62 protein-coding genes, 1 other RNA gene and 1 other annotated feature (2 of these 64 cut by a window edge) are annotated in these 57,671 nt (G+C 40.7%); of the genes, 11 read left to right on the plus strand and 52 right to left on the minus strand.

The window, feature by feature from the left end; all coding sequences use genetic code 11:
* The 3 genes in view from HMPREF9703_RS07245 to HMPREF9703_RS07255 are tightly spaced (at most 4 nt apart) and all read right to left on the minus strand, a layout consistent with a single transcriptional unit that may run on beyond the window.
* Nucleotides 1-601 carry the 5' end (the start) of a PTS fructose transporter subunit IIABC gene (locus HMPREF9703_RS07245; RefSeq protein WP_004636734.1) on the minus strand. Its footprint begins 1,370 nt before the window's first position, so only the first 601 of its 1,971 coding nucleotides appear in the window; it begins with the start codon at nucleotides 599-601; its stop codon lies off the left edge, out of view.
* Between the two features lie 4 nt (nucleotides 602-605).
* Nucleotides 606-1,550, minus strand: a complete 945-nt coding sequence (gene pfkB, locus HMPREF9703_RS07250) for a 1-phosphofructokinase (protein ID WP_004636735.1) — start codon at nucleotides 1,548-1,550, stop codon at nucleotides 606-608.
* The gene (locus HMPREF9703_RS07255; RefSeq protein ID WP_004636736.1) at nucleotides 1,547-2,299 is read right to left on the minus strand and encodes a DeoR/GlpR family DNA-binding transcription regulator; all 753 of its coding nucleotides are present in this window, start codon (nucleotides 2,297-2,299) and stop codon (nucleotides 1,547-1,549) included. The genes pfkB and HMPREF9703_RS07255 overlap by 4 nt, the downstream gene beginning before the upstream one ends.
* 286 nt (nucleotides 2,300-2,585) lie before the next feature.
* On the opposite strand from HMPREF9703_RS07255, the gene HMPREF9703_RS07260 reads away from it, so the two are divergent.
* Together HMPREF9703_RS07260 and HMPREF9703_RS09135 are read left to right on the plus strand one after the other, a co-directional pair.
* Nucleotides 2,586-2,855, plus strand: coding sequence for a hypothetical protein (locus HMPREF9703_RS07260; protein ID WP_004636737.1), 270 nt, complete (start codon nucleotides 2,586-2,588; stop codon nucleotides 2,853-2,855).
* A 24-nt stretch (nucleotides 2,856-2,879) separates the two neighbouring features.
* The gene (locus tag HMPREF9703_RS09135; protein WP_004636738.1) at nucleotides 2,880-3,128 is read left to right on the plus strand and encodes a hypothetical protein; all 249 of its coding nucleotides are present in this window, start codon (nucleotides 2,880-2,882) and stop codon (nucleotides 3,126-3,128) included.
* Nucleotides 3,129-3,348: 220 nt separating this feature from the next.
* Here the strand turns inward: HMPREF9703_RS09135 and HMPREF9703_RS07270 are convergent, their stop codons facing one another.
* The 9 genes from HMPREF9703_RS07270 to HMPREF9703_RS07310 form a co-directional block, all read right to left on the minus strand.
* Nucleotides 3,349-4,539, minus strand: coding sequence for an acetate/propionate family kinase (locus HMPREF9703_RS07270; protein WP_004636739.1), 1,191 nt, complete (start codon nucleotides 4,537-4,539; stop codon nucleotides 3,349-3,351).
* Between the two features lie 36 nt (nucleotides 4,540-4,575).
* Entirely contained in the window at nucleotides 4,576-5,586 is a 1,011-nt protein-coding gene (locus HMPREF9703_RS07275) for a class I SAM-dependent methyltransferase (protein ID WP_004636740.1), read from the minus strand.
* 173 nt (nucleotides 5,587-5,759) lie between these two features.
* Nucleotides 5,760-6,044 (minus strand): 50S ribosomal protein L27, encoded by a 285-nt coding sequence (gene rpmA, locus HMPREF9703_RS07280; protein WP_004636741.1) that lies wholly within the window; start codon nucleotides 6,042-6,044, stop codon nucleotides 5,760-5,762.
* A 14-nt stretch (nucleotides 6,045-6,058) separates the two neighbouring features.
* Nucleotides 6,059-6,391, minus strand: coding sequence for a ribosomal-processing cysteine protease Prp (locus HMPREF9703_RS07285; RefSeq protein ID WP_004636742.1), 333 nt, complete (start codon nucleotides 6,389-6,391; stop codon nucleotides 6,059-6,061).
* Between the two features lie 14 nt (nucleotides 6,392-6,405).
* Nucleotides 6,406-6,714, minus strand: coding sequence for a 50S ribosomal protein L21 (rplU, locus tag HMPREF9703_RS07290; protein ID WP_004636743.1), 309 nt, complete (start codon nucleotides 6,712-6,714; stop codon nucleotides 6,406-6,408).
* Nucleotides 6,715-6,765: 51 nt separating this feature from the next.
* Nucleotides 6,766-6,840, minus strand: a sequence feature (ribosomal protein L21 leader region).
* An 86-nt stretch (nucleotides 6,841-6,926) separates the two neighbouring features.
* Complete coding sequence (locus tag HMPREF9703_RS07295; protein ID WP_004636745.1) at nucleotides 6,927-7,610, minus strand: septum site-determining protein MinC; 684 nt, start codon at nucleotides 7,608-7,610, stop codon at nucleotides 6,927-6,929.
* Nucleotides 7,610-8,140 carry a rod shape-determining protein MreD gene (gene mreD, locus HMPREF9703_RS07300; protein ID WP_004636747.1) on the minus strand — a complete coding sequence of 177 codons (531 nt, stop codon included), beginning with the start codon at nucleotides 8,138-8,140 and terminating at the stop codon, nucleotides 7,610-7,612. Before mreD ends, HMPREF9703_RS07295 begins: the two co-directional genes overlap by 1 nt.
* Nucleotides 8,140-9,099, minus strand: a complete 960-nt coding sequence (gene mreC / locus HMPREF9703_RS07305; RefSeq protein WP_004636749.1) for a rod shape-determining protein MreC — start codon at nucleotides 9,097-9,099, stop codon at nucleotides 8,140-8,142. Before mreC ends, mreD begins: the two co-directional genes overlap by 1 nt.
* Nucleotides 9,100-9,237: 138 nt before the next feature.
* Nucleotides 9,238-9,444 (minus strand): cold-shock protein, encoded by a 207-nt coding sequence (locus HMPREF9703_RS07310; protein WP_004636751.1) that lies wholly within the window; start codon nucleotides 9,442-9,444, stop codon nucleotides 9,238-9,240.
* Between the two features lie 375 nt (nucleotides 9,445-9,819).
* Between HMPREF9703_RS07310 and dsdA the strand changes: the two genes are divergently transcribed.
* Together dsdA and HMPREF9703_RS07320 are read left to right on the plus strand one after the other, a co-directional pair.
* Nucleotides 9,820-11,160 (plus strand): D-serine ammonia-lyase, encoded by a 1,341-nt coding sequence (gene dsdA / locus HMPREF9703_RS07315; protein ID WP_004636752.1) that lies wholly within the window; start codon nucleotides 9,820-9,822, stop codon nucleotides 11,158-11,160.
* A gap of 126 nt (nucleotides 11,161-11,286) precedes the next feature.
* Nucleotides 11,287-12,105: a M15 family metallopeptidase gene (locus HMPREF9703_RS07320; RefSeq protein WP_004636753.1), complete on the plus strand. Its 819-nt coding sequence runs from the start codon at nucleotides 11,287-11,289 to the stop codon at nucleotides 12,103-12,105.
* A 49-nt stretch (nucleotides 12,106-12,154) separates the two neighbouring features.
* Here HMPREF9703_RS07320 and HMPREF9703_RS08995 read toward each other — a convergent pair whose 3' ends face one another.
* The 14 genes from HMPREF9703_RS08995 to HMPREF9703_RS07385 all read right to left on the minus strand — a co-directional run bounded on the left by HMPREF9703_RS08995 (nucleotide 12,155) and on the right by HMPREF9703_RS07385 (nucleotide 25,140).
* A complete protein-coding gene (locus tag HMPREF9703_RS08995; protein WP_004636754.1) occupies nucleotides 12,155-12,331 on the minus strand; it encodes a hypothetical protein in 177 nt (58 codons plus the stop codon).
* A gap of 71 nt (nucleotides 12,332-12,402) precedes the next feature.
* Nucleotides 12,403-13,089, minus strand: coding sequence for a RadC family protein (radC, locus tag HMPREF9703_RS07325; RefSeq protein ID WP_004636755.1), 687 nt, complete (start codon nucleotides 13,087-13,089; stop codon nucleotides 12,403-12,405).
* A 143-nt stretch (nucleotides 13,090-13,232) separates the two neighbouring features.
* Nucleotides 13,233-13,709, minus strand: coding sequence for a transcription elongation factor GreA (gene greA, locus HMPREF9703_RS07330; RefSeq protein ID WP_004636757.1), 477 nt, complete (start codon nucleotides 13,707-13,709; stop codon nucleotides 13,233-13,235).
* A gap of 57 nt (nucleotides 13,710-13,766) precedes the next feature.
* Entirely contained in the window at nucleotides 13,767-14,393 is a 627-nt protein-coding gene (gene udk / locus HMPREF9703_RS07335; RefSeq protein WP_004636759.1) for a uridine kinase, read from the minus strand.
* Nucleotides 14,394-14,536: 143 nt separating this feature from the next.
* Nucleotides 14,537-15,628, minus strand: coding sequence for an endolytic transglycosylase MltG (gene mltG / locus HMPREF9703_RS07340; protein WP_004636760.1), 1,092 nt, complete (start codon nucleotides 15,626-15,628; stop codon nucleotides 14,537-14,539).
* Between the two features lie 135 nt (nucleotides 15,629-15,763).
* On the minus strand, nucleotides 15,764-16,054 hold the full coding sequence (locus HMPREF9703_RS07345; protein ID WP_004636762.1) for a DUF1292 domain-containing protein: 291 nt from the start codon (nucleotides 16,052-16,054) through the stop codon (nucleotides 15,764-15,766).
* A 15-nt stretch (nucleotides 16,055-16,069) separates the two neighbouring features.
* A complete protein-coding gene (gene ruvX / locus HMPREF9703_RS07350) occupies nucleotides 16,070-16,489 on the minus strand; it encodes a Holliday junction resolvase RuvX (protein WP_004636763.1) in 420 nt (139 codons plus the stop codon).
* Complete coding sequence (locus HMPREF9703_RS07355; RefSeq protein WP_004636764.1) at nucleotides 16,489-16,749, minus strand: IreB family regulatory phosphoprotein; 261 nt, start codon at nucleotides 16,747-16,749, stop codon at nucleotides 16,489-16,491. The genes ruvX and HMPREF9703_RS07355 overlap by 1 nt, the downstream gene beginning before the upstream one ends.
* Before the next feature lie 122 nt (nucleotides 16,750-16,871).
* Nucleotides 16,872-19,529 carry an alanine--tRNA ligase gene (alaS, locus tag HMPREF9703_RS07360; protein WP_004636765.1) on the minus strand — a complete coding sequence of 886 codons (2,658 nt, stop codon included), beginning with the start codon at nucleotides 19,527-19,529 and terminating at the stop codon, nucleotides 16,872-16,874.
* A gap of 282 nt (nucleotides 19,530-19,811) precedes the next feature.
* Nucleotides 19,812-20,921, minus strand: coding sequence for an NAD(P)-dependent malic enzyme (locus tag HMPREF9703_RS07365; RefSeq protein WP_081476674.1), 1,110 nt, complete (start codon nucleotides 20,919-20,921; stop codon nucleotides 19,812-19,814).
* 234 nt (nucleotides 20,922-21,155) lie between these two features.
* Nucleotides 21,156-22,022, minus strand: coding sequence for an SAM hydrolase/SAM-dependent halogenase family protein (locus HMPREF9703_RS07370; RefSeq protein WP_004636767.1), 867 nt, complete (start codon nucleotides 22,020-22,022; stop codon nucleotides 21,156-21,158).
* Nucleotides 22,023-22,050: 28 nt separating this feature from the next.
* Nucleotides 22,051-22,899, minus strand: a complete 849-nt coding sequence (locus tag HMPREF9703_RS07375; RefSeq protein ID WP_004636768.1) for an energy-coupling factor transporter transmembrane component T family protein — start codon at nucleotides 22,897-22,899, stop codon at nucleotides 22,051-22,053.
* Nucleotides 22,889-24,580, minus strand: a complete 1,692-nt coding sequence (locus tag HMPREF9703_RS07380) for an ABC transporter ATP-binding protein (protein ID WP_004636769.1) — start codon at nucleotides 24,578-24,580, stop codon at nucleotides 22,889-22,891. Before HMPREF9703_RS07380 ends, HMPREF9703_RS07375 begins: the two co-directional genes overlap by 11 nt.
* Nucleotides 24,581-24,585: 5 nt before the next feature.
* Complete coding sequence (locus tag HMPREF9703_RS07385) at nucleotides 24,586-25,140, minus strand: ECF-type riboflavin transporter substrate-binding protein (RefSeq protein ID WP_004636770.1); 555 nt, start codon at nucleotides 25,138-25,140, stop codon at nucleotides 24,586-24,588.
* A gap of 472 nt (nucleotides 25,141-25,612) precedes the next feature.
* Between HMPREF9703_RS07385 and HMPREF9703_RS07390 the strand changes: the two genes are divergently transcribed.
* Nucleotides 25,613-26,296 carry a YwaF family protein gene (locus HMPREF9703_RS07390; RefSeq protein ID WP_004636772.1) on the plus strand — a complete coding sequence of 228 codons (684 nt, stop codon included), beginning with the start codon at nucleotides 25,613-25,615 and terminating at the stop codon, nucleotides 26,294-26,296.
* A gap of 50 nt (nucleotides 26,297-26,346) precedes the next feature.
* On the opposite strand, the gene HMPREF9703_RS07395 is transcribed toward HMPREF9703_RS07390, so the two are convergent.
* The 12 genes from HMPREF9703_RS07395 to HMPREF9703_RS07450 all read right to left on the minus strand — a co-directional run bounded on the left by HMPREF9703_RS07395 (nucleotide 26,347) and on the right by HMPREF9703_RS07450 (nucleotide 37,932).
* Nucleotides 26,347-27,945: a hypothetical protein gene (locus HMPREF9703_RS07395; protein ID WP_004636774.1), complete on the minus strand. Its 1,599-nt coding sequence runs from the start codon at nucleotides 27,943-27,945 to the stop codon at nucleotides 26,347-26,349.
* Nucleotides 27,946-28,128: 183 nt separating this feature from the next.
* A complete protein-coding gene (locus tag HMPREF9703_RS07400) occupies nucleotides 28,129-28,677 on the minus strand; it encodes a DJ-1 family glyoxalase III (protein ID WP_111949968.1) in 549 nt (182 codons plus the stop codon).
* Nucleotides 28,678-28,819: 142 nt separating this feature from the next.
* On the minus strand, nucleotides 28,820-30,214 hold the full coding sequence (gene sufB, locus HMPREF9703_RS07405) for a Fe-S cluster assembly protein SufB (RefSeq protein WP_004636778.1): 1,395 nt from the start codon (nucleotides 30,212-30,214) through the stop codon (nucleotides 28,820-28,822).
* 19 nt (nucleotides 30,215-30,233) lie between these two features.
* On the minus strand, nucleotides 30,234-30,707 hold the full coding sequence (gene sufU, locus HMPREF9703_RS07410) for a Fe-S cluster assembly sulfur transfer protein SufU (protein WP_004636781.1): 474 nt from the start codon (nucleotides 30,705-30,707) through the stop codon (nucleotides 30,234-30,236).
* Entirely contained in the window at nucleotides 30,694-31,932 is a 1,239-nt protein-coding gene (locus HMPREF9703_RS07415) for a cysteine desulfurase (protein WP_004636782.1), read from the minus strand. Before HMPREF9703_RS07415 ends, sufU begins: the two co-directional genes overlap by 14 nt.
* A complete protein-coding gene (sufD, locus tag HMPREF9703_RS07420; RefSeq protein ID WP_004636785.1) occupies nucleotides 31,929-33,221 on the minus strand; it encodes a Fe-S cluster assembly protein SufD in 1,293 nt (430 codons plus the stop codon). The genes HMPREF9703_RS07415 and sufD overlap by 4 nt, the downstream gene beginning before the upstream one ends.
* An 11-nt stretch (nucleotides 33,222-33,232) precedes the next feature.
* Nucleotides 33,233-34,006: a Fe-S cluster assembly ATPase SufC gene (sufC, locus tag HMPREF9703_RS07425; protein ID WP_004636787.1), complete on the minus strand. Its 774-nt coding sequence runs from the start codon at nucleotides 34,004-34,006 to the stop codon at nucleotides 33,233-33,235.
* Nucleotides 34,007-34,213: 207 nt separating this feature from the next.
* On the minus strand, nucleotides 34,214-34,582 hold the full coding sequence (locus tag HMPREF9703_RS07430) for a glycine cleavage system H family protein (protein WP_004636789.1): 369 nt from the start codon (nucleotides 34,580-34,582) through the stop codon (nucleotides 34,214-34,216).
* A gap of 17 nt (nucleotides 34,583-34,599) precedes the next feature.
* On the minus strand, nucleotides 34,600-35,661 hold the full coding sequence (locus HMPREF9703_RS07435) for a YihY/virulence factor BrkB family protein (protein WP_004636791.1): 1,062 nt from the start codon (nucleotides 35,659-35,661) through the stop codon (nucleotides 34,600-34,602).
* Between the two features lie 9 nt (nucleotides 35,662-35,670).
* Nucleotides 35,671-35,901 (minus strand): DUF2969 family protein, encoded by a 231-nt coding sequence (locus HMPREF9703_RS07440; protein ID WP_004636794.1) that lies wholly within the window; start codon nucleotides 35,899-35,901, stop codon nucleotides 35,671-35,673.
* Nucleotides 35,902-35,973: 72 nt separating this feature from the next.
* Nucleotides 35,974-36,711 carry an NAD-dependent protein deacylase gene (locus HMPREF9703_RS07445; protein WP_004636797.1) on the minus strand — a complete coding sequence of 246 codons (738 nt, stop codon included), beginning with the start codon at nucleotides 36,709-36,711 and terminating at the stop codon, nucleotides 35,974-35,976.
* Between the two features lie 57 nt (nucleotides 36,712-36,768).
* Complete coding sequence (locus HMPREF9703_RS07450) at nucleotides 36,769-37,932, minus strand: LCP family protein (protein ID WP_050815206.1); 1,164 nt, start codon at nucleotides 37,930-37,932, stop codon at nucleotides 36,769-36,771.
* A 372-nt stretch (nucleotides 37,933-38,304) separates the two neighbouring features.
* Between HMPREF9703_RS07450 and ssrA the strand changes: the two genes are divergently transcribed.
* Nucleotides 38,305-38,665: a transfer-messenger RNA gene (ssrA, locus tag HMPREF9703_RS08795) on the plus strand.
* 925 nt (nucleotides 38,666-39,590) lie between these two features.
* Here ssrA and HMPREF9703_RS07460 read toward each other — a convergent pair.
* The 7 genes from HMPREF9703_RS07460 to coaA form a co-directional block, all read right to left on the minus strand.
* A complete protein-coding gene (locus HMPREF9703_RS07460) occupies nucleotides 39,591-40,322 on the minus strand; it encodes a glucosamine-6-phosphate deaminase (protein ID WP_004636803.1) in 732 nt (243 codons plus the stop codon).
* On the minus strand, nucleotides 40,315-41,448 hold the full coding sequence (gene nagA / locus HMPREF9703_RS07465; protein ID WP_004636805.1) for an N-acetylglucosamine-6-phosphate deacetylase: 1,134 nt from the start codon (nucleotides 41,446-41,448) through the stop codon (nucleotides 40,315-40,317). The genes HMPREF9703_RS07460 and nagA overlap by 8 nt, the downstream gene beginning before the upstream one ends.
* Nucleotides 41,449-41,454: 6 nt before the next feature.
* Complete coding sequence (gene nadE, locus HMPREF9703_RS07470; protein ID WP_004636806.1) at nucleotides 41,455-42,312, minus strand: NAD(+) synthase; 858 nt, start codon at nucleotides 42,310-42,312, stop codon at nucleotides 41,455-41,457.
* A 12-nt stretch (nucleotides 42,313-42,324) separates the two neighbouring features.
* Nucleotides 42,325-43,806 (minus strand): nicotinate phosphoribosyltransferase, encoded by a 1,482-nt coding sequence (locus HMPREF9703_RS07475; RefSeq protein WP_004636809.1) that lies wholly within the window; start codon nucleotides 43,804-43,806, stop codon nucleotides 42,325-42,327.
* The gene (locus HMPREF9703_RS07480) at nucleotides 43,803-44,906 is read right to left on the minus strand and encodes a glycosyltransferase (protein WP_004636811.1); all 1,104 of its coding nucleotides are present in this window, start codon (nucleotides 44,904-44,906) and stop codon (nucleotides 43,803-43,805) included. The genes HMPREF9703_RS07475 and HMPREF9703_RS07480 overlap by 4 nt, the downstream gene beginning before the upstream one ends.
* Nucleotides 44,906-45,640 carry a WecB/TagA/CpsF family glycosyltransferase gene (locus HMPREF9703_RS07485; RefSeq protein WP_004636813.1) on the minus strand — a complete coding sequence of 245 codons (735 nt, stop codon included), beginning with the start codon at nucleotides 45,638-45,640 and terminating at the stop codon, nucleotides 44,906-44,908. The genes HMPREF9703_RS07480 and HMPREF9703_RS07485 overlap by 1 nt, the downstream gene beginning before the upstream one ends.
* A 92-nt stretch (nucleotides 45,641-45,732) precedes the next feature.
* Nucleotides 45,733-46,653 carry a type I pantothenate kinase gene (gene coaA / locus HMPREF9703_RS07490; RefSeq protein ID WP_004636814.1) on the minus strand — a complete coding sequence of 307 codons (921 nt, stop codon included), beginning with the start codon at nucleotides 46,651-46,653 and terminating at the stop codon, nucleotides 45,733-45,735.
* 134 nt (nucleotides 46,654-46,787) lie between these two features.
* Between coaA and mvk the strand changes: the two genes are divergently transcribed.
* Genes mvk through fni form a run of 4 tightly spaced genes read left to right on the plus strand, consistent with a single transcriptional unit; the run spans nucleotide 46,788 to nucleotide 50,895 of the window.
* Nucleotides 46,788-47,753, plus strand: coding sequence for a mevalonate kinase (gene mvk, locus HMPREF9703_RS07495; protein WP_004636815.1), 966 nt, complete (start codon nucleotides 46,788-46,790; stop codon nucleotides 47,751-47,753).
* Nucleotides 47,737-48,747: a diphosphomevalonate decarboxylase gene (mvaD, locus tag HMPREF9703_RS07500; protein ID WP_004636816.1), complete on the plus strand. Its 1,011-nt coding sequence runs from the start codon at nucleotides 47,737-47,739 to the stop codon at nucleotides 48,745-48,747. Before mvk ends, mvaD begins: the two co-directional genes overlap by 17 nt.
* A 31-nt stretch (nucleotides 48,748-48,778) precedes the next feature.
* On the plus strand, nucleotides 48,779-49,885 hold the full coding sequence (locus HMPREF9703_RS07505; RefSeq protein WP_004636817.1) for a phosphomevalonate kinase: 1,107 nt from the start codon (nucleotides 48,779-48,781) through the stop codon (nucleotides 49,883-49,885).
* Nucleotides 49,843-50,895, plus strand: coding sequence for a type 2 isopentenyl-diphosphate Delta-isomerase (fni, locus tag HMPREF9703_RS07510; protein ID WP_004636818.1), 1,053 nt, complete (start codon nucleotides 49,843-49,845; stop codon nucleotides 50,893-50,895). The genes HMPREF9703_RS07505 and fni overlap by 43 nt, the downstream gene beginning before the upstream one ends.
* A gap of 109 nt (nucleotides 50,896-51,004) precedes the next feature.
* Here the strand turns inward: fni and HMPREF9703_RS07515 are convergent, their stop codons facing one another.
* From HMPREF9703_RS07515 to HMPREF9703_RS07530, 4 genes are all read right to left on the minus strand, one after another.
* Nucleotides 51,005-51,484: a hypothetical protein gene (locus tag HMPREF9703_RS07515; protein WP_004636819.1), complete on the minus strand. Its 480-nt coding sequence runs from the start codon at nucleotides 51,482-51,484 to the stop codon at nucleotides 51,005-51,007.
* A gap of 194 nt (nucleotides 51,485-51,678) precedes the next feature.
* Entirely contained in the window at nucleotides 51,679-52,008 is a 330-nt protein-coding gene (locus HMPREF9703_RS07520) for an AzlD domain-containing protein (protein WP_004636820.1), read from the minus strand.
* Nucleotides 52,001-52,693, minus strand: a complete 693-nt coding sequence (locus HMPREF9703_RS07525; protein WP_004636821.1) for an AzlC family ABC transporter permease — start codon at nucleotides 52,691-52,693, stop codon at nucleotides 52,001-52,003. Before HMPREF9703_RS07525 ends, HMPREF9703_RS07520 begins: the two co-directional genes overlap by 8 nt.
* A 9-nt stretch (nucleotides 52,694-52,702) precedes the next feature.
* A complete protein-coding gene (locus HMPREF9703_RS07530; protein ID WP_040377042.1) occupies nucleotides 52,703-54,016 on the minus strand; it encodes a pyrimidine-nucleoside phosphorylase in 1,314 nt (437 codons plus the stop codon).
* 321 nt (nucleotides 54,017-54,337) lie between these two features.
* Between HMPREF9703_RS07530 and HMPREF9703_RS07535 the strand changes: the two genes are divergently transcribed.
* Nucleotides 54,338-55,531 (plus strand): glycine C-acetyltransferase, encoded by a 1,194-nt coding sequence (locus HMPREF9703_RS07535; RefSeq protein ID WP_004636823.1) that lies wholly within the window; start codon nucleotides 54,338-54,340, stop codon nucleotides 55,529-55,531.
* Nucleotides 55,532-55,609: 78 nt separating this feature from the next.
* Here HMPREF9703_RS07535 and rpiA read toward each other — a convergent pair whose 3' ends face one another.
* The 3 genes from rpiA to HMPREF9703_RS08640 form a co-directional block, all read right to left on the minus strand.
* Nucleotides 55,610-56,284, minus strand: coding sequence for a ribose-5-phosphate isomerase RpiA (gene rpiA, locus HMPREF9703_RS07540; RefSeq protein WP_004636824.1), 675 nt, complete (start codon nucleotides 56,282-56,284; stop codon nucleotides 55,610-55,612).
* 29 nt (nucleotides 56,285-56,313) lie between these two features.
* Nucleotides 56,314-57,222, minus strand: a complete 909-nt coding sequence (gene murB / locus HMPREF9703_RS07545) for a UDP-N-acetylmuramate dehydrogenase (protein ID WP_004636825.1) — start codon at nucleotides 57,220-57,222, stop codon at nucleotides 56,314-56,316.
* Between the two features lie 255 nt (nucleotides 57,223-57,477).
* Nucleotides 57,478-57,671, minus strand: the 3' end of a protein-coding gene (locus tag HMPREF9703_RS08640; RefSeq protein WP_004636826.1) for an amidase family protein. Its footprint extends 4,795 nt past the window's final position; 194 of the gene's 4,989 nt are visible here — the last part of the coding sequence; the start codon falls outside the window, past its right edge; it ends in the stop codon at nucleotides 57,478-57,480.

Here is a 57,671-nt window from a genome sequence, read left to right on the forward strand (position 1 = left end):
CTTGCTTGAGTTTTTCTTCTGCCATGAATGTGTGCGCAATCCCGGTCGGACAAGCCGTCACCGCCACGATAAACGGTTTTTCTTCTGCCACTTCATCTGCGTCTTCCGAGACATTCACTGCGTCCGATGTAGTTTCTTCGGGTTGTTCGCGTTGCTGAAAAACAGCAATAACTTCTTCCGGCGTGCTCGCTTGCATCAATGCTGCCTTCGCTTCCTCATTCATCAACACGCTGGACAATTTTGCTAAGGCATCTAAGTGAGCCGACCCGCCACCTTTTGGCGCAGCAATCCCGAAGATTAATTTTGCTGGCTTTTGATCAAAGCTATCCCATTCAATTCCCTCATTCGCTCGTAAGAAAACAATCATTGGCTCTTCAATTGATTCGTGCTGAGCATGTGGAATCGCGATTTCATCCCCGACACCAGTTGTAGATTGTTCTTCACGCGCTTGCAAAGCTTGAACATAACCTGCTTTATCATCTAATTTACCTGCTTCAACTAGCAAATCTGCTATCAATTCTAATGCACCATTTTTGTCATATTGGCTTCCATCGACATCTAACTGCATCAATTGTGGATTAAATAATTCTGATAGTTGCATCTGTTTACTCCTTTTCTAAGTGGTCTAATTGAGTGACGGTAATGTCGTCTACTAATTCTTCGATCAAGTCACGGGTCGCAATGCCGGTTGAATATGCTGTAGCACTCCCACACGCGGCCGCAAATTGTAAACTTCGGGCCATATCTTCTGTCGCTAAATACTGTGCCATAAAGCCGGCTAACATGGAATCGCCCGCACCAACTGAATTTACAACCGATCGATGAGTTGTGCTAGGCGTGCCTACTTCATAAATTGCCCCCGATTCTGTTAGAAGAATCGCACCATCTCCACCACGAGATACTAAGACGTGTTGCGCTCCGCGATGTTGCAATTCTCGGGCGTACTTAATAATATCGGCCTTGGATTCAATCGATTGTCCCACAATATCGGCTAATTCTTGTTCATTCGGCTTGATCAAGAACGGTTCGTATTGCAAGGTATTACTCAATAACTGACGGTTTGTATCAATAACTAACCGCGCGTCACCTTCCTTCACAACTGCTGCCACTGCTTGATAGGCTGCTTCGTCCATTCCACGTGCAGTATTTCCAGCTAAGAATACGACATCCTCCGCTGTTAAAGTCTCCTCAAAATAAGCCGTCAATTGGATCAAATCAGCTTGTGTTACAATCGGGCCTGCTCCATTAATCTCCGTCTCTCGGTCTGCTTTTAGCTTCGTATTAATGCGCGTCTGGCCATCCACAGCGATGAAATGACTGGCGATGCCCTCTGACGCCAACTCATCGATAATAAATTGTCCGCTGAAACCTCCGATAAAGCCGGTTGCGACCGAATCAAGGCCTAGTCGTTTCAGCAGAACTGACATATTAATACCTTTTCCCCCGGCGACAAAGTGCTGCTCCGGCACACGATTCAGCTCACCTAAATTTAACTGTTCCAAACTCATCACTAAATCAACCGCCGGATTAAATGTAATGGTATAAATCATTCGCTCACCTCTCTTATATGAATAAATTCATCAAATTTTTCTTTCATTTGGTCACTTAATTGCTCAACAATAACGGTCTGTCCATCAAGCGGCAATACGCGGGCAAAGCTGACACCACCAAATTTACTAGAATCCGCTAAAATATAAAGACGCTCTCCCCGTTCGGCTGCCTGTCGCTTCAAGACGGCTTCTTCTGGATCCGGTGTTGTAAACCCGCCATCGATATCGATACTATTCATCCCTAAGAATACACGAGAAAAACGCATCCCACTCAGTTGTTCCAAGGCGAGGCTTCCGATAATCGCTTGCGTTTGATTCTTAATCCGACCGCCCAATGTATATACTCGCACACCTAGCTCACTTAGCTGACTCGCATGCTGAATCCCATTCGTCACCACGGTAATATTCTTACCTTGCAGATATTTCAACATAGCAAACGTAGTCGATCCCGCATCCATATAAATAAATTCTTCTTTTTCAACCAATGAGGCTGCATACTTAGCGATAGCTTCCTTTGCTTCTTGATTAATATGTGTCTTCTCCTGAATTGACTGCTCTGAGTTCATCTCCCGCGCCAACTTCGCCCCACCGTGAATTCGAACTAATTCTCCCCGCTCTTCCAATTCAGACAAATCCCGCCGAATAGTTGACTCTGACACATCCAACGCCTTCATCAATTCACTACTATGCACCACGCCATGATGCTGCAGGCGGTCCAAAATATAATCAAATCGCTCCACCGTTAACATAGACTTCCCCTCCCACCTTTATTATACTGCTTTACCCCGTCAAAAACAATCATAATCATTCGAATTCAGTCAACTTTACCCAATTATAATCATCTTTAATGGAAGCGTTGACAATTATTCCTTTTTGTTATATACTGTGCCTAACTACATAAAGGAGTGGTCAAAGTGAAACACAAATCGAAATGGATTAGTATTGTCGCTACAGCCACATTGATAGGTGAACCATCAGTTTTCAGCCGAGTTCATGCCACTACTGTTGATACTTCTAATATAAGGAGCCAATAGCATGTTTGGTCTGCCAGATTTATGTTTAGACTTAGATTTGCTTCTAGTGATGATCCCTATCTACTACGGATTGGTATGGCTTTTTAACAGGATTTTTCGATATGATCCAGATCACATCGAAGGCATAAAACGCGATATTGAAAAAAAAGAGAAAAAATTAGAGAAAGAGAAGCAAAAACTTAAAGAATTAGAAACTGAAAATAAACGACGGCAAGAAGAAATCAATGAGAAGATATATGGTAAGCGTGATAAAGATAATGATAAATCTTGAGTATACAGTATTCGAGGTGATTTTATGTATATACCAGTTAATATACTAATGCAGCTATTAATTACACCCTTGATCTATTGGGGAGTCCTTAAACTCGCTAAATACGATTTATTCATGATTGAAGCCAGAAAGCGTCGGCTTAAGAAGCAAGAGAAAAAACTTGAGAAAGAACGGCAAAAAATTAAAGAACTAGAAGCAGAATATAACCGCCGACAAGAAAAAAATAATGCGAAGATACGCGGTAAGCGAGATCAAGATGATAATAAAATTTAAGCATGCAAAGCTTAATACAATATCAGTCGAATGTGCCGCGGTAATGAGAGTAAGCTTACTAAACACGATTTGCCTTATATTGAAGATCGGAAACGTCACGTTTGTTTTCTAAAAGTTTCTTAACAAAAATGCTCCTATCCAAGGTTCAATCCCCGGATAGGAGCATTTTTCTGATTATTCTACTTTATCGTTTTTATCGTTCTTGGTTCCAATACTACATTTATTTCGCTGCTTCAACATCGCGAGCAATCATAAGCTCTTCGTCAGTTGGAACAAGTAAGACTTTCACTTTTGAGTCATCGGTTGAAATAATACGTTCTTGACCGCGAACATTATTTTTCTCTGGGTCAACTTTAGCGCCTAGGAAGCTTAAACCATCGATAATGTTCTGACGGCGGGCAATATCATTTTCGCCGATTCCAGCAGTGAAGACAATCACGTCAACACCATCCATCGTTGCAGCATATTGACCGATATATTTACGAACACGATCTTCGAAGATACGCAAGGCTAAGGTGGCATTTTCATGTCCGTCTGCTTCAGCATCTTCTAAGTCACGCATATCACTTGAGACGCCAGATAGACCTTTTAGTCCTGACTCATTGTTAAAGATGCGAATCATTTCACGAACGTCATCGATACCTTCTTTTTCCATCAAGAATGGGACAAGAGAAACATCAATATCTCCCGTACGTGTTCCCATGGTTACCCCAGCAATCGGCGTGAATCCCATTGAAGTGTCGACTGATTTTCCACCTTCAACAGCAGTAATGGACGCACCATTTCCTAAGTGAGCGGTAATCATTTTAAGGTCTTCCAATGGTTGTTCTAACATTTCAGCGGCACGATGAGCGACGTAACGGTGGCTCGTTCCGTGGGCGCCGTAGCGACGAGCATTGTGTTTCTCGTAGTATTCCATTGGTAAGCTGTATAAGTAGTTTTTCTTCGGCATAGTTGTGTGGAATGATGTATCGAAGACTGCTACACTAACAATATCTGGTAAGATTTTTTTGAATGCTTTGATTCCCATTGCATTTGCTGGGTTGTGCAGTGGAGCAAACTCAGCTAATTCTTCAATCTTAGCTAATACATCATCATCAATAACGGTTGATTCCTTGAAGTGTTCGCCTCCAGCAACAACACGGTGTCCGACTCCAGTAATTTCAGAGAAGTCTTCGATAATGCCTAACTCAGATAGCTGACTTAATAACTTCTCAACAGCTATTGTATGGTTTTCCATATCTTCAATGGTTTCATACTTTTGGCCATCTCCATATTTGATCGTAAAGATTGAATCATTCAACCCAATACGCTCAACAATTCCTGATGCTAAGACTTCCTCAGCAGGCATCTCGAATAATTTCCACTTCAAACTAGAACTTCCAGCGTTAATTGCAATTGTTTTTGACATTAATCTCTCTCCTTTTAGATAGTTAAATTACATAGTTTATATTATATGATCATTCTTCCAAATATTGATTTCACCTAAAAATTCTTTCATTTGCGTTGGATCATTAAATGATGGGGCTGTGCCTAAGAGCACTTCTGATGCTTGGGTTGACGATTCTGACTGTTTTTGCACGATAAGAATCGACTTACGGGCCGCTTCCGTCTTAAACATGTCCTTAGGTAATTGAATAAAGCCTTGGAAATGCCCAACTGATTGAATATACGTTAGTAGCTGCTTCCCTTCTACTGAATCAAAGAGATTACTTGGCACAATATAAAACCCAAAGCCACCCGGTCGCAGATAGTGCAAGCCTTGTTCAAGCATCAGATGATGAACATAAGAATGCCCTTCTTCCCGTGCTGTCTTAAAACGGGCTGCATTCTGATCGACAGGATAATATCCGATTGGTAAGTCACCCACCATAACATCAACCGGTTCTAATAATAAATTTTGTAAGCTGTCTTGATGATACAACGTCATATCCAACTGTTGTAAAGCCGAACTCATTGACGCTAATGAAATCAGTAATTCATCATTCTCAATCCCTGTCATCGTCACTTGGCGCTTACCTGACGTAAGGAAATGATAAATGGTAAATAATAGATTCCCTGTCCCTAATGTTAAATCAGCGATAGACAATATTTTTTCAGTCGCTGGTTGAGCAATTATTTCAATTAGGTAGGCAATGAAGGATGCGATAGAATCTGGTGTCATCTGATGGTTCGGTTGGATATAATCAGCTCGCATTCCTTTGATGAACAGAAGCTGAAGCGCTTTTCGCACGTCTTCTGAAGTATATGCATTTAAATCAATTGGTTTATAAATAGTTTCCAATTGCTTAACTACAGTTGGACTAGGAATGCCGTCCTTCACTAACACATCGCCATTTGCTAATAGATTCTCACCTGATTCGATAAGTGCTTCCAAATATGAAAACCCTGCATCTTCTTGCAAAAGCTGTACTGATTGATCTAATTGTTCAAATAATACTGATTCCGTAAGTGACACAAGACAGCCCCCTTATAATGTATTTTAGCGAACTACCTTAATTCTAGAGGATCTTACTCAAAAATTCAAGTTATCCGCTTTATTACGTAGCAAAATTTCGACTTGATCATATTCATTCAATTATATAAACAGCAAAAAACTCTCTATCAAAATAGAGAGTTTTATACCATAATTTAGTTGGCAATTGGATAAACAGAAACTTGGCGCTTGCCTTTCCCTTTGCGTTCAAATTTAACGATACCGTCAATTTTAGCAAAAAGGGTGTCATCGCCACCACGTCCTACGTTAAATCCTGGGTGAATTTTAGTTCCGCGTTGACGGAAAATGATTGATCCACCTGTTACTGCTTGGCCGTCACCGGCTTTCGCTCCAAGACGTTTGGATTCAGAATCGCGACCGTTCTGTGTTGAACCGCCACCTTTTTTCTTCGCAAAAAATTGTAAGTTCATTTTCAACATATTCAGCACCTCCACTATGCTCTATTGTTTACTTGGATAAATTCTCCATATTGTTCTTCAATTGATTCAAGGCCTTGCTTCAAGTGGTTAAATAATAATTGGACTTGCTTATCATCAAGTGCTTCCTGCTCGAGTGTCGCATAAAAGTAACCACCTTCGTCAGGATCTGCTTGATCGATAATCGGCTGGTAAGCCAACAATGCTTCCATACTATTAACCGTTGCAAAAACAAGAGCGGTTACTGCTGAGCAGACTATATCGTATCCGTAAGGGCCACTATCTGCATGACCAACTACTTCAATCGATGTAATCAAATCGCCCTGATAACTAAATGTCGCTTGAATCATAAGTAACTCACATTCTATGAATTAATTTTGTTCACTGTCAACTTAGTGTATGGTTGACGGTGACCTTGTTTTCTGTGAGAATCTTTACGGCGTAGGTAACGGTATGTGACTACTTTACGTTGACGACCTTGTTTTTCAATAGTCGCTTCAACTGTTGCGCCGTCTACTAATGGAGCACCGACTTTTGCGTCTTCGCCTCCAACAAACAACACTTCATCGAATGTCACAGTGTCTCCTGCTTCACCTTCTAATTTCTCAACATAAATCTCTTGGCCTTCTTCAACTCTTAGTTGTTTTCCGCCAGTCTTAATAATTGCATACATGTTTGTTGCACCTCCTAATATTTTGTCGATGAATCGTTTAAAGTCCCATTCATCAAAACTCAGACTCGCCGCGGCAAGTGGCTGTTAAGCACTTCTAGACTTACACGCGAGCGGTTGTAGCTGTGAGGTTCACAAATACAACATTAATATTATAGCAATTTTTCTTCGTGACGTCAACTATATTGAATGATTTTATCCTGTTATTTCAACGATTAGCCTTCATAATGATGAATTTCATTAACAATCGTGTCAATCTCAGGTCGAACGTGCTCGATATTGGTCACATCAGTCGCTTCTAAGACCCCGCGTTCATTTATAAAATATGCTCTTGGCGTATAATTAGATTTTTCATCCAAGGTATGGCGGATTGAATACGTGTGGCGATTAATTCGTATTTCAGAATTAGTCGAAAAAGTTCCCACAATAACGGCGCGATCATTCCCACTTGCTCCGGCATAAGCTACACCATCATGTCGACCAATGATATAAATATTACCAGCTGCTCGCACAAAGCCACCGGGTTCAATATCTCCAACCAACAGCAAATCCCCGCTCGCTTCTAAAATATCGCCCGCTTCAACTGTTCGAAACTCAACACGAAGCGCTGTATTTTTATGCCACTTCAATGCCTGGCGCTTTGTTAACACATTTGATGTGAATAAAACAGACCATTCTGAACGTGATTCAATAATATTCGTATACAATTGCTTATACTCAAATGGCAAAATACGATTACCTGAATCAATAATAAGATCGAATGCTTCTTTCGCTTTTGGTTGTTCTAACAATTCCGTTGCAAACTCTTTTAACTCGCGGGCGAACTCGTCTAGCGATGCTTCCGCAGTCAAAAGCAAGCGATATTCAGTGTTGTTTGCTTTGATTGTATAAGTCTTCATTAAAACACACTCCTTGAATCAGAGAAATCCGTTAAAAATCGTTCCACCACACCATAAGCCAGCACAAAAATAATACCGTTAAAGATCAAAGTTCCTCCTAAATGGTGGGCAAAGAAATAGTCATACGAGACAGAAATCAGATTAATCGTGTTATATACACTAAACACAAACAATTCCATGACGGTTAACATTAATATACCCACGATTGAATATACAGCCAAACTCGGCTTCACATAAAGGCGCAGTTGATAAATGAGGTACACCATGAGACATACGGCCCCTAAATAAATACCCAAAAAACCAGTGAAATAAGAATCATACAAAAAGCCGAAGATTAACGTTAATGTCAGCAGATGCCCTTTCGATAAATACAAACTTAGTAGCATTAACCCGACAATTGTTAGGCGTGGTGTCACATAACCTAAACTTGTATAAAGCACTTGGTTAAAGTAACTAGCAATTAACCCGTCAAATAAGAGCAATACCAGTAACATGCCAGCCGGAAATATACTTTTTTTCCATTGGTGCATTATTGGTCCTCACTTTCTGCCGATTGATCCTGCTCTGGAGTCGCTTGATCATTCACTGTAGTATCAGTAGTTTCATCTGTCTGCTCTGAAGGATTTTTTTGTGCTGAGAAGACAGTTTCCGCACTACGCTCAATAACTGATACAATACGAATATTATTAAAATCCGACAGTGGCTTAATAAAGACTAGACGCTCCAAGCCTTGTTCATCTAAGCGAACAGCTTCGACTTCTCCAATGACCAAACCACGTGGGAAAGCGCCACCTAAGCCGGAAGTCGCCACCAAAGTACCCGGCTTGATTTCCACATCCGATGTAATTTGGCTCATTACTAATTGGTTCGTATCGGTCTTATATTCTGAAATAATTCCTTGAATGGCTTCTTCTTCCTCATCTAGAATAATTTCACTCGATACTTTACTTGCTGACAAGTCAACATTGCTAATCAACGTTACTTTAGAACTTGTCGGATTGGTCTCCGAAATATAGCCAACCAAGCCGTTGTTATTCATAACCGGCATTCCGCGTTCCATACCATTCATAGTCCCCAAATCAATGATGACTTGATTAATCCATTGATCTGGATTTCTAGAAATCACATTTCCTCGACGGACTGTATATTCTGTCACCAACTCTTCCAGTCCTAATTCATCTTTCAATTGCTGATTTTCACTCTTCAAGGCCGCGATTGCTGCTTCCTTCTCGTGAATAGCGTCTAACTGTCCTTTTAGGCGCTGATTTTCCTCATACGTGCTCTGCACATCGTTAACTGAATCAACCACACCAAAGATTGCATTTGTCGGCTTAGAAAGTAACCGTCCCACTACGCCAGTTACATCATTGGCTCCGCTCTGAACGATATTACCTCCACGCGAACTTAGAGAAAAAGTAATTAAAGAAATAAAAATAAGTACACTAATTAGTAACATAATCATTTTTTTGTTGGTTAAAAAACGATTCATTCCTCACACCCCGAATCTATATCTTCCACTATTTTATCATACCCGACACATAAATCGTAATCTAATTCACGAAAAAATATAATTAATTTGAAAAAGGCAAGACCACGAGGGTCTTGCCTTTTCTCAGTTAATATTAGATTAGTCGACTACTTTGTCCACGTTTGCTGCTTGTGGTCCACGGTCGCCTTCTTCGATATCAAACGTTACTGCTTGACCTTCATCTAAAGTTTTGAAACCTTCATCGTTAATTGCTGAGAAGTGTACGAATACGTCGTCGCCACCTTCACGCTCGATAAATCCAAAACCTTTTTCTGCGTTAAACCATTTTACTGTACCATTTTCCATGTTACAATTCCTCCTCGTGCTTATGCACATTATATTAACATTCTTGCTAAAGTACGAATAGGAATATTGTTTCAAATATAACTCTACTTTAATACTCTTCTTTCCCTAACAAAATGTCTTGAGTACATCTTATCACATTAAAAAATAAAGTACAAGGAATTTATCAATATTTGTTGTTTCTTTTCTCAAAAGTGGCATATTTTTTAGTTTTTTCCCTAAAATACCCCTTTTTATTGATAATTATCGGGAATTTCTTTACACTAGAAGGTGGCTATGAACATAAATGATGAGATTCATTGCAATTGATCGTGCGTTTATATTCATTTTTGTTCTTAAGCGATATCGTACACTATTTTTACTAGGAGGAATGAGATAATGAGTACTAAGACATGGCTAGATTCTATTCCAGGATTTGATAAGGTAATGAATTATGAGCCTATTTTTTGGATTAATGATCAGTATAAAGGCGTAGATTTCGCTAATCAAACAACTGATTTTTCATATGCAGATATGGTCGATGCGCGCGAACGCTTGAAGCGCTTTGCCCCTTATTTTAATAAATATTTCCCCGAAACACGGGAACGGGAGGGTATTATTGAATCAGATATTACCCCTATTCCTGCTTTTAAAGCTTATTTAGAAGATTTCTATGATGTATCCATTAAAGGGGATTTATTCCTCAAGCGTGATGACACATTGCCAATTGCGGGAACCATTAAGGCGCGCGGAGCCATTTATGAAGTACTCAAGCATGCTGAGTCTCGAGCATTGCAAGCAGGTATTTTAAGTGGTTACGATGATGACTACACAAAATTTGGTACCGATGAATTCAAAGAAGTTTTTAGTCGCTATAAAGTCATGGTCGGTACAACCGGAAACTTAGGTATCAGCGTAGGTGTAATGGCTGCTGCACTCGGTTTCGATGTGACGGTTCATATGTCCGATGAAGCTAAAGAATGGAAAAAGCAACACCTGCGTGATAAAGGAGCAAATGTCATAGAGCATGAGACTAACTTCACTGAAGCGGTTGAACGGGGACGCGCTCAATCTGATATGGATGCTGATTCATACTTTGTTGATGATGAACATTCTCATGACTTATTCTTAGGTTATACTGTTGCCGCTTTGCGTCTAAAAGATCAATTAGATGAGAAAGGTATTGTGGTTGATGAAGATCATCCATTATTCGTTTATTCGCCATGTGGTATTGGCGGAAGCCCTGGTGGTACCATGTTTGGCCTGAAGCAGGTCTACGGTGATCATGTCCACTGCTTCTTCGCCCAACCGACACATATGCCGTCCATGCTTGTTGGGTTAATGACTGAACGTTACGATAGTGTGTCTGTTTTTGATGCCAATATTGACGCGATAACCAACATGGATGGGCTAGCAGTCCCAAGAACGTCTGGTTTTGTTGCTGAGCTGATGCACCGTTTCTTCAACGGTGGTTTAACTATTTCTGAAGAAAATCAAAAAATGCACCTAACTCAGATGATTGACTTAGAAGACATTCGCCTAGAACCCGCTGCCTTAGCTGGCTTGCCTGGACCAGCTATGCTTTTTGGAACTGATGCCGGTCAACGTTATTTGACTGATAATCAGTTGGTAGATAAGATGGAACAAGCCACTCATATTGCTTGGGCGACAGGTGGTAGCATGGTTCCCGAAGCAAGTATGGAAGAATTTTATCAACAAGGAAAGAACTTATTGCACTGATTAAAGACAGCTATAAACAATTTAGCGCGTTAACGAGTTTCGTTGGCGCGCTTTCTAATTTAGGTTCCCTTTAAGACCTATTTATGCTACACTTAAATATAATGATTAAAAAGGACGGATAGTCAAATGAAAAAAAGTATATTGGCAGTTTTAACATCACTTAGTTTGTCGCTGATATTATTAGGATGCAGTCAATCAATGGCCAGTGAACAAACAACCACAGAAAATACCAAAGAAGCTCCTCAAAAATCTTCTGAGCAAACAGCAGAAACATCTGAACAAACTTCTGTTTTTGATGAATATGGTTTTTTAAAAGAAGAATTAGCCGAATCAGTCTTCGAAGACGAACATCAATGGGTACTTGTAAATAAAGAATATGGACTAGCCGCAGATTTTGTTCCGGATAATTTAGTTCCTATTGAGGTCCCTACCGTTAATCAGGTCCCTGAAGTTAATCAGATGAGTGAAGCAGCCTCTGACCAATTGACCCAACTATTCGATGCTGCCAAACGCGCCGGCCACGACCTCTACGCTATTAGTGGTTACCGCTCATACCAAACTCAAGACACTTTATACAACAATTATGTTGCTCAACATGGAGAAGATGCGGCAAATAAATTTAGCGCTCAACCAGGGCATAGTGAACATCAAACCGGACTAGCTATGGACATCACTAGTGCTGCTGTCGATTATGGATTATCACAAGCATTCGGTGAGACCGAAGAAGGCAAATGGCTAGCTGACAATGCCTATCGCTTTGGCTTTGTCCTAAGTTATCCTCAAGGCAAGGAACATATTACAGGCTATATGTATGAACCATGGCATTTTCGCTATCTCGGGAAAGAACTGGCACAATTATTATACGATCGCCAGTTAACTTATCAAGAATACTTAGCTGAATTAGATATCATTGACCTCGTTATTCATGAAGAAATGAAAGAATAACCATTTAAAAAGGAGCCACTAAAATAATAGTGAGCTCCTTTTTTTAGGATTAATGTCTTGGTCGCTTGCGGTTGTTGATCTTATCAGCTAAACCTGATAACAATAAAGACAAAATAACATAAACAGTTCCGGTAATTACCATCTCTGTCGTAGAAGGTCCAATCGTCAACAATACCATCGCTGCCAATCCAATCAAAATCGCTTGAAAGATTATATGTAAAATCATAGGCAATCCTTTCTGTTCTATTCTCTACACGTAATATGATACTACATATCACCAAAAATAACCAGAATCTCCTAAAAAAATCCTTCTTCTTTCAAACTAATAAATTCATTCTCTCCTACAATAATGTGATCCAATAAGTGAATCCCTATAATATCACCCGCTTCTATTAATCGCTTCGTAAAAGAATAATCTGCTTCTGAGGGTTCTGGATTACCAGATGGGTGATTATGTCCAATGATAATACGAGCTGCTGAGCACTTTACTGCTTCCCGAAAAATTTCTCGCGGATGCGCTACCGAACTATTGAGTGACCCTTTGAAAATAATCGATTTTTTAATAATCTCATTTTTGGTGTTCAGATACACCGCAATCACATTTTCTTGAAAAAGACCCCCAATTTCATCGATTAACAACTGCCCGATCCAGCGACTAGATGTAACGGTTCCTTCCTTAATTTGGGTCGATCGGTTAATACGCTTACCTAGCTCGATCGCTGATAACAGCGCTACTGCCTTCGCTTGCCCGATACCCGGAAGCTCTAGCAATTCTTCATAGGTCACCGAGCGAAAGCCATTCAAATTCCCCACTTGACTCAAAATATGCATGGATAGCTCCATTACATTCATTTGCTTCGTGCCTGTTCGCAATAAAATAGCAAGTAACTCATGATTACTCAGGGCTTCTTCCCCATATTGAATCAACCGTTCCCTTGGCCTTAAATCTTTTGGAATTGACTGGAAACTATCTAGCTCTGCCATAATATCCTCCCTTTCTTCGCGTTACTTTATAAATACACCATAAAAGGACTGTTTAACTTCTATATTTTCCAGACAAATTATCTCACATAAAAAAGCACCCACTCCACATCCGAATGAGGTGCTTCTTGATTCTATCTTAATGATTAATCGACTGCTGTGATTTCAACATCCATAGCGCCACCAGGTGTTTCGATAGATACTTTATCGCCAACTTTTTTGCCCATTAATGCTTCGGCAATTGGTGATTCATTGGAGATTTTACCTTCGAATGGATCACTCTCAGCTTTTCCAACAATAATGTATTCCTCTTCAATTCCATCTGGTAATTCTTTAAACTTCACTGTACGACCTAATGCAACTACGCCTTCTTTTGTTTTAGAGCTATCGATAATTTCAACATTTTGTAGCATGTGTTGTAGAGTCGAGATACGCCCTTCGATAAACGCTTGCTCATCTTTAGCTGATTCATATTCTGAGTTCTCTGATAAGTCACCGAAGCTGCGTGCCACTTTAATGCGCTCAACCACTTCTTTTCGCTTAACTGTTTTTAACTCTTCCAGTTCTTGCTCTATTTTTTCTTTACCTTCTTCGGTCATTGGATAAACTTTTTCTTCTGTCATCATTTTCTCCACCTTATATCAATTTGTCATTTTCTATTTGTCAATTAACTAACACAATCAATGCGCATTTAAGATCATACGAATTTTTGAAACCATTAAATCAATGGCAACGGTATTATGAGCTCCTTCTGGAATGATTACATCAGCATATTTCTTCGTGGGTTCAATAAATTGTTCATGCATTTTCTTCACTACACCGAGATATTGATCAATAATGCTATCTAATGAACGTCCACGCTCTGTCATATCGCGCTGAATCCGACGAATAATACGCAAATCATCATCCGTATCGACAAAAATCTTGATATCCATCAAATCACGCAACCGCTGATTTTCCAAAATCATGATTCCTTCTAGAATAATCACTTCTTTAGGTTCTTGATGAATCACTTCTTCACTTCGCGTATGATTCGTATAATCATACACCGGGATATCCACTGCTTCACCGGCCATCAATTGTTTTAATTGTTCAATCAATAGATCGGTATCGAACGCTAAGGGATGGTCATAATTGGTCTCTAATCGCTCTTCAAAACTCATATGACTCTGATCCTTGTAATAAGAATCATGCTCGAGCATCATAATGGATTTCCCTTGAAATTGTTTAAATATCTCTCGACATACACTGGTCTTACCACTTCCAGAACCGCCTGTTACGCCAATAATAACTGGCCCTTCACTCATAACTTATCTTCCTCGCATCTATTTTAGTCTCTGTTTATTTTGAAAGACACTGGGGCACGCCGCCTCAATGTCTTTCATTGTCATATACTTTACTACTTCATCTATAACTTCTTACTTTGATCTTTCACCCATTATTAGCCTTCTTAGTCAACATTATCCAAGTGTTCAGCTTTTAGTTGCAAGTGTTCTTCATACGTCTCCGCATAGTAAACTTCGCCGGTCTGTAAGTTAGCTAAGAAGTACAAGTAATTAGACTCTTCTGGATTCAACGCAGATTCAATCGCTTCACCTGATGGACTGTTCACCGGACCAATAATTAGGCCTGGATTTGCATAAGAATTATAGGGAGAATCAATCTCCAAATCTTTTAAATAAACATCTTCTCGGTGTTCATTATGTGCATAAAGAATACTAATATCCGTCTGCAATGGCATACCTTCATCTAAACGGTTATGGAAAACACCCGAAATCAAATGACGGTCTTCCGTGGTAACCCCTTCTCGCTCAATAATAGACGCTAATGTCAATAGTTCATGAATATTAAAGCGTGACGCTTTAATTTCCTCACTATATTGTTGGATTTCTTGATTCATTCGCGCGACCATTTTATTTACCATACTCTTCAATGATTCGCCTTGTTCGAATTCATAGGTTGCTGGGTAAAGGTATCCTTCTAATTTATAGCGTGTCTCATCAATTTTAAGGGTCTCTTCCAATAGCTCGCTGAAGTCGCCCGATAATTCTTCTAGATATTCCTCATCCTGGACCAGTGCCATAAATTCTTCGGCAGAATATTCGGTCTCTTGACCAATTACTTCTGCAATTTGTTCTAACATGTACCCTTCTGGAATTAACACTTTAAATATATTATTCGGATCAATACCACCGCTAGCTTGCGTCAGAAGAGTTGTAATCTCTTCAACAGACATCGCTGGTGATAACTCGTAATCTCCTGCTTGGAAACCTTCCACATCATTCAAGCGTGAATGTGCATTGAAAACAACTGCACTTTCAATAATATTATTTTCTTCTAAAATTCGGGCAATATCCGAGCGCGTCGCCCCAGATGGAATAGTAATATCCACTACTTCTGTATTGGTTGGGTCCTTCGCTTCAAGTGACCGATTCCAATAACGGTACCCACTAAAGCCCAAAATAATCAATAAAACAAACAAGATAGCCACAATAATCAGCACGATTTTTCGGACTGTCTTTGGAGAACTCTCCTTCGGCATAATACTTACATCCTTTTCATAATTTTTCTATCTATCTTATTATACACAAATTTATATCTCCGTCAAAAAATACATAACTGTCAGAAAACCGTGTACTTTTATACACGGTTTTCTCGAGTCATGCGAATAGACGCTTTATAAATCTTCATCTTCAATAAATGTATTCAATACTTCCTCAACCATATCCCATTCTTCATCAGATTCAATCGGAAGTAATTTGCCTTCTAAGCCACCTTCTGCTTCATCATAAGCGAAAGCTTTCAACTCAACTTCTTGCCCTTCTTCAGTACCAGCTGGGAATAAGAGTACGTATGAGCGATTGAAATCATCTGATTCGAACGTGAATAAAATTTCATGAAGTTCTTCGTTACCTTCTTCATCAATTAATGTAATGTAGTCATGATCGTGATTGTGTTCTTCAGTCATCTGTTTTCCAACTTTCTATGTGTTTCGATCCATATAGGTCTGTAAAATTATAACGGCTGCTAATTTATCAACAACTTGCTTCCGCTTAGCTCGAGAGACATTCCCTTCTTCAATCATCATTCGATTGACTTGCATAGTTGTGAGGCGTTCATCTTGAAAATATACGGGCAAGCCGAAGCGATCGGTTAACTTCTCCCCATACATCTGGGCAGCTTCCGCACGCGGGCCGATTGAGCCATCCATATTCTTCGGCAGACCCAAGACAAATCCGTCCACTTGATACTCCTGAACAAGTTCTGTCAGGCGCTCAAGGCCAAACTGATCTTTTGCCTCATTAATAGGAATAACTTCAACCCCTTGTGCCGTCCATCCAAGTAAATCACTCACCGCTACACCGACCGTCTTCGAGCCAACATCGAGTCCCATGAGTCGCATTATCGTTGACTATCTTCTAGGTAGTGCGTTACCAATTCCTCTAAGATTTCATCGCGTTCATGGCGCTTAATTAAATTACGCGCATCATTGTGTCGCGGAATATAAGCTGGATCTCCCGATAATAGATACCCAACAATTTGATTAATTGGATGATACCCCTTCTCCGAGAGTGCCTTATATACTGCTTTTAGCGTGATGCTTACTTCATTTTCATCGTTGTTCTCGACACGAAATCTGACAGTATGATCATTATGTGACATACGACCCCTCCACTCTAACTTACTTAGTCCGTCTCATTTATAAAATAGTCCACTGACCTTTATTGTATGATAAATCATTCAAAAAATCATCTATTTTCAGCGTTAACTATATTAAGTTTTTATTACAAACGTTCAGCTAGCCATTTTTCTGCTTCGTCTAAAGCTTTCAGCAATCCTGCTGGGTTCTTACCACCCGCTTGTGCTAAATCAGGACGACCCCCACCGCCACCGCCAACGAAGGAAACGATATGCTTAATTAAGTCCCCAGCTTTTAAGCCTTTGCCTATGACGTTATCATTCATGGCAACAATTAAGTTCACTTTATCCTCACCACGTAAACCAAGAACTAAGATATCCGATGGGTTTTCTTGTTTCCACTTATCAGCTAATTGACGTAACGCGTCCATATCTTTCACATCAGCTTCTTGAGCAATCAGCGTCACATCTGCAATAGAAATAGTCTCTGTGAAGAGTTCATCGGCTTCATTATTAGCTAATTTTTGGCTAAGTGAGTCATTTTCGCGTTCTAACTCAGTAATTTTTCCTTGCAAACCTTGAATACGCTCAGGCACGTCATGTAATGTCTGCGCTCCGCTTATGTCCGCAGCTTGGCGTAACGTAGCTAATTGGTCATTCAAGAACGCATAGGCTCCTTTACTTGTCTTGGCAATAATACGACGCGTTCCTGCACCTATTCCTGATTCTGACACAATCTTGAATAGACCAATTTCACCCGTACGATTGACATGCGTTCCCCCACATAGTTCGAGTGAGTAATCGGATACCTTAACGACCCGGACATCTTGGCCATATTTTTCGCCGAAGAGGGCCATAGCTCCCATTTCTTTTGCCTTATCAATTGTTGTCTCAACTGTCTCAACAGCAATATTTTGCCAAATATAGTCATTAACAATCGCTTCGATGCGCTCAAGTTCCTCCGATGTAACCGCTGAGAAATGCGTGAAGTCAAACCGCAATAGATCTTCGTTCACCAATGACCCTGCTTGGTTCGCATGATCTCCTAATACCTCTTTCAACGCTTGGTGCATCAAGTGAGTTGCTGTATGATTTTTCTCGGTAAGCTGGCGCTTAGTCGTGTCAACTGCGAGCTCATACACAGTTCCCGTCTCAATTGGCGCCACCAATTCAATATGGTGCAGTGCTTGACCAGCTGGTGCCGGCTTCACATCATACACACGAGCGACTACGTGACCATCAATCGTTTTAATAGTCCCATTATCTCCTACTTGCCCACCTTTTTCACTGTAGAATGGTGTCTGATCAAAAACAAGCTGAACCGTCGCTTCAGCGTCTAGCTCTTCTGGGATTAAAGTCGTCGCTAATTCATTCCCCGCTACAATATCCAGCAAAGTAGCCTGTGAAGCAAGTGCCTCATAACCAACAAAGCGCGTATCCTTGTGTAAGTTTGTCAACAAATCACTTTGAATGCCCATCGATTGCTCTGAACTACGTGCTTGACGAGCTCGTTCCTTTTGCTTGGCCATCTCTTGGCTAAATCCTTCAAGATCTACACTTAATTCATCTTCAGCCGCTATTTCTTCCGTTAATTCAACTGGGAAGCCAAACGTATCATACAATTGGAAGGCACTCTCACCATCAATTTGATCTTTTCCTGCAGCTTTCAATTGCTCTACCAGAGCGGTCAACTGCTCCGTTCCTTCTGCCAGAGTCGTCAAGAAGCGTTCTTCCTCATTTTTAATGACGCGTTCGATTAAGTCTTTTTTATCAACCACTTCTGGATAGTAATCGACTGTAATCTGGCCAACTACATCGACTAATTGCCACAAGAACGGTTTTTCTAATCCTAATTTACGACCATGCATGACTGCACGACGGATCAAGCGACGTAACACATATCCACGCCCTTCATTGGATGGTAACGCGCCATCTCCAATTGCAAAACTAACCGCTCGAATATGATCAGCAATTACACGGAAACTCATCTTATTCGTTGGTTCATCATATGATTGTCCCGATAATTTAGCTGTCTGTTCGATAATTGGCAAGAATAGATCGGTCTCATAGTTTGTCGGCGCATCTTGAATAACCGATAACATTCGCTCTAACCCCATACCCGTATCAATATTTTTATTCGGTAATGGTTCATAAGTTCCATCTGCCTTATGGTTAAACTGAGAGAAAACTAAGTTCCAAATCTCCAACCACTGCTCATTCTCGCCACCTGGATAACGCTCTGCTTCAGGGGTGTCTGGTGCCATATAACCTGGCCCACGATCGAAGAATATCTCTGTATTTGGACCACTCGGACCTTCCCCAATATCCCAGAAATTGCCAGCTTCTTCAATGATATGGTCATCGGGTAATCCCACCACATCAGACCAAATTTCTTTTGCCCGCTTATCTTCTGGATAAACCGTCACATACAAAAGAGCTGGGTCAATCGCTAACCACTTCTCATCTGTTAAGAATTCCCAAGCCCATATAATGGCTTCTTCTTTGAAATAATCCCCGATAGAAAAGTTTCCTAGCATTTCAAATAATGTATGGTGTCGGGCAGTCTTCCCTACATTATCGATATCGTTTGTGCGAATACTTTTTTGGGAATTAACTATTCGAGGATTATCCGGAACAACTCGGCCATCGAAATACTTCTTCAATGTCGCTACCCCAGAATTAATCCACAGTAACGTCGGATCATCCACCGGCACTAATGATGCACTTGGCTCAACCTTATGACCTTTTTCACTGAAAAAATCTAAAAATAACTGTCTTAATTCATGACTCTGTATATATTTCATCGTTTTATTGCAAGCTCCTCTTCTATCTATATAAAAAACGAACGGAATTATTGCGTTCAAGGTGCATAACCGCGATGCCACCTTCACCACAATAACTTCGCTCGGTATTATTACATCGTCGGGTCAGGTAATAGTAAGTGTCATGATACTAACACAGAGAACCTAACAACTTACCTCTTCCCACAAAACGTCCCCCACATCATACGCTATATTCGTCTAAAAGTCAATCACAACTTACCGTCAGCCCAATAAATTAATGGGCCTATTTTATATCAATTAACTTTACTTATTTTTTCCTGATATCTCTGCGGATTCTCGCACCTTCTCAGCTACAATATCTGCTAAATGCGGTGTAAATACATCGGGAATAATATAATCAACAGCTAACTTCTCTCCCACAGCTAAGGCAATTCCCTTGGCTGCTTCAATCAGCATAGTTTCTGTAATATCAGTCACTCGTCCATCCAAAGCGCCACGAAAAATACCCGGAAAAGCCAGCACATTATTGATCTGATTCGGAAAATCACTCCGCCCAGTCCCCACAATATAGGCACCTGCCTCTATCGCCTGCTCAGGCATAATTTCAGGCTCTGGATTAGCCATCGCAAAGATAATCGGCTGATCAGCCATGTGCTGGATCCACTCTGGTTTCAAGACCCCTGGCGCAGATACCCCAATGAATACATCGGCATCATTCAAGGCAACGGACAAATCTCCTGTTACTTGCTCATGGTTGGTTACTTGTGCAATCTCAACAAAGCGTTCCGGAAGATTAGTCGCATCGCGAGAAATAATTCCGTCAACATCCACTAGTAACAACTGCTTAACGCCTGCTTTTAATAACAATTTAGTAATTGCCATTCCTGCTGCTCCACCCCCATTGATCACAACTTTAATTCCATCAATGGCTTTACCTGCTAATTTAAGCGCATTATATAGGGCTGCTAACACAACAACTGCTGTCCCGTGCTGATCATCATGGAAGACGGGAATGTCTAACGTTGCTTTTAATCGTCGCTCAATCTCAAAACAACGCGGTGCCGCGATATCTTCTAAGTTAATCCCCGCAAAAGAAGGAGCCATCAGTTCTATCGTGCGCACGATTTCATCTACATCCGTTGTATCCAATGATATAGGCACCGCATCGACTCCAGCAAATCGCTTAAACAACACCGCCTTCCCTTCCATTACAGGAATAGCCGCTTCTGGACCGATATCCCCCAAGCCTAAAACTGCTGTCCCATCTGTCACAACAGCCACTGTATTCCCCTTCGATGTATACTGATAGGCTAAGGATGCATCTTGATGAATGACGCGAGACACCTCGGCCACTCCCGGCGTATACGCTACAGCTAAATCCGCCATTGTTTCAATCGGTAGTTTAGACTTCATTTCTATCTTCCCTCGATGCGCTTGACTTAATGCTAAGGCTTGCTTCTTGTAATCCACCAATATCTATCTCCTTTAATTTACTCATTCTGCATACTTCTTAATCAGTATAACATAACCTGCCGCTTTTCAATCAAAAATTAGTTAATACATACAAAATTACAACTAGTACTTACTCTAACGTAACAAAAATAAGGCACCCTAAATATAACAACTTCAGAGTACCTCGCTGAATAACTAATCAATTAAATCATAATATTTTTCATTATCAATTTTTTTAATTTTTATATGCCAATCTGGACCGAATCCAATATTATATAACGCTGAGAATGAGCCTTGGTTTACTGCGACTCCAATATTAGTGAGTGAGTTAATGTATAGTAGCGGTTCACCGATTTCTACACCACTGAATGATCGCATAAACGGAATCGCATTTTGATAGACCAATTTATTTCGATGTCTTATAGTTACATAGACCAATTCTCCTGGCGCGATTGATAATGTTTTAAACTCATCAATTGAAATATTGGTCCAAATTGAACCAAAACGTATATCAAAAATATCAATATTGCCTGAAATTGATGTATCTGTCGTAGTCGGTGAGGTAATATCAATCTGTTCTAATGAATTAACGGGGATATCATTCCCTAAATGATCATATTCAATTTCACCGCTTGCTAATCTCGCACCGTTGAATGCATAAATATCACGCCCATGGAATGTATGACTTTCTCTAGAGTGCGGTAAGCGATTCACTTCTTCATTAATCTCTCGAGCTGATTCAATAATTCCAATATTCAATAGATGACTTAACGTCCCATTATCTGGGGTCACAACGTAATGATTAGTAGTTGTTTTCACTACAATACTTCGCCGATGACTGCCTACTCCTGGATCCACTACTGATACAAAAACTGTTCCAGCTGGCCAATACTCAACGGTTTGGATTAACCGATATGAAGCTGTCCAAATATCATATTGTGGAATGTTATGTGTAATATGACTTACTTCTAACGCTTGATTAACTTGCTTAGCAACTCCATGCATGGCACTAACCGCACCATCATCTAATCCAAAATCTGATTGTAATACTAATGTTTTCATACTCATACTCCTAATTATTATAAATTGTTTACCATACCCATAACCGACTAATTCGCCCTGTTATTCTTAAATACAAATAAAATACAAAAATAACAACTTGAACACCAGATACAATTAACATCAACGTGTCAGCAGACGTATACGGTAATTCATTGTAATATGTTCGTTTTTTATGCAGTCCATACCCTCGTAAATCCATCGCACTAGAGACGGTGCCTACCTTTTCTAAAGATGTTAGTATTAAAGGTAGTAGTATACTAATTGATGCTTTTAACCGTGTCAATAAGCTTGCTTCCTTAGCATCTAATTCATACCCTCTCATTTGCATAGCATCTTTTATGGCCGAATAGTCCCGAACAACATCTGGTATAAAGCGCAATCCTAACGAAATCATTGTGCCAATTTTGTAATGCACTCCTAAATGATACAACCCGGATGCAATCTGGCTTGGGGTAATAATTAATATTAGCCAAAAACTAGTAAATAAGGTGCCAAATATCTTCAATAACCGTGCTAAGAAAAAAATAAGTGTTTCTCTAGTAATTACAAAGTAGTCTGAAAATTGTAACAGCACCGTTGTCTTATTGGCTAAGTTTGATCCAACCAATGGATCGAATAAATAAAACAAAATAAAATTAATTAAATTCATTACGAAGGTAAACCATAAGACAAATCTAAAGGTTTTACTGTCACTAAAGCGTCTAACCTTTAAAAAAATCAACAGATGTAACGAGGCAAATGGTACAATAATTCTTAAATCAAACGACACCATCAAAACACTTAAAGATGAAATAAAAAATAAAATTTTTGTCCGGGCTTGTAATGATTCGAAAAAGGAATGACCTAAGTGATATCGAATAAGAAAGTTATTGTTCATAATATTCAGCCCTCTCCATCTCAATAAATGTCCGAATAAACGATTCAATATCCAAGTTCAGTTTATTGGCTAATTTAAAAATAGATGTTTTCTTTAGTGAGGCACGCTCGAGTAACTGGTCGTTATTTAAAATAGAAAATGTCGCATCATCGGCAATAATTTTACCGTCTTCCATCACAATTGCTCGATCCGTATACTCTAAAGCAAGATGCATATCATGTGTAATAAAGATAACGGTCATCTGATAATCATCATTCAAGGCCTGCACGAATTCCATCATTTCCCGGTAATGGGCGTAATCTTGTCCAGCTGTTGGTTCATCAAGAATAATACATTTCGGTCGCAATGCTAGTACAACAGCGACAGACACACGTTTTTTTTGACCATAACTAAGTGCATTAATGGGCCAATTACGTCGGCTGTATAAGCCCGTTATCTCCAGCACATCACGTACAATTTCGTCAATTTCTGCCTCGGAATAATTTCGTTTTTCGAGAGCTAATTTCACTTCATCATAAACAATATCTTCAACTAACATATGATTTGGGTTCTGCATGACATAACCAATGAGACCAGCAATTTCTTTCAGAGTCGTTGGATTCCCCATTCTTTTAATCTGACCAGCATTCGGCTGGCACACACCGGTTAATAAACGGGCAAGCGTCGTTTTTCCGGATCCATTTTCACCAAGAATGGCAATTCGTTCTCCTACTGATATCATTAATTTATCGATTGAAATAAACGGGCGCTTATCATAACTAAATGCTACATGATCTATCTCTACCAATTTTGGCATTGTATCGTTAGTGAGTTGATTTTTAGTTGTTATTTCATTACTAAATATCAACCTAGGATTCGACAAGTCTATATGATCTAAGGAATCAATTTGCTTTGGTAATACAACGTCTGCGAAAATATTTTTCAATGCACTAATATATAACGGCTCACGAATTCCATACTCTTTCAGTAACGAGCTGTGTAATAATTCATTGGGCGTAGTAATTGTAACAATGCGGCCTTTATCCATTAGAACAATTCTATCGATTGACCGATGCAGCACTTCTTCCAACCGGTGCTCAATAACAACTGTCGTTAATTGCTTTTTCTGATTGAGTTGATCAATTAATTCCACCATTTTTTCACCCATCTTTGGATCTAGAGCTGCCAAGGGTTCATCTAACAATAAAATTTTTATGTTTTCATGCAAGATGCCCGCCATGGCTACTCGTTGTTTTTGGCCACCACTTAATGCATAAGGTAACTGATTCAACATATCACTAACTCCAACAATTTTAGCTGCATGATATACCTTCTGTGCCATCTCCACCTGTGAGACAGCTTGATTTTCCAGACTAAAGGCGATATCTTCCCCAACACTTAGTCCAACAAATTGAGCATCACTGTCTTGTAAGATTGTCCCCACCGATTTTGAGATATCAAAAATAGAATGTTCAGTTACTAGCTGATTATCAATAATACACTCGCCAGAAATAGTTCCTTCAAAATGATTCGGAATTAAACCATTTATACAATTTCCTAGCGTAGACTTACCACTCCCACTTGGTCCAAGAATTAATATCTTTTCGCCTGGATAGATGTCCAAATTAATATCTATCAGTGTTGGCTTCTGTTGTGTCTCATATTTAAATGTAAACTCTTTAAACGAGATAATTGGATCCAATTAGATCAATCCTCTTCAATTAAATTTGACTGACTTTCATAACGTTTAGATAACCCAAAAAGAAGTGGAATTCCGACAACGAGCACAACAGTCGCATTAGAGATTACCGCTGCAAAAGCTTGTGAAAATGTAATTGTCACTTCGCCTGAGAAAAGTAAAAGTGTTAATAACGGAGTAATCAATCCAAAAGATACCCCAATTCCTAAAATTGAAACGATGCTAAAAATAAGAGCATGTTTTGTAGTAAATATGCCTCGTTTAATTCTTGCGCCGTACAATTGTAAGGATCCGATAAAGAAGCATGCAAAAAAGTTCCCTACTGACCAATCAATCCAGTAACCCCATCCACCTAAAAAGTCTGCAAAAAAGTTACCAATTAACCCAACTAACGCCGCTGGAATGGGCCCAAATAATGCACCGATAATAACCGGAATTACATAAGCACTAGATAATTTAGTGTTGGTAAAAACCGTAATTCCCCCATAGACCATTAACACCCCAAATAATGCTGCCCCAATCGCGACGCCTACTACTTCCTTTGTACTCAACTTAAATGACATACCAGTCACTCCTTTTATATTTTTAACTATATTGAATAAAAAAAGGGTAGTAACACAAGGGACGAAAAATCCGTGTTACCACCCAAATTTAGATACACAAATAAAGCGATGTAATATCTTCTCATACTATGGTTAACGACATAACCCGATATAAGCTTATCCTAATAGACTCACTTACATAACTCCACGGCCATTATCTATTATCTGATTATCTTCCCTCTCACCAAGTAGGAAGTCTCTTTAATAATCATAATAACAAACACCGTATCTTCATTTTTTTATCAATATAATTATTAAAGTAAATTTATCATAATAATGATCTATTGTCAATCATTTGAAAGATATATTTTTATTTGATTATATTTTACTCATATACACTATATTCCCTTACTATTTCATCCGGCTTCCGCTATAATCTAATGTATAAAAATGATATAAAGATATAGTATATTAATAAAAATAGGTGATTATAATGAATGATTTCTTTAGATATGTTGAGGATGGACAGACAAGTATTCAAATGCCTTGGGTATGGTTTGGACTATTGGTAAGTGTACTAGTTGTCTACCGTTTTCGCACGAATGAGAAGTTTTTGACCACATTAATTGTGCTCGGACTAGGCACACAAGGATTGATGTTATACTGGTATTTAGGCAATCCCAAGTTGTTTTTAATGGAAGGTTTACCCCTCTATCATTGTCGCATCGCTGCGATTATGACCGGTATTGGCTACTTTACCCACCGGCCAAAGTTAACAAAATTCTTTGCTTGGCTTGGATTAGTTGGGGCTTTAGTTGCCTTTAGTGTTCCGGATCCTTCTCCTTATCTCTGGCCACATGTTTCCAATATAACTTATGTCGGCAATCATGTGCTCCTTATTCTAATTGGTATAATGGTTCTATCCCAGGAAAAAGTTGCGCTTGAATGGCACCGTGTTTTGGCCTACTCAGTCTCAATGAATATTGTGATTGTTATCTTCAACCAAATCCTCGGTTACAACTATAGTTATTTACAAGAATTACCACCGGCTCTCAATTTTCAAGTGCCAATGCTAGCGATCTTCTCTGTTATGACGGCACTCATGGTTGGTGTCATCTATGGTCTTGATCGTCAATTAACTCACCGACAACAACATCATATTGTACTATACACATAAGTAAAAAATCTCTCCATTAGTTAGCGGAGAGATTTTTTTACTCACATAGCTTATTTATCTTTTCTAAATTTCTTAACCGCAATACTTGCAAGTACTGCAACAACACCAATCAACGCTAAAATCCAAGCTGTTGTAGCAGTGTCCGGTAAACGTTCGCCCCATGTTTTGTTTTCTTTTTTCTTTTCCTCTTTTTTCTCAGGTTGTTTTTCTTCTTTTTTCGTTGCTTGCTTGTCTTCTTTTTTCTCTTTTTCATTGTCTACATCGTTTGATTCAGCAACTGATTTATTTTCTGTAGCTGATTCTTGTGGTTTTTTATCCGGTAGTTCTGCGGGATCAATCGGATTACTTTTAGCTAATGCATCAAGGTGGCCTTGAATATCTTCTTTTGTTGCTGCCTCTAACTCATAAGTTTTTAGATGATTGAAGACTGTTCTTGCAAATTCTTGCGGATTTTCTCTCTCTTCTGCTGTTTTGTTCATTAAACGAATGTGTAAATCTAAATCTGTAAATGTACCATCATCATTTTTACGATAAAAGATCGAATCATACTCAGTAGCTACATTGGGAATATTGCGTAGTTCGTGTGCTACAAAAGGAGACTTCACAACATCTCTATTTAATTCCGAATCATCATAAATTATATCTAGAATCTTAGATGCATAATACTCCCAAGTATTAAAAGTATCCGCATAAGTAGGTTCATATCCTTCTGCTTCAGCTCGTACATTAATTTGTTTTATTACAGTATGTCTCACATGTGCAGCAAAAATTTCTTCATCAGTATGATCTGGAAAATCTTCATGCGTAAAAATTTTGTCAGCTGGATTTTCAGCTTTAATTTCTTCGCCACGCGCGTTCGGATCCAAATCATCTGGGAAAGGAATCGTATTCTCATCCTCAGTGTGTTCTTCTGTTGAGTCTGTTGCTTGTTCTTCTGTTTCTTTTTCAACTGGCTCATCTGAAGGGGCTTCAGTATCGGTTAATGTTTCCGTAGCTGATTCATCAGCATTGTAGACCGTCATATGATCCAAGACATGTTGCATTTCCTCATCGGTTGCTTCTTCAAGTTCAACCGTTCGCACATCGGTAAATAAGCGACGGACGTAATCTTCGTGCCATTCTGCTCCTTCATGCCCTTCGTAATCTCTGAAATAGCTGACTTGCGGTATATAAGTTACCGTTCCATCGCCATTATCACGGTAAGTTAAGGATCGCAGGTGGCCTCCACCCATCTCCGGTGTCTCCGTGTAAGAATACGTTGTGAATGGTATCCGTGCATCCGCCAACTCACTATCCTCCATCAAATACGGATTGATCTCAGCATCTTCTTGTGGCCCATAATAATCCCATGTATCACTATCGTACAATTTACCATTTTGCTTTACATCCGTTAATCTAACATGCGCGGCTAAGACTTGATCATCCGGGTAGCCAGGGAAATCTTTGCTTGTGTAAGCCCGCCCTGCTGGATTCTCTGCCTTAATCTCCTCACCGCGGTTATACGGGTCAATATCAGTTGGTAAATTATATTTTTTGTAATCTTCTTCGGTAAATGCTTCCTCTGCTCCGACAATATTCATTGCTGGTCCACTTAATAGTGCCACAACAGCAACTGAGACCCCTAAATTTTTCCACCATCTATGCTTCATACCTATTCCTCCTATACATTTTCTCCGATAATATGTTATTCATTGAACAATATCAGCTTGTTATCTCTACTTTATCTAAAATCATATAAAAGGGCAAGTAACTTTCACAAAAAATTCATCCCAAATAAAAAAACTCCTATCAGAAAAGTCATCATTCTCAATAGGAGTCTTGTTATATATGGTCTATTTCAATAAACGGTTATATTGCATACCCTCTCTGAGCTCGGAACTGTCTCCGCCCAGATAGTCAACAATCGTGTAGGCAAACTCCAGAGCTGTTGCGGGCCCACGACTTGTAATAATATTATTCGCTTGGGTGACAAGACTATCTTGATGCTGGCCTTCAGCAATATCCTCTTCGAAGCCAGGGAAACATGTGTAATCAATATCGGTCAGTAAGCCTGCTTCTGCTAGAGCGATCGGTGCTGCACAAATAGCGGCCACTAATTTGCCTTTTTCATGCAGATCTTGCAAGCCTGCAATTACTTGTGGATGATCTCTTAAGTGTTCTGCACCAGGCAATCCCCCGGGTAAAATAATCCCCTCATATGTCTGCAAGTCAACATCTGCCAACAACTTATCACTCTGAACAGTAATCTCATGAGCACCGGATACCACTTCTTCAAAGCCAACCATATCAATTCCTATCTCTGCTCGACGCAAGACATCTACAACTGTCAATGCCTCAATTTCTTCAAAACCCGGTGCTAAAATAATCGCTAAACTCATTATACATCCTCCTCAAATAACTAATCTCATCATCTATTTACGTACAATTATCATCGCACAGATAATCTGGCTATTCAAATGAAAGCACTTGAAACCTCAACTAAAAAACAAGCCCCGGCTGTTCCAGGACTTGTCTATCTGTTCATTAACCAACTGATCCTTCCATTTCATAGCTGATCAATCGGTTTAACTCAACGGCATATTCCATTGGTAACTCTTTAGTAAATGGCTCGATGAAGCCCATAACAATCATCTCAGTCGCTGTTTCTTCGTCCAATCCACGACTCATTAAGTAATAAAGTTGTTCTTCAGATATTTTAGAAACTTTAGCTTCATGTTCCAGTGCAATATTATCATTGTGAATTTCATTATACGGAATAGTATCAGATTTTGACAATTCATCCATAATAATCGTATCACATTCAATATGTGACATAGACCCACTTGACTGCTTAGAAAAGGTTACTTGACCTCGGTAATTCACTGATCCCCCATCTTTAGAAATAGATTTGGAGACGATCGAACTGCTCGTATTAGGCGCATTATGAATCATCTTGGCCCCGGTATCTTGAACTTGTCCAGCACCCGCCATGGCAATACTCATGGTTGTTCCACGTGCACCTTCTCCGTTTAACATAATGCTTGGGTACTTCATCGTAGTCTTTGCGCCAAGGTTTCCGTCGATCCACTCAACTGTTGCCCCTTCTGCAGCAGTTGCTCGCTTCGTGACTAAGTTATACACATTGTCTGACCAGTTCTGAATGGTCGTATATCGACAGTAAGCATCTTTTTTAACGATAATTTCCACCACAGCTGCATGGAGTGAACTACGAGAGAAGGTTGGTGCCGTACATCCTTCGACATAATGAACACTTGCCCCTTCATCAACGACAATCAGCGTCCGTTCGAATTGTCCCATCATTTCTTCGTTAATACGGAAGTACATTTGGAGTGGCACATCACATTTCACCCCTTTTGGAACGTAGATGAATGTCCCCCCTGACCAAACCGCTGAGTTCAAAGCAGCTAATTTGTTATCAGTAGGAGGTACAACTGTTCCGAAATGTTCTTTAAAAATTTCAGGATATTCTTTTAAGGCAGAATCGGTATCCATAAAAACGATGCCTAATTTTTCGAACTCTTCTTTCATATTGTGGTAGACCACTTCTGATTCATATTGAGCACCGGATCCGGCTAAGTATTCGCGCTCCGCTTCTGGTACACCAAGACGTTCGAAGGTTTCTTTAATCTCATCCGGGACGTCATCCCAACTGCGCTCGGTCTTGTCGCTCGCTTTTCGGTAGTAAGTATATTCATCTAACTCCAACTCTGACAAATCCGCGCCCCATGTTGGCATTGGGCGATCTTTATAATGTTCATAAGCTTTTAAGCGATAATCCAGCATCCATTGTGGCTCATCTTTTCGTGCAGAGATATCTCGAATCTTCTCTTCATTCAATCCTTTACCTGTATCATAAACAGATTCTACATCATCGTGAAAGCCCCACTGATAATCTCTCGTTGGCACTTCTCTTTCCATCGTCGTCATCCTCTCCCTTTCAATCGTCAATTTCTTCTGAAAGCTTTTCGTCCAAGCCTTTTCCTTGATGCATTAATGCCTTATTCATCGTCTTCCAAGCAATCGTCGCGCAACGCACACGGGTCGGGAACTTCTGGACCCCTTTTAGCATGTACGCATCGCCAAGTTGCTTGGCACTATCAGGATGTCGCCCTTGGACTAATTCAGAAAATGTCTCATACAAGACTTTAACTTCTTCTAATGTTTTCCCTTTAACGACTTGTGTCATCATACTGGCACTAGCGACTGAAATCGTACAGCCGTGACCATCAAAGGCAATATCTTCAACAATGTCGCCATCCAACTTCAATTGTACTTCGATAACGTCTCCACATGTTGGATTCTTCAATTCCACCGCTGCATCGACTCGGTCAAGTTGTCCTCGATTCTGAGGGTTCTTCGAATGATCCAAAATAACCGCACGATATAATTGATCTAAATTAGTTAATGCCATGTAAGAAAAACTCCTTCGTCAGCTGGACAGCTTCTAAGAACTTATCGGCATCCGCTTTTGTATTGTATAGATAAAAACTCGCACGAGCCGTTGCATGAACACCTAAATAATCCATCAACGGTTGCGCACAATGATGGCCGGCACGAATCGCCACACCTTCCATATCCATAGCGGTCGCCACGTCATGTGGATGGATACCATCGATATTAAAGGTAATTACGCCTGCTCGTTGGGTTGGATCAGTTGGACCGTAAACAGTGATCCCATCCATCGCTATTAATTTCGGCAAGACATACTGGACTAAAGCTTGTTCATGATCTCTGATCTGATCCATACCAATGTTTTGCAAGTAATTGGTAGCTGCTGCTAAGCCAATTGCTCCCGCAATATTCGGGGTACCCGCTTCAAATTTCCAGGGTAAATCCTTCCAAGTGCTCTCGTGTTTCGTCACTGTATCAATCATTTCGCCACCAAACTCAACCGGTTCAAGTTGCTCAAGTAGTGTGCGCTTGCCATATAAGACACCAATGCCAGTTGGGGCTAACATCTTATGCCCACTAAACGCATAAAAATCAGCGTCCATTGCTTGAACATCAATCGGCATATGAGGAACTGCTTGAGCCCCATCAACGACTAAAATACCATCATGTTCATGTGTCCACTCTGCTAATGTTTCAACGTCATTCACGACACCTAACACATTGGAGACATGTGTGATCGCAACAACTTTCGTCCGATCCGTTATTTTTACGCGCGCATCCGCCATATCAAGGCATCCATTCTCAGTCAATTCGATATAACGCAAGGTGGCACCTGTTTTTTTTGCCACTTCTTGCCACGGAATTAAGTTCGAATGGTGTTCCATATAAGAGATTAAAATCTCATCCCCTTCTGAGATGACCGCCTCTCCCAGTCGATCCGCTACCCAGTTCAGACTCGTTGTCGTCCCACGCGTAAATAAAACTTCTGCCGTACTCTTCGCATTAATAAACTCCCGAACAGTCTCGCGCGCTGCTTCGTATTGTGTTGTTGCGCGGTCACTTAACGTATGTACACCGCGATGCACATTCGCATTTTCGGTTTGATAGTACGTCATCAAACGATCCAGCACAGCTTGTGGCTTTTGGGTAGTTGCTGCATTATCTAAATACACAAGTGGTTCGTCATTAACAATTTCTTGCAAAATCGAAAAATCGGCTCGCAATTGCTCAGCATTCACTGTCATCGGCTACTTAACTTCCTTTCGATTACGTTAACTAATTCATCACGAATAGACTTCAATGGAATATTTGAGATAACATTACCTAAGAAGCCTCGAATAGCTAAACGTTGTGCTTCTTCTTTGGGAATTCCACGACTCATTAAGTAATACAACTCAGTCGGATCAATTCGTCCCACTGAAGCAGCATGTCCAGCTGTAACTTCGAATTCATCAATTAATAAAATCGGGTTCGCATCACCACGCGCTTTTTCTGACAGCATCAGAACGCGGGATTCTTGTTGAGCATCAGCATTCTTGGCATTCTTATGAATCTTACCAATGCCATTGAACGTTAATGTCGCTCGATCTAAGATAACCCCGTGCTGGAAAATATTTCCAACTGAATTGCTCCCAAAGTTAGCGACATTAGAATCGACTACTTGTGTCTGACGACCCCAGCTTAATCCGACTGCTTTCAAGTCTGATTCTGAGCCATCTCCAATTAAGTGTGTATCTAAATCTGCAATGACATTCCCATCATTCATCACGCCTAGTGCCCAATCAATCGTTGCATCACGTAAAACATGGCCGACTCGGTTGAAGTAAGCTGTTGTATTCTCTCCAAGTAAATCAACAGAACTATAATTGATGCGAGCACCGTCTTTAGCGATCACTTCGACGATTATATTGGCTGAAGTTTTCTCATTGCCAGCAGTTAGCCAACGCTCAACGTAATTCACTTGCGCATTAACATCAGCATAGATAATGACATGTTTAACATATGCGTCTGCTCTTAGGGCATCTTGAATAAAAATAGCCTCAACCGGATCTTCAATAACAACATTTTTGGGGATGTATAAGAATACGCCCGAGTTCATGAAGGCTGCATTGAAGGCTGCTGCTTTATCACGATCAGACTGAACAGCTGTCTGGTACGCTTCTTTTACTTTTTCTGGATGTTCAGTCAATGCTGTACGGATATCAGTAAAAATAACTCCTTGTTCAGCTAAATGAGCAGGCACCTGTTCACGAACAGATTGATTCCCCGCTTGAACAACTCGCATTGCCTTTGAGGGAGTATCGACATATTCATCCACATCGATATCAGTCACTCCATCTTCCGCATCAAGCACTGGCACATCCCATAACGGCCAACGATTATAGCGTAAACGCTCGATCACCGGCTCCGCTAATTCATCAGCCAATTCTAACGCATCCAAACGCTTATTCAACATCCAATCCGGTTCATTCAATTGTTCTGAGAAAGTCTTCACACGCTCTCTATACGAGGCAAATTGTTGCTCCGTTGCCATAATAATCCCCCTTACTCTTCATCTAGTTCGATATCTAAACCAAGTTCCTCTACTAGTCCTTTATACCCTTCTGCTTCTAGACGTTTTGCCAACTCAGCATCACCTGTCTTAACCACACGTCCGTCCATCATGATGTGGACAACATCAGGTTCAATATAGTTCAATAGACGTTGATAGTGCGTAATAATGAGCGCACCAAAATTTTCACCGCGCATTTCATTCACTCCTTTAGAAACCACTTGGAGGGCATCGATATCTAATCCTGAATCAATCTCATCTAAGATCGCAAATTGCGGTTCAATCATAAGAAGTTGTAAGATCTCGTTGCGCTTCTTCTCACCACCAGAGAATCCTTCATTCAAGTAACGCTCCGCCATCTCTTCTGGCATATCTAGCAATGCCATCTTCTCATCCATCTTCTCGATAAATTCCATAACTCCAATTTTATCATCTTCATCACGACGCGCATTGATGGCTGCACGTAGGAATTCTGCATTCGTAATTCCAGCAATTTCACTTGGATATTGTACCGCTAAGAACAAGCCGGCAAGTGCTCGCTCATCTGTCTCTAACTCCAAAATATCGACACCATCGATTAACACTTCGCCTTCAGTTACTTCGAAGTGAGGGTGACCCATAATAGCAGCGGCCAAAGTTGACTTCCCAGCGCCATTAGGTCCCATAATGGCATGAATTTCATTTGTATGAATCGTTAAGTTAACACCTTTTAAAATTTCTTTATCTTCTATTTGAGCATGAAGATTTTTTATCTCTAATACTGACATGCTTGTCCCATCCTTTTCTCACATTTTTAGTCAAATACTCACAACAAATATTTTACAGCAGTTTATAACCGTTATCAAATTTAATCGTTTCATAACAATAGCTTATTAGAAAGCGAATTCATCATAACATTCACTACATGCCCATTTTCTATCCTTTTTGTACAAAAAAAGCCCAACTTCTTATAAAGAAGTTGAACTCCATATAATTTATCCCACTGAATCTTCACTAGGGAACGGCTTATCCAATAATTGTGAAAACAATGATGTGTCTTTAGGTCGCAGTTTTACAATCCAATTATCCGCTCGATCGGTCGAATTCAATAAATCAAAATCTTCTTCGATAGCTTCGTGAATTGCTAGCACATTACCAGCAAATGGTGTCGTAAAATCCGTAACAGCTTTAGCTCCTTCAACCCCAATCAACGTATCCCCAGCTTCAAGATAATCGCTATCGATCATTAAGTTAGCAAACATAATATCTCCTGCATCATCTTGGCCCTTTTCTGACAAGCCGATAATTATTTGATCATCTTTTTTCTCAATCCATAATCCATTAACATGATATTTTACAGTCATCTAATATCCATCCCTTCTTAATCGTGATCATTTTGGGTCGTCATTCCCTCAATCTCTGTAAATTGTGTAATATTTTGTTTTTTCAAATAGGATGCTTTATAGAGCTTGCGTCGTAAGATCGTTGTTTCCCATTCTTGAGGGTAACCCGGCCAATCAGAATTCTCAACTTCTTGTTGGCGGTTATATTCCCGTTCAAATTCAGCTACTGACTGATAGGTTTGCCACTCATACACTATCGCATTCAACACACCGCCGAATAAAATAATCATATTTAAGAAATAAAGGAAAATCATCAAGGCAATAAATGCGCCAAATGTAGCATTGGCTACCGCATCTCCTCCAGCTAAACTAATGTATAGCGTGAAAAATTCGGACAGAATAATAATGCCGATTGAACTAAAAATCGCGCCCGGCCAAGCATATTTCGCCTCAATATGATGATTCGGCACAAAATGATACACCACTATAAATACAATTGGTAATAGCACCGCAACCACAATCCATCTTAAAACTAAGAATAAATCAATAAATGGCAAACGAGTTCCTATAATCCCTTGAATGAAAAGTAGAATATGCTCTCCAAACATAAACGTAAATAATCCCAAACTGCCCAGTAAAATAATAGCAAACATCACTAAAACAGACAGCACACGATCAACCAAAAAGTTTGCCTTCTCCATCGCACCATAAATCTCATCCAGTGACTTGCGTAAGGCCGAGACGACTTTCCCAGCTGACCAGAATGCTGCTAGCACCCCGATCGAAATAGCTCCTCCACTTCCAGACTCTAGATTGCTCTCCAATGTCGGTTCAATGACTTGGAACACATCAGCTGGCATTAAATCACGCACAATATCCAACACCTCAGCCGTCTCCAATGGTAAAAGTAACACCACATTTGTCAAAATCAAAATCATCGGAATAATGGACAGCAAAATAAAGTAAGCCAATTGCGCGGCATCCGGCCCCACACTTGCTCGCGTCAGATTAGGCATGATTACATCAATTAAGCGACTAATTTTTTCTTTAAATGGAATCTTTTTCTCAATTTTTTTCGCTTGTTTCATTTGAACGGTCACTACCCTCTCTTAGAGATCGTGCAGGTTATATTCAGCAATAACAGCCTCAATCGCTTCATCTATCGTTTGAGCTGTGCGCTTCTTACCTGAAGCCATCAAAATTGAGACTTTTTGATCCGGTGATTCCTGGTGAATAGTGCCGATTACTTTTTTCTTAGCGACTAACTCCAAGTCAACTATATCACCTTTATTTTTACTGGTCTCTCTTATATCAATTTCAATTGTTTTGTTTCGTGCCATCTTCATTCCTACTTTCTATCATCATACTCACTTATTAGAATACTTGAAAATCAAGCTTATCGCAAGTGGTTATTACGTTTTTGCTAAAATAGTATCGACTACTTCTAACACTTGTCCAACAGGGGCTTGGAAACATAAATCAACTGGTACCACACGAACCTCAATTGCTTCTGTATTGATGACAACAACAGATGTCCCCGCAAATGATCGGATCAAATATCGCGCCGGACTAACTGTTAAAGAAGTCCCTGCAATCAGTAGCAAATCTCCTTGAGCAATAATATTACGCGCTTGCTCAATTACATGACGATCCGGCATCTCACCAAAATAAATCACATTTGGCCGCATCAACCCACCACATCGCTTACAATAAGGAACTTCCGCTTTTGGGTGTACTTCTGTATAGGCTACTGTATGTCCGCAATCCATACAATACCAACTGCGATTATCGCCATGAAGTTCGATGACTGACGTTGACCCCGCTTGTTGATGAAGACTATCCACATTTTGCGTAATAATGTCGACCATTTTCCCTGTCCGTTCCCACTTTGCTAAGATATGATGCGCCCGATTTGGTTCAACTTTCGTATCATCTACATAATGCGCAAAAAATTTTTCTGGGTGCTGCATAAGATAGTCAATGTGCATGATCTTTTTCGGATCATCATTTGATTGTCTCATTGCCGTATATTTACCATCTTTTGAACGATAATCTGGCAAACCACTCTCAGTAGACACCCCTGCTCCACCAAAAAAGACGATGCGTTCTGACTGGGCAATCATCTCACTCAATTGTTGATATTTATCCATTAATTGCACCCTCTCTATTCATCACACTTCTTTCTGCCTTTATTCTATTATATTATATTACTCTATCGGTGGGTCTCCTGCTTGGTCCTGGCCCGATGCTTCAGGTGTTAATAATCCTTCTGACTGTGCTTCAGACTGACCTCCGGAAGGTTGGTAATAATTTTGTGTGTTATTCTGAACAGGTGGGTCATAGTAGCCTGAAGATTGCTCAGGTACTTCATAATAACCGCTTGCTTCTTCATACTCTGGACCATATGGGATACTTGGTAAATTCGCATCCTCAGGAACTTCTATATTCTCATGATCTACTTCCCAACTCTCGCGCCCTTCATTCAGTGGATGCACATACTCAGCTCCCAATTCTAAATGTTCTTTTAATTGCTTAGAAATATCGCGTAATACTTCTTCATGTGGTAAGAAGACATAGACATCTAATCCATAGTGAGGGAAATATGTTAGCTCACCTTCTCCGGTAAGACTAAGGGACTCAATTGAATTCGCTGCACTCATATAATTGGCTGCTATTTTCAACATCTGTTCGCCCTTCACATTTGTCTTCAAATGAGGCGCTATAGCATCTAATATTTCATCAAAATGCGTAAACATCTTCGGTGAAACTAATTCTTTTATTAATGCTCTAATGACTTCTTCTTGGCGTGCCTGACGACCAAATACGCCTTCTGGGTCTTGTTGTCTCATCCGAGCATAACCAAGTGCTTCTTCCCCATTTAACTTTTGAGGGCCTTTTTTAATCTGTATGGCATCAGCTTTCTCCTGGCTATTCTGAACAGTAAATTCCATATTGGAGTGAACGTTCACGCCACCTACCGCATCCACCAGCTTAATTAAGCCTTTAAAATCTAGAATGCTATAAAATGAAATAGGAATGTCCAACAACTTCTCAACTTCTTCTTTAATCTTCTCAATACCACCGATCGTATACATGGCATTAATCTTCTCCGTAATACCATCTTCTGTATGTACAAGTGTATCGCGCGGAATCGAGACCATCTTGACACTTTTTTCGGTTGGATTTACTGTGGCAACGATAATCGTATCTGTTCGTGAAGTATCATCTTGCGCCAAGTCTTCCCCTAACAACAAGACCGAAAATGGCTTGACTTCATCCAAATGCAAGTCCAACTCCTTTTGCACCTCTTGTTTATTTTCGACTGAGATGGTATTGAAAAAACTATTCAAGCTGGATGCATAGTACCCCACAACACCACCTAATAACAAGACAAATCCGAATAATATACCAAAAATCACACGGTATACAGTTTTATGACGTTTTTTATTTTTGCGACGCTTATGACTACGGTTTAAAATCGAAAAAACCTCCTTAAAATATAAATACTCATCTCCGATTACATAAAAAGAATAAGTGACTCATCACTACTATCATAACAGAAAAAGTTGAAAATCAGTAAAATTTTAATTATTTTGCACAAATAAATTGCGAAATTCGCATATGTACCAACCTAACCAATAAAATAGCTTATTATATATCATTTCAGTTTAATGTTTTGACTTCTGAGCTGGGCATGTTATAATAATTAGTGAGCTTCTTAATAGAAGTTCCATTCACATATTGGGGTCGTTACGGATTCGACAGGCATAGATCGAGCTCGGGACGCATTTAGCAGGTGACGTCTGCTTATCAACGTTCAGTTTAAATTTAACTGCAAACAAAAATTCAAACTTAGCTTTAGCTGCGTAAGTAGCTTCTGCTAGATCTGAGCTGGGTTCGCCCACGATGCAGTTTCAGGTCCTATAATTGAGTGGGATACGCTGAGTTCTTCCGTCTGCAGGCTTAGAAGAGATCATCAGACTAGCAACCACCGATGTTCGTTTCATAACTAGGTGCAAGTGAACTTCCAAGATGAAACTATGAGTGTATATGCCCGAGTGACGATATGCTTGGACAGGGGTTCGACTCCCCTCGACTCCATTTTAACATTGCAAGAGAAAATAACACAAAAGACACCCCGGAAATGTTTTCGCAACAGCATCTCCGGGTTGTCTTTTGTCTTTTCTCTATTTATAGAATTTAATAACTTTTACTTTTAAGAGAATGCAAATATTTTTTACATTGATTTTGCACTCTATAGTATATACATATAATGAATTTCTAATGAATGTTTATTAAAAAGTAAGCGGTTGCATTAAATAGATTTTATTGCTAAAATGTATTTAAGAGGACCTACTGTGGAAAAATTGTTCAAGACATTCACTTGGTAATAAATATTACAGGTTAGGAGATGATTATATGAATACTCGTTTTAGAGACAGTTTGATTTCTTTAATGGCTTTCTATATTGGACTGATCTTTTATTATAGTGTAAATCATGATCCTCCAAGTGTATTCTATGATATAGCAAGTATTGTAATTATTATAGGATGTTTCATTCGTAGCCTCTACCTTTTTTATAAAGAAGCACCTAAAAAACACCAAATAAATATATTCACAAAAATAATTGGGTTTTCACTCATTTTCAATATCATTATCCCTATCAGTCAATATTATTTGCAAGGTATTATAACAATGATGCTAGGTTTTACACTCATCACAATCTTTTTTAAATATTTTGAAAAAAGATTGCCCTGATTGCCCAATTAAAATAACAACTTTTTGAGCTCATGTTGTACTGCCCCCAAAAGTTAGCGTAAATTATTCTAATTTTTGAGGGTTCATTTATGTCCAAAACATATTCATACCCCTTTAAATTAAATAAAATAAAATTGAGTGGCTTATCTCCGGTTAATTACCGGAAACAAGCCACTCAATCACGTGTTTAATCGTCACTATTCAAAACTCCAACTTTTGGAGGTCACATCAAAAATAATTTCCTCTGAACTTGGCTTTTTGTTATATTCAATTAGACAGCTAATTTCTCTGCGGCTGCTTGATCGACAACAACGGTAACGTTGGCGTGATCTTGCAAAGCGGTTGCGGGAATTTGCTCTGTCTTGTCAGCATGAATCATGTCTCGGATAGCTTGCGCTTTTTTGGGTCCGTAAGCTAGCAAAATAATTTGGTCTGCTTCTAAAATTGATGCAATTCCCATCGAATAAGCATACCGTGGCACGTCTTCTTCAGAGTCGAAGAACCGTTTATTCGCTTCGATTGTTGCCTCTGTCAGCTTCACCTTATGCGTCTTCGCCTCAAAAGACGTCCCCGGCTCGTTGAACGCAATGTGCGCATTGGTTCCGATTCCAAGAATTTGCAAATCAATCGGATAATCTTGCAACACTTGATTATAGCGCTGGATTTCTGTTTCTTCATCCGCTAGCCCATTTGGCACAAAATTTTGTTTGAATGGTTTTTCATTAAATAATTTCTCTTCCATGAAGTAACGGTAACTTTGGGGATGATCGCCACTTAAGCCCACATATTCATCCAAATTAACCGAAATGCGATCCGAAAAGTCTAAGTTACTGGCTTTGAGCTCTTCGTACAATGTCTCCGGCGTACTTCCAGTTGCTAGCCCAAATACTTGTGCTCCTTGTGCGTAAGCTGCCTGCACTAATTCAAATGCAACTTTTCCGCCTTCATGCTCATCTTCAACAACAAACACTTGAAATCCATTAATCTCTTGTGGTTTATCCATTATATGTCTCCCCTCCATAAATCGTCTGTTGTAACTCTAAATCCGTTGACAAGACTAAGAAGTCCGCGTCATAACCTGGTAATAGTTTCCCTTTACCCGCCAAATTGAATTCTTCTGCTTGATTCGTTGAACTCATCTTTACGGCTTCTTCGATGCTACAGCCACTGAAAGCAATCATATTACGGAAGGCATCAATAAACGTTAAAATTGACCCCGCTAACGAACCGTTCTCTAAGCGTGCGGTACCATCTTTAACAAACACTTTTTGGCCACCCAGTTCACTTTCGCCATTAGGTAACCCTTTGGCACGCATCGCATCAGTAATAAGGACAATACCGTCTGCTCCTTTAGCACGATATGTTAATTTTACCATTTCTGGGCAGATATGATGGCCATCTACAATCATTTCAACTTTAACATCATCATTCAACAACCCATAACCCGTCACACCTGGTTCACGGTGATGCAGACCAAGTTGACCATTATATAAATGCGTCACATGGGTGGCATTTGATTGCTCTAATTCGGCATAAGTCGCGCCCGAATGCCCAACCGATAAGACAATATCATGCTCGAGACAATACGATTCAAACTCGCTGACATCTGTAACTTCTGGCGCATACGTGACTAATCTGATTAAGTCACCACTTAATTCATTCCATTTTTTCATCAAATCTTTACTTGGTGGGGTGATAAATTCTGGGTTCTGTGCGCCCATATGATCGACCGAAATAAAAGGACCTTCGATATGAATACCGACAATTCGATCATTATGCTCTGCCGCTTTTGCTATCGCTTCGACAGAGGCTTCAACATTCTCGGCCGTCTGGGTCATCGTCGTCGCAAAATAAGACGTAATCCCTTCTTGTAAAAATTGTTGCACCATCTCGTCAATTTTTTCAGGGTCAGCATCCATATTATCTATCCCATATCCGCCGTGACTATGCACATCGATAAATCCCGGGATAATTAACCGACCCTCTGCATCAATCTCTTCATCTGCTTCAGTTGGCGTATATTCACTCATCGGTCCGACATTAAGGATAGTGTCTTCATACCGGATAAATCCGTTATCGATTCGCCCCTGTCCATCATAAATTGTTGCATTCGTATATACCGTTGCCACTGTTCATTATCCTTTCTGTTTATTCATTTTTTTATAAAAATCATCAAACACTGTAATTGGCAGATGCCGCTTATGGTCAGTCTTCAAGTACCATGATTCAATCGTTGCTTGGTCCTCAGCCGATACTTCTCGGCCTTCCAAGTAATCATCAATTGCTTCATAACTCACACCTAGCTTCTCACTATCAGCTAACCCTGGCTTATCATCTTCTAAGTCAGCAGTGGGTATTTTTTTATAAAACGATTCGGGCGCTCCTAAGACCTCTAATAATTGTGCCCCTTGTCGTTTATTCAAGCGAAAGAGCGGATTAATATCACTCGCACCATCACCATGCTTCGTGAAGAAACCTGTTATATTTTCAGCTGAATGGTCTGTCCCCAAAACAACTCCTGCATATTCACCAGCGATAGCATATTGGGCTACCATGCGTTCGCGAGCTTTTATATTACCTTTGTTAAAGTCACTCATAGCTATATTTTGCTGGGCTAAAACATGCACCAAGGCATCCACTGAGGGCTTAATATCTACGGTTACACATCGATCCGGTTGAATCCAATCCAATACCGCTTGTGCATCTGCTTCATCACGCTGCTCACCATAAGGGAGACGCACAGCAATGAATTGCATCTCTGACTGATCGTACATCATCTCTTCACGTAATTCTTCTACCGCAAGTTGGGCTAACTTCCCTAACAACGTGGAATCTTGCCCTCCTGAAATCCCCAAAACAAAGGCCTTCAAAAATGTATGCTGTCTGGCATAATCTTTCATAAACTCAATCGACCGACGAATTTCTGCTTCAGGATCGATGACGGGCTTAACTTTCATTTGTTCAATAATTTGTTGGCGTAATGATTGACTCACGTGACCTCCTCCTTATTCGAATACTTTTCGGCTACTCGGTTTTTCCGCTAAATCACGGTACATATGGATGGCTTCCATCTTATCATCATAAAGCTTCTGCGATAAGTCAACCGGATATTTCTCTGGATTCAAGACACGACGATATTCTTCATAAAATTCGGATAGAGACTGAGTTGAATAATCCTTAATCTCTTGAATCGTCGGCAGCTCATAAACTAATTCTCCATCAATAAAAATATCGTGCAATAGTGGCCGCGCCGTGAAGTTGCGGACGGTCTTATTAATATACGTAAATTGAGGATGGAACATGAACAGTTCCGACTGATCACGTGGATCCTCATCAAAACGCGTTATATAATCCCCTTCTGGTTTCGTCCCATTTTCAGTGTGAATTCGGTAAACTTGCTTTTTCCCTGGTGTAGAGATCTTCGCTGCATCTCCCGTTAATTTTAAGGTACGGTGCATTTTACCATCGTTTCCTTCGATCGAGACCAGTTTATATACTCCACCTAATGCTGGTTGGTGGTAAGCCGTAATCAATTTCGTTCCTACACCCCATGCATCGATCTTAGCCCCTTGCATTTTTAAGTTCAAGATCGTCTTTGAGTCTAAATCATTGGACACAAAAATCTTCGCCTCAGGATAGCCCGCTTCATCTAATTGTTCACGCACCCGCTTCGATAAGTATGATAAGTCCCCCGAATCCAAACGCACTCCAATAAAGTTCATCTGATCTCCTAGCTCATCAGCAACTTTAATGGCATTCGGCACCCCAGACTGCAAGGTATTAAACGTATCTACTAAGAAAATACAATCCTTATGCGTTTCGGCATAGGCCTTAAATGCTTCATATTCATCCCGATATGCTTGGACTAACGCATGCGCATGTGTCCCCGCTACCGGAATATTAAATAACTTACCTGCCCGTGTATTACTGGTTGCATCTGCTCCACCAATGTAGGTTGCCCGTGCGCCCCAAATACTTGCATCTAATTCCTGCGCACGACGAGCACCAAATTCTAGAAGAGAATCATCTCCAACAACCGTTTTAATTTTAGCTGCTTTCGTCGCAATTAATGTTTGGAAGTTAATCATATTTAGTAAGGCCGTTTCGATCAATTGACAATCAATAATTGACCCTTCCACTTGAATAAGCGGCTCATTAGCAAACGCTACTTCCCCTTCTCGGAAGGCACGAATAGTCCCTTTAAATTCCCAATCAGCTAGAAACTGTAAAAATTCTTCGGGATAATCGTACGTCTCTCTTAAGTACGCAATATCACTCTCTGAAAATCCTAAATGATTAATATAGTGAATAAACCGCTCCAACCCAGCAAAAATAGTGTAGCCCATTCCAAATGGGTTATCGCGGTAATACATTTCGAAGACCGCTTTTTTATTAATGTTTCCTTTTTGCCAATAAGTTAATACCATATTAATTTCGTACAAATCCGTATGAAGTCCTAAACTATCATCCGCATAAAATTGTGTCATGACTTATCCTCCTGCATCATCATCTTATATAATTGAATTGTTTTATCAAGTTGCTGATCAACTGAAAACTGCGCTCCTTGCCAGAAAAAAAGTCGACTTAGCGCGTCTAATTGCCCTTGCTGCCATTCACTGTACATCAAATCGAGTGCTCTTGCGTACTGATGAGTGACCATTTCTGGCAACAAAAACGGCGCTGTCTCATCAGTGTAGAACACACGCATATCTCCAACATCTGTCCCAATCACGGGTAGACCAGCTCGCACCGCTTCTAAGACAACAAGCGGGAACCCCTCACTCTGACTCGAGAGCACGAAAACATCAGCCTGATCCAAGTAATCTCCAACCGCTTCTTGATTGACCCATCCTGTAAAATGAACCTGTTGACTGAGCCCCCATTCATTCACTTGCTGAACTAAGTTATCTCGTTCACTCCCATCGCCGACAATTGTTAACCGCCAGCGATCGGCCTGCATCTGACGAAAAGCGTCTAATAACTTATCATACTGTTTAACGGGCTCTAGGCGCCCTACTGCGACAAAGTGTAGTGTGTCTTGTTTTTTATCTGCTCTTGGATAGTCGGATGGATAAGCTATCCCGCTACGGATAACTGATAGCTGATTTAACGGTACACCTTGTTGCTCTAACACTTGTTGAATCGATGCTGAGACGGTTATTACGTGATCCATCTGTTTAATCCGCCTTAAATACAACCGCTTAAAAAATAGGCCAAGCAATCCTTTTCCCTTAAAGTCTACTAGCGGATCGCTGTGAACAGTTGCGATATAATGAATGTGGGGCTGAACTCTTTTAACCGCTGCAGCATAGACAACTGCGCGTGGGCCATGTGCATGGACAATATCAATTTTTTCAGTGGCTAAAAAATCGCTCAAATCTTTCTTCAGTTGCCAGTCATAACGAAAGCGCTGTGGTAAAACCTGCACGGGCACATCTTGTTCGCGTGCATGCTGAGCAACTGGGCCGTCTTCAAATACCACCAACTGACTATTTACGCCCCGTTGACATAACTGCTTCACTAAAGAGACCACATGATACATACCGCCACCATACTCATTACCCGCATTAATATGTAAGATGTTCATTATGTGTTCCTTCCCTTATTCGATCGAATAATTTTCCACATAAACTTAGGAATAGCTAGCATGCGTCCCCAACGACTGGGCTGTCTCATTAACCGATAGAGCCATTCAATGTTAAGACGTTGAATCCAATCGGGCGCGCGTTTTGTCGCACCAGCAAGTACATCGAAGCTGCCACCGACTCCCATAGCAATCCCCTCTTCAACCTCTGCTAAGTACTGATGTGCCCATTGTTCTTGACGAGGAAAGCCCATTGCTACCAGAATAATATCAGGAGATGTGGCTTTCACGACTTCGCGATAAGTCGGATCTGCTGGGTCAATGTAGCCATGGTGATAGCCTGCAATAATAAGGTCTGGATAATTTTGGGCAACACAAGCAACTGTTTTTTCGATCACTGCTTCGGTGCCTCCCAATAGATAAACGCGCTTCTGGGTCCGATTTGCTATTTCTAATAAACCTAACATCAAATCAAATCCCGGAACTCGCTCTGGCAGCGACTCACGCTGATAACGCGAGGCATAAACAACACCAATCCCGTCTGGCACAACATAATCTGCCTGATTGATTAACTCACGATAGGACGCATCATCCTGGGCATACATGACAATCTCTGGATTAGCTGTCACGATGAAGGTCTTTTCTCCCATATGTAATCGCTCATATAAAGTCGCTAACATCTCTTTTTCCGTCGTTTCATCAAATTTCACGCCTAAAATATCGACTTTCGCTGACATAGCTACTCCTTTCCGTTCATCCTCTTTCCCTCTATTATAGTACAACTTCCCCCAAATTAATAAGATTTTACATCTAATTTGTCAGATTGAAACTACTTTTTAACGAGCACCTGATCAATATAATGATCGTGTGTCTTGTGCAAAATCAAATCAGCTCGGAATCGTGTCGGCAAGATATATTCTTGTAAATTCACTAAATTAACTGTCTTCCAAACATTTCGGGCATAATCGAAGGCCTCTTTTCGTGGCATATTCGCTAACTTGTTATAGTAATTGCTCTCCTTCTGAAACGCTGTATCTAACAGAATACCAATTCGACCCAAGTACCACTTCTCAATCAATTCTGGCTTCGCATCCACATAAAAGCTAAAATCAAAAAAGTCACTGACAAATATTTTCTCATTCGATGGTAACTGCAACACATTAATTCCTTCAACAATTAAAATATCTGGCTTATCCACTGTAATAAATTCATCCGGAACAATATCGTATATTTCATGTGAATATTTCGGCACTTGAATAGTGGGTTTCCCGTTCTTCACATCTGCTAAAAATCGAATTAACCGCTCCATATCATAACTCTCTGGGAAGCCTTTTTTATCCATCATATTCCGATCTGCCAGTACCTGATTGGGATATAAAAAGCCATCCGTTGTAATCAGATCAACTTGTTGCTGCGGGTGGAACTGTGCTAAGAGTGTCTGTAGTAAACGAGCAACCGTACTTTTCCCAACAGCGACACTCCCAGCTATCCCGATAATATATGGCTCCGAACGTTCTCCATACGTTAAATAATCTGCTCGCGTTTGTTTCAGTTGCTTATAATTAGCTAAGACAATATCCAACAGTTGCACAATCGGCACATAAATATCTCTCACGTCATCGATCGAAATTTTATCATTCAGCGACCGAATGGATTCCAATTTTTCGTCCGTCAGTTCAAAATCTACTCGATCGTTGAGTGCCTGCCATTCTGAGCGTTCATAAATTAAAAAGTTATCGGATTCTCGCATACAATTCCCTCCAGTATCATCACTATTATCTAGTTTAAGTCATTGCTGGATGGAACTCAAACAAAATCTTAAATTATTTTTAACTTTCTTCCGCTACAATAGAGATAAACGATAGATTGGAGAGGAGAACGATAATGGATGCACTCGCACAGACAAAACAAGGGATCGGCACCGCCCATGGTAAGGTGATCTTAATCGGTGAACATGCGGTGGTTTATAATATGCCAGCCATTGCGCTACCATTTACTGCTACAACTGTTTCAGTTAGTATTCAGCCATGTACGGGTGAGAATTACATCGACAGTGCTTATTATACCGGACCACTTGCTTCCTCCGAACAACTAAATCATCTTCATCAGATGATTCAAGCCGTATGTACATATTTAGAAACCTCTTCGGACGGCTTATATATAACAATTGATAGCTCTCTCCCCGCTGAGCGAGGTGTAGGATCCAGTGCTGCTGTGGCAAGTGCAACCTTAAGAGCTTTATGTGACTATTTTGATGCTGAGTTAGATGAAGCGAGCTTTACTCATTTTGTCTCTATTTCCGAAAACATGGTGCACGGTCAAGCAAGTGGCATTGATACCGAAGTGATTTTCCAACAGTCACCCATCTATTTTACCAAAGACCAGCCACCGGAAACGTTAGACCTCCAATTATCTGGCTACTTAATAACCGCTGATACAGGCGTAACGGGCTCAACGAAGGAAGCTGTTGCAGATATTCAACAATTACTTATCGACTATCCTGCAAAGACATTGGAAACTATTCAGCAACTGGGACAACTTGCTAATCAAGCAAAAGAGGTCATTCTGTCAGGTAACATAAAGCAATTAGGTCAAATATTATCTAACTCACACTTACAATTAAAACAACTCACGGTCAGCAGTCCTGAACTTGATCAGTTAGTCTTCACTGCATTGCAAGCCGGTGCACTTGGCGCCAAACTAACCGGTAGTGGACGTGGAGGATGTATGATTGCCCTTGCTGCAACTGAAGCAGAAGCCCAACAAATCGCTGACGCCTTACAACAAGCCGGCGCTACTCAAACTTGGATTAATTCGTTAGGAGATTCCACCGATGACAACTTATACTAGCTCTTGGATACGCGCTTACACGAACATTGCTCTCATTAAATATTGGGGGAAAGCGGATGAAGCCCTCAAACTTCCCAAAAACAATTCGATTTCTTTGACCCTTGATAGCTTCTACACCGATACGTATGTTCAATTCGATTCTCGCTTCACTACCGATACACTAACGATTGATGGCCAGGAGCAAAGTGGAGCTGCGTTGAAAAAGGCCAAAATTATTCTTGACTTAGTCCGTGAAGTAGCTCAGGTTGATTACAATGCTAAGATTACAAGTCTCAATTATGTTCCTACAGCAGCCGGGCTAGCCTCTTCCGCTTCTGGCTTAGCTGCCTTAGCGGGAGCTGCCAGTAATGCCTTAGAACTCAACCTGTCTGATGCCGAACTTTCCCGACTCGCTCGCCGTGGATCTGGCTCTGCTTCCCGCAGTATTTTTGGTGGTTTTGTTGAGTGGGAAAAAGGGCATTCTGATGTAACATCGGTGGCGAAACCGCTCGATGATGCTAATTGGGATATTGGGATGTTATTTATTATTTTAGATAGTCGCCAAAAAGCTGTCTCCAGTAGTGAAGGTATGAGCCGAACTGTAGCGACTTCAGTCTTCTATCCTGCTTGGTTAGAGACTATCGAATTGGATTTGGCCGACATGCGGCAAGCAATTAAAGACCAAAGTATCCAACAAGTTGGAGAAATCGCTGAACGTAATGCCCTTAAAATGCACGGTACTAACTTAGGCGCTAATCCGCCGTTCACATACTGGTCAGCTGAAAGTTTACGCGCGATGGAACACGTCCGTCAACTCCGCCAAGAAGGCTACAACGTTTATTTCACCATGGATGCCGGACCCAATGTTAAATTAATCAGCACTTGCCAAGAATTGAAAGAAATAAAAGAACGCCTAAGTAAGTATTACGATCCGGCTCAACTAATCTTAGCTCAACCAGGACCGGGACTAACTGTGCTACCAGATCATGTACATGCCGACATCACACCAAACTAATTGATACAAATTGATAGAGAGAGGATTCAACATGACCACCATTCGCATTCCAGGAAAATTATATCTTGCTGGCGAATATGCTGTTACTCACCCGGGACAACCTGCTGTGATTATAGCGGTAGATCGCTTCTTAGAACTCACGGTCTCTGAAGCGACAACAAGTAACGGCTCTTTTTACTCTGAGGGGTATACAAACATGCCTCTCCTAATTGGTCGGAAGAACGATCGCCCAGAACTCCCTTCACCGTTTGAACTCATCCAACAGACTTTGCAGCTCATTGAACGCTACATACAGGAACTGGGTAAAGTAATCCGTCCATATGATTTAGATCTGCGAACTGATTTAGAACTGCATGGCCAAAAGATCGGCTTAGGATCAAGTGGAGCCGTGACGGTTGCCTTAGTGCACGGTTTACTTGAGTGGCATCACTTGCCAACCTCACCGCTACTTGTGTATAAATTAGCCGCACTCGCTCACCTTGCTTTAGGAAGTCATGGGTCACTGGGAGACTTAGCTGCCTGTAGTTTTACGGGCTGTATTCGGTACCGTTCACCCAATCGCCAAGCCATACGCAATCTTTACGAAAATACATCATCCCTGTTAGCGACTATCCGGACACCTTGGCCTGAGCTATCGATTGAACGTCTCCCCTTCCCCGCTAACTGTCACCTATTAGTTGGCTGGACGAAGCAACCTGCCGCTACAGAACAGCTTATTAGTCAACCTAAGCCACTAACTGACCAACAGCTGTCCCAATTTTTAGCTACTAGTCGAGGCTGTGTCGACCAACTCGTACAAGGGATAACAGAACAGAATCACTCAGCAATGGCAGACGCATTCACGAACAATCGTGCCTTACTCCAATTATTCGCTAAGCAACGACAAATGACCATCGAAACCCCGATGCTGAAGACGTTATGTGACTGTGCCGAACAATTTGGTGCAGCTGGCAAAACATCTGGAGCCGGTGGTGGAGATTGTGGGATTGCTCTTGTCCATGACCGAACAATGGCTAATCAGATTACACAATGTTGGCAACAGGCCGGCATCACCCCGCTAAACCTTGCTATTTATACCCGAAAGGATGACTCATCTTGCCAAAACAAACCAACCGAAAAAACGAACATGTCTCCTTAGCTGAAAAATTTTATCCCCGACAACACTCTCCATTCAATGACATTCAATTTATCCATCACTCACTGCCCGGTATCGATGTGGCTGACGTGGATTTATCCATCTCCGTCGCTGGACTAACCTTCTCAGCTCCTTTCTTTATCAACGCCATGACGGGGGGAAGCGATTGGACCGGTCGCGTCAATGAGAAGCTCGCCATCATTGCTCGAGAATGTCAACTAGCAATGGCAACCGGCTCAATCAGTGCTGGGTTAAAGTTCCCTGATATGGCTGATTCTTACCGGATTGTCCGCCAAACGCATCCAAATGGTCTAATCCTAGCCAATCTAGGAGCCGGGCATAGTGTTGAAAATGCACAGCGAGCAGTTGATTTACTCCAAGCTGACGGCCTGCAAATTCATGTCAATGCTCCTCAAGAAATCGTCATGCCTGAAGGAGATCGTAGCTTCTGTCATTGGTTAGACCATATTCAAGCAATTGTCGATAACATCTCCGTGCCCATTATTGTAAAAGAAGTCGGCTTCGGCATGAGTCGCGAAACAATTCAGTTACTCGATGATATTGGAGTGGATGCGATTGATATTAGTGGTCGGGGTGGCACGAACTTTGCCCAGATTGAAAATTACCGGCGCAAAGATTATAAACTGGACATATTAGAAGATTGGGGCCAGACAACGCCGGTCTCCTTACTTGAAGCCGGGGAAGTTTCTCTAAAAACCGCTGAAATTATTGCATCTGGCGGTATTCGTACCCCACTGGAGATGACTAAAGCTCTTGCGCTTGGGGCTCATCTCGTCGGATTATCTGGCGAATTTTTACACTTGACTCTCAATGATATCGATCAAGCCATTACAACCGTCCAGCAGTGGAAAGAAACACTGACAAAAATTTACACTATTCTCGGAGCTCAATCAACTCCTCATCTACAGCAAGCCCAACTCATATTGCGTGGTGACACCGCTCATTGGTGCTATGCCCGCGGAATCGATATCACCCAATATAGCCAGCGTTAAATTTATTAATCTCCACTATACAACACAAGCCTCGAAGATTAGATTTATTAAATCTAATCTTCGAGGCTTGTCTATAATTAACTGGTTAGCAAGTTGCTTTTTAAACGATTTAAAGATACATTGGCATTGTATCTTTAATCACAACTGATTCATTCAATATCACTAACCGCATATCATCAACAAATCTATACTCATGACGGCACAGCCCAGCTTCTATCGTACATTCACTCAGTAAGATATGGGGCAATAAGTCATACGTATGATACGCACCATACGCATCATACACACCTTGATTAAAGAGAAAATGACCATCCAACTGCTTGACTCCTTCATAAAAACTGTAACGAATATCGCCATCATACAATTGAAATGTCAAAATCAAGACAGTCTTTTCCATACCAGCTACTTTAGATAGTTCAATATCTATTAACTTACTATCATGAAACATATCTCCTAAAAAGACGCTACACGTATACGAATTAAACCGGTGCCAAACACGTCTTAAATGATATTCATACGCTTTATAATATTTATTTAACTCATCCATTGAAACATCAGGCCAATCAAGATAAGGCTCTAAAAATTGCATGTTAACACCTCAAATCGCCAGCTGTAATGCTGATTTTTTATCTTATTCATATCTATATCCCGCTCTTTTATAGCAAATTACACTCTAGACAGTTTTTTCGAAAAAATACTACTCTTAACTTACGTTTTAAAATTTCACACTGACATTAGAAATAATATGTCCCTGTTGGTTGCCAAGGTTGAGATGTTGAGAGGTTAAATCATCCATTGCATCAGGAAGACACTAACAATCCCTACAAAAACCGACAACAACATATGCTCGGTCTTCTTACTCACAACGAACACAATAATGGACGGAATAATCAGTGGGTTGGTGAACGGATTTAGCGCCAATTCAGCACTGTCCGTTAGAAAAACATCACTCGCAACTAACGCAGCAAAAATGGATACCGGGATAAAGTTCATCCACGTCTTGAAGTCTTCTGATAGCTCTACTCCTTGCAATAACTTAAGAGGCAGATACCGCGTCAAGATCGCTGAGGCACTAAGCGCCACTAACATGATAAGAAAATCTTGGTTACTCACGAACCTCACCTACTTCCCGCACTGATTGATGATAGCGGAAGCCAATGAACGATGCAATCACAGCAGCAATGACAATGACCATGCTATTATCGAACAACACTTGCAATATAACCGTCAACACAGCAGATAAGACAGCTGACAGTACCATCGCTTTATGCTTAAAGTGGCTCACCGTCATACAAATAAACAGCGCTGTTAACCCATAGCTCATGATGAAGGTGTCAATCTCAATATAGCTCACTAAGAGTGCCCCTAACACTGTCGCCCCGCCCCAGACAATGTAACTTAACAGATTGACTGATACGGCATCTTTGACCGTCCACTCCGAGCCCCCTTGATGAAATAATGTATAATTTACTCCATACGTCTCATCCGTAATCGTTGTTCCGAAGAGAAAACTCATCCATCCCGACTCGCCTCGCACAATCTGCGCCGAGCTCAACGACATTAAAATAAATCGCACATTCAAGAAAGCAATTGTTAAAATAATCGAAAAAACTCCGGCACCGACACTGGTCATATTTGCAATTAAAAATTGACCAGCACCCGAATAAATAAACAAACTCGTTAATAAAATTTGGACAACACTATAGCCCACTTCATACAGCACCATGCCGCATGCTAATCCAATCGCAAAGTAGCTAACTAAGATTGGTAAAGCCTGTTTTAAAACCTTTATAGACACATAATCACCTTACTCAGCTGTCACAGTGCGGTGAATCAGTGTCGGTTTTGAGGCTTCATCGGCTATTGTAATATAAGCCAATAAGCGCTCGGTTGCCTCCTCGACTACCTCTGCTGATTTATTCGTATAGAGCGTTGCTAATGCTTCACCTGCTTCAATCTCATCGCCAACTTTTTTATGCAGTACAATCCCTGCAGACAGATCAATCGCACTATCTTTTGTCTCACGACCAGCCCCTAAGATCATAGCGACCGTCCCCACTTTATCAGCGACAATCTCAGAGACAACACCACTCTCTTTTGCTTTTACGTCAACTGTTGTGGCTGCTTGTGGCAAAATAGCTTCCGGCTCATCCACCACTGAGCCATCTCCCCCTTGTGCCACCACAAATTCTCTAAATTTTTCTAGCGCTGTACCATCTGTTAAGGCTTGCTTCATCCGTTCTTTTGCTTCTTCAATAGAGTCGACTTCACCACTTAAGTACGCCATCTGTGCCCCTAATTCTAAACAGAGTTCGGTTAAGTCTTCTGGCCCTTCACCGCGTAGTGTATCAATCGCTTCTTTCACTTCTAGCCCATTCCCAATCGCATAGCCTAATGGTTGACTCATATCAGAAATCACGGCCATCGTCTGGCGATTGACTTGCGCGCCAATATTTACCATGGTTCGAGCAAGCTCCTCCGCCCGGTCCAATTCCTTCATAAAGGCACCTGCTCCCGTCTTCACATCGAGCACAATTGCATCAGCACCTGAGGCAATTTTTTTACTCATAATGGAACTTGCAATCAGTGGAATAGAATTCACCGTGCCTGTCACATCACGGAGCGCATAAAGTTTCTTATCAGCGGGTGTTAAATTCCCTGATTGTCCTGCCAAAGCTAACTTATTCGTATTCACTAAATCAATAAAGTCCGCTTGACTAATCTCAATATGGAATCCAGGAATGGCTTCTAACTTATCTAACGTTCCTCCCGTATGACCTAACCCGCGCCCGCTCATTTTCGCTACTGGAATACCTAAACTCGCGACCAATGGAATCAACACTAAAGTTGTCGTATCCCCAACTCCACCTGTTGAATGCTTGTCCACCTTAATACCGGCAATATCTGATAAGTCAATGGTCTCCCCTGAGTTCACCATCGCCATCGTAAAGTCACTTAATTCTTCTGCAGTCATCTCATTGAAATATACCGCCATCGCAAACGCACTCATCTGATAATCGGGAATCTCCCCCGTCGTGAAGTGGTCAATTAACCAATCAATTTCTGCAGTTGTTAATATTTCATGATTTTGCTTTTTCTCAATTAAATCCACCATTCTCATATATAACACGTCCCTTTCCTAAGTGCTTTCATTGTAACAGAAATCAGCAAAAAATGCTTGTTAAACCGCTGACAACTCTATTTAACTCTCTTTCTGCCTTAACATACTTAGCACAAAAAATGTCTATGTCAAACCAAATATTGAATGCAGATGCTCCGCCTAAAGTAACTCATTCTACTAGATAGGCAGTCTAATTTAACAACCTAAACTTAACTATTTTTCTTTTTTATGAAAGGGCTCTTATTAGAAAACAGAGCTTTTTTGTGATAAACTACACGTGTGAAATGTTAATCTATACAAATAATCAAAGGAGGATTATTTATGACCAGTCAAACATTAAAAACATTTTTAGAAGAAAATTTACAGGAACTGAAAGATAATGGCTTGTACAATGAAATCGATGAAGTACAAGGGCCAAATGGGGCAAAAATTCAAATTGATGGGCGTGAATTAATTAACTTATCGTCCAATAACTATCTGGGCTTCGCAACCGATGAAGCACTGATTGCACGCGCGAACGAAGCAACTGAAACATACGGTGTCGGAGCTGGAGCTGTTCGTACCATTAACGGAACTCAGACCATTCACCGCGAACTAGAAGAAAAAATTGCGGAATTCAAAGGGACCGAAGCAGCCATTGCCCTTCAATCCGGCTTTAATTCCAATATGGCTGCGATTCCTGCTATTGTCGGTAAAAATGACGCGATTCTATCCGATGAGCTAAACCACGCCTCTATTATCGATGGCTGTCGTCTCTCCGGGGCAAAAATTATTCGTGTCAAGCACCAAGATATGGATGATTTGCGCCAAAAAGCAAAAGAAGCAACTGAGAGTGGTCAATACGAAAAAATTATGTATATCACAGATGGAGTCTTCTCGATGGATGGAAATGTAGCCAACCTACCTGGCGTCATTGAAGTCGCCGAGGAATTTGACTTAATTACGTATGTTGATGATGCGCATGGTTCCGGGGTAATGGGCAAAGGAGCGGGAACAGTCAAGCACTTCGGTCTCCAAGATAAAATTGACTTACAAATGGGCACATTGTCGAAAGCGATCGGTGTCGTCGGTGGTTATGTCGCCGGAACCCAAGAATTAGTTGATTGGCTGAAGGTACGTGGCCGTCCATTCTTATTCTCCACATCACTAACACCAGGAGCTTGTGCTGCGTGTATCGAAGCCATTGACCAGCTCATGACGTCAACCGAGCGCCACGACAAACTATGGGAAAATGGTCGCTACTTGAAAAAAGGCCTAAAAGAACTGGGCTTCAATATTGGGAAATCTGAAACACCCATCACACCATGTATCATCGGTGAAGAAAAACTAACCCAACAATTCTCAAAACGTCTCAACGAAGAAGGCGTCTATGCCAAATCAATCGTCTTCCCAACCGTCCCACGCGGAACCGGTCGTGTTCGTAACATGCCAACTGCTGCGCATACCAAAGATATGCTTGATGAAGCACTCGCAGTCTACGAAAAAGTCGGTAAAGAACTTCATATAATTGACTAACAATCGAACCAATTATTAACTTATAATGAAATCCCCAGCTGAACTCCTTAGTGCATTCAGCTGGGGATTTATTTTTTATTATTTTTTCTCTAATACCTTTAGACCACTCTTACCACCCACGATCACGGTATCTGCAATATCTAGAAATAAGCCATGTTCCACGACACCGACTTGATGACTTAACCAGCTCGCCAATTCAACGGGGTTCTCAATCCGCTCCAGATGCAGATCAATAATATAATTCCCATCATCTGTTAGCAATTTTTGTCCTGACTCATCTTCTCTAAATATTGGCCGTAAATCATACGCCTTCAAATGATCAAATAAGCGCTGACTTCCAAATTTCACCACTTCAACTGGCAATGGAAAAGCACCTAACTGTTCGACCAACTTGGACTCATCCACAATCCATACATTCCGCTTCGAATTAATAGCGACAATCTTCTCGAATAAATGCGCTGCTCCTCCCCCTTTAATCCCATTAAAGTGAGGATCTACTTCATCAGCACCATCAATTGTCAAATCAATGGGAGGAGCATCATCGATATCGACAACAGTTAATCCCAACTTCTCACCTTGTTGACGAGTTCGTGTTGATGTTGAGGTAGCCACGAAGTCTAGACCTTCTTCTCGGGCTAATCGACCTAATTCTTCTACTAAATAATACACGGTTGAACCCGTTCCTAAGCCAACTGTCATCCCTGACTTTACTAATTTTGCGGCCTCAATACCTACTTGTTGCTTCAGATTCATAGCGGAGTCATCCTTTCGTTAGCGTCTCCTTAATCAACAGTATCATCACCAATAATGCGTACTTCACGTTCCAATTTTACTTTATAAATTTTCCAAATTTGTTCTTGAATATGTTCGATTAATTGCATATAATCTGTTGCAGTCCCGCCACCGATATTCACAATAAATCCAGCATGCTTCTCCGACACTTGTGCTCCTCCGATTGTCACACCTTGCAATCCCGCATCTTGGATCAATTTCCCGGTATAATATCCTTCAGGACGCTTAAAGACTGAACCACATGATGGTAAATCTAGTGGTTGTTTCGCTTCACGCAATTCTGTCAGCTCCATCATTTTTGCTTCAATTAATGGATATTCTCCCTTTTCGAGCTGGAAAACAACTTCCAAGACCATATCGTCAGATGATTGCACATAACTATGTCGGTAAGCGAAGTCCATCTCTTCATTGCTTCGCTCTACAATCTCACCATCAGCGGTCAGTATCGTAACAGACGCAATAACATCCTTCACTTCTCCACCGTAAGCTCCCGCATTCATATACACTGCTCCGCCGATACTGCCCGGAATCCCACAGGCAAACTCAAGCCCTGTCAAATGCTCACTCAATGCAACTTGGCACACATCAATTAAGCGGGCACCACTCTGCGCCGTCAATGTATCACCATCAATGCGCACCTCTTTCATCGAAGTCATCATCAGCGTCACCCCACGAATACCCCCATCACGGATAATCAAGTTACTGGCATTCCCGAGTACCGTCAGCGGCCAATCTTGCTCCTTGATATAAGTAACTAACGCTTGCGTTTCCTCTACACTCTGTGGAAAAACTAAGGCATCTGCCTGTCCCCCTGTCTTCGTATAGCTATAATTTGACAATGGTTCATTTAATTTTATATCCGATATCGGAAATGCTTCTTTCAATACACTTAAATCCATTTTAAAAAATCCTTTATTTAATATTTTCTCTATTGCCATAACTATAAGCAATCCTTATCACAGAAACTATCTCTATTCTACCCAGACAGCTCCTCCAATCCCTATTTTAACACAACTACTTGCGAAAGGAAGACCAATAACTGTCAAATTTATTAAGATTGTATAAATGCTTGCTAAACACATCTTGTCTAACCGAACACACTTTAAACACAAAAAAGAGGCTAACGCCCCTTTCTTGGTAGAACTATGATTTAATTATTCGTCTTTCTTAAACTTCTTCACGCCAGCTCCAGCTAGCAACGAGCTTGCTCCGACAAGACCAAGAACCCATGAAGCAGTAGCAGTATCTGGTAATCGCTCACCTTGTTTTTCTTGTTGTCTATCTTGATTTGCTTGGCTGACAGCTGATAGATCATCAGTTGTCGGTTGAGTTCGTTCAACAATGTCTT

Source organism: Dolosigranulum pigrum ATCC 51524 (assembly GCF_000245815.1).
Taxonomy (GTDB): domain Bacteria; phylum Bacillota; class Bacilli; order Lactobacillales; family Carnobacteriaceae_A; genus Dolosigranulum; species Dolosigranulum pigrum.

Coding starts and splice junctions, on each gene's coding strand:
- HMPREF9703_RS07390 (WP_004636772.1), top strand. CDS start 25,613: ATGAATGATTTCTTTAGATATGTTGAGGATGGACAGACAAGTATTCAA.
- dsdA (WP_004636752.1), top strand. CDS start 9,820: ATGAGTACTAAGACATGGCTAGATTCTATTCCAGGATTTGATAAGGTA.
- HMPREF9703_RS07475 (WP_004636809.1), bottom strand. CDS start 43,806: ATGACACAATTTTATGCGGATGATAGTTTAGGACTTCATACGGATTTG.
- HMPREF9703_RS07295 (WP_004636745.1), bottom strand. CDS start 7,610: ATGAAGACTTATACAATCAAAGCAAACAACACTGAATATCGCTTGCTT.
- HMPREF9703_RS07395 (WP_004636774.1), bottom strand. CDS start 27,945: ATGAAGCATAGATGGTGGAAAAATTTAGGGGTCTCAGTTGCTGTTGTG.
- HMPREF9703_RS07515 (WP_004636819.1), bottom strand. CDS start 51,484: ATGCAATTTTTAGAGCCTTATCTTGATTGGCCTGATGTTTCAATGGAT.
- sufU (WP_004636781.1), bottom strand. CDS start 30,707: ATGGCATTAACTAATTTAGATCAATTATATCGTGCGGTTATTTTGGAT.
- murB (WP_004636825.1), bottom strand. CDS start 57,222: ATGGATTTAAGTGTATTGAAAGAAGCATTTCCGATATCGGATATAAAA.
- HMPREF9703_RS07530 (WP_040377042.1), bottom strand. CDS start 54,016: ATGAGAATGGTGGATTTAATTGAGAAAAAGCAAAATCATGAAATATTA.
- HMPREF9703_RS07535 (WP_004636823.1), top strand. CDS start 54,338: ATGACCAGTCAAACATTAAAAACATTTTTAGAAGAAAATTTACAGGAA.
- alaS (WP_004636765.1), bottom strand. CDS start 19,529: ATGAAATATATACAGAGTCATGAATTAAGACAGTTATTTTTAGATTTT.
- HMPREF9703_RS07440 (WP_004636794.1), bottom strand. CDS start 35,901: ATGGCACGAAACAAAACAATTGAAATTGATATAAGAGAGACCAGTAAA.
- HMPREF9703_RS07255 (WP_004636736.1), bottom strand. CDS start 2,299: ATGTTAACGGTGGAGCGATTTGATTATATTTTGGACCGCCTGCAGCAT.
- HMPREF9703_RS07480 (WP_004636811.1), bottom strand. CDS start 44,906: ATGAACATCTTACATATTAATGCGGGTAATGAGTATGGTGGCGGTATG.
- sufB (WP_004636778.1), bottom strand. CDS start 30,214: ATGGAAAGAGAAGTGCCAACGAGAGATTATCAGTGGGGCTTTCACGAT.
- HMPREF9703_RS07345 (WP_004636762.1), bottom strand. CDS start 16,054: ATGACTGAAGAACACAATCACGATCATGACTACATTACATTAATTGAT.
- HMPREF9703_RS07355 (WP_004636764.1), bottom strand. CDS start 16,749: ATGTCACATAATGATCATACTGTCAGATTTCGTGTCGAGAACAACGAT.
- coaA (WP_004636814.1), bottom strand. CDS start 46,653: ATGCGAGAATCCGATAACTTTTTAATTTATGAACGCTCAGAATGGCAG.
- mvaD (WP_004636816.1), top strand. CDS start 47,737: ATGACAACTTATACTAGCTCTTGGATACGCGCTTACACGAACATTGCT.
- HMPREF9703_RS07310 (WP_004636751.1), bottom strand. CDS start 9,444: ATGGAAAATGGTACAGTAAAATGGTTTAACGCAGAAAAAGGTTTTGGA.
- mreC (WP_004636749.1), bottom strand. CDS start 9,099: ATGAATCGTTTTTTAACCAACAAAAAAATGATTATGTTACTAATTAGT.
- HMPREF9703_RS07460 (WP_004636803.1), bottom strand. CDS start 40,322: ATGGATAAACCACAAGAGATTAATGGATTTCAAGTGTTTGTTGTTGAA.
- HMPREF9703_RS09135 (WP_004636738.1), top strand. CDS start 2,880: ATGTATATACCAGTTAATATACTAATGCAGCTATTAATTACACCCTTG.
- mltG (WP_004636760.1), bottom strand. CDS start 15,628: ATGCCGAAGGAGAGTTCTCCAAAGACAGTCCGAAAAATCGTGCTGATT.
- rplU (WP_004636743.1), bottom strand. CDS start 6,714: ATGTATGCAATTATTAAGACTGGCGGAAAACAACTAAGAGTTGAAGAA.
- mvk (WP_004636815.1), top strand. CDS start 46,788: ATGGATGCACTCGCACAGACAAAACAAGGGATCGGCACCGCCCATGGT.
- sufD (WP_004636785.1), bottom strand. CDS start 33,221: ATGGCAACGGAGCAACAATTTGCCTCGTATAGAGAGCGTGTGAAGACT.
- sufC (WP_004636787.1), bottom strand. CDS start 34,006: ATGTCAGTATTAGAGATAAAAAATCTTCATGCTCAAATAGAAGATAAA.
- HMPREF9703_RS07260 (WP_004636737.1), top strand. CDS start 2,586: ATGTTTGGTCTGCCAGATTTATGTTTAGACTTAGATTTGCTTCTAGTG.
- pfkB (WP_004636735.1), bottom strand. CDS start 1,550: ATGATTTATACCATTACATTTAATCCGGCGGTTGATTTAGTGATGAGT.
- HMPREF9703_RS07415 (WP_004636782.1), bottom strand. CDS start 31,932: ATGACAGTGAATGCTGAGCAATTGCGAGCCGATTTTTCGATTTTGCAA.
- mreD (WP_004636747.1), bottom strand. CDS start 8,140: ATGCACCAATGGAAAAAAAGTATATTTCCGGCTGGCATGTTACTGGTA.
- HMPREF9703_RS07375 (WP_004636768.1), bottom strand. CDS start 22,899: ATGAACAATAACTTTCTTATTCGATATCACTTAGGTCATTCCTTTTTC.
- ruvX (WP_004636763.1), bottom strand. CDS start 16,489: ATGCGACTCATGGGACTCGATGTTGGCTCGAAGACGGTCGGTGTAGCG.
- HMPREF9703_RS08995 (WP_004636754.1), bottom strand. CDS start 12,331: ATGATTTTACATATAATCTTTCAAGCGATTTTGATTGGATTGGCAGCG.
- HMPREF9703_RS07385 (WP_004636770.1), bottom strand. CDS start 25,140: ATGTCATTTAAGTTGAGTACAAAGGAAGTAGTAGGCGTCGCGATTGGG.
- HMPREF9703_RS07445 (WP_004636797.1), bottom strand. CDS start 36,711: ATGGATAAATATCAACAATTGAGTGAGATGATTGCCCAGTCAGAACGC.
- rpiA (WP_004636824.1), bottom strand. CDS start 56,284: ATGAATCTGAAGCAACAAGTAGGTATTGAGGCCGCAAAATTAGTAAAG.
- HMPREF9703_RS07370 (WP_004636767.1), bottom strand. CDS start 22,022: ATGAAAACATTAGTATTACAATCAGATTTTGGATTAGATGATGGTGCG.
- HMPREF9703_RS07365 (WP_081476674.1), bottom strand. CDS start 20,921: ATGAAGTCTAAACTACCGATTGAAACAATGGCGGATTTAGCTGTAGCG.
- rpmA (WP_004636741.1), bottom strand. CDS start 6,044: ATGTTGAAAATGAACTTACAATTTTTTGCGAAGAAAAAAGGTGGCGGT.
- udk (WP_004636759.1), bottom strand. CDS start 14,393: ATGAGTGAAGGGCCAGTTATTATTGGCGTAACAGGCGGTTCTGGAAGT.
- radC (WP_004636755.1), bottom strand. CDS start 13,089: ATGGCAGAGCTAGATAGTTTCCAGTCAATTCCAAAAGATTTAAGGCCA.
- HMPREF9703_RS07485 (WP_004636813.1), bottom strand. CDS start 45,640: ATGTCAGCGAAAGTCGATATTTTAGGCGTGAAATTTGATGAAACGACG.
- HMPREF9703_RS07270 (WP_004636739.1), bottom strand. CDS start 4,539: ATGTCAAAAACAATTGCAATTAACGCTGGAAGTTCTAGTTTGAAGTGG.
- HMPREF9703_RS07285 (WP_004636742.1), bottom strand. CDS start 6,391: ATGATTCAAGCGACATTTAGTTATCAGGGCGATTTGATTACATCGATT.
- HMPREF9703_RS07320 (WP_004636753.1), top strand. CDS start 11,287: ATGAAAAAAAGTATATTGGCAGTTTTAACATCACTTAGTTTGTCGCTG.
- HMPREF9703_RS07505 (WP_004636817.1), top strand. CDS start 48,779: ATGACCACCATTCGCATTCCAGGAAAATTATATCTTGCTGGCGAATAT.
- greA (WP_004636757.1), bottom strand. CDS start 13,709: ATGACAGAAGAAAAAGTTTATCCAATGACCGAAGAAGGTAAAGAAAAA.
- HMPREF9703_RS07430 (WP_004636789.1), bottom strand. CDS start 34,582: ATGACTGTAAAATATCATGTTAATGGATTATGGATTGAGAAAAAAGAT.